Genomic DNA, 55,516 nt, shown 5'->3' with positions numbered 1-55,516 from the left:
AACCCGCAGGCGCTCGAGCGCTGGCGCGCCGCCGGGGCCGAGGTCACCGGCGAGCGGGTCCGCATCCCCCGCGGGCTGGCGCGCGAGCTGATCAAGACCGCGCCCTCCGAGTTCACCCAGCACGCCCGCAACCCCGAGCGCAGCGTGGTCATCGGCGGGCGCAACCTGGTGCTGGCGCCGATCTACGGCCCGCCCTTCGTGCGCGACGTGGACGGCGGGCGCCGATATGCCACGATGGACGACTTCCACAAGTTCGTGAAGCTGGCCTACATGTCGAAGTGGCTGCACCACTCGGGCGGGACAGTCTGCGAACCCACCGACGTGGCGGTCAACAAGCGCCACCTGGACATGCTGCTGGCGCACATGACCCTGTCGGACAAGCCCTTCATGGGCTCGGTCACCGATCCCGACCGGGCGCGTGACAGCATCGAGATGGCCGAGATCCTGTTCGGCGCCGACTTCGTCGACACCAACACGGTCATGACCTCGCTGATCAACATAAACTCGCCGCTGACGTTTGATGCGACCATGATGGGCGCGCTGGAAGCCTATGCCGCCAAGAACCAGGCCGCGATCATCAGCCCCTTCATCGTCGGCGGGGCCATGGCGCCGGTCTCGGTGGCGGGGACGCTGACGCAGGTCCTGGCCGAGGTCATGGCCGGCGTCGCCTACAGCCAGCTTATCCGGCCCGGGGCGCCGGCGATCTTCGGCACCTTCGTGACCTCGATCGACATGAACTCGGGCGCGCCCACCTTCGGCACGCCCGAAGCGGCCAAGATCACCTACGGCGCGGGGCAACTGGCGCGGCGGCTGGGACTGCCCTACCGCTCGGCGGGGTCGTTCAACGGGTCGAAACTGCCCGACGCGCAGGCCGGCTACGAGACCGCCAACAGCCTGAACGTCGGGCTTCTGGCCGGGGTCAACTTCATGCTGCATTCCTGCGGTTGGCTGGAAGGCGGCCTTGTCGCCGACTTCGAGAAATTCGTCATGGACGCCGACCAGCTGGGTGCGCTGCACGGCATCGCCAAAGGCGTCGACATCGACGAGAACGCCCAGGCCATGGATGCCCTGCGCGAGGTCGGCCCGGGCGGGCACTACCTCGGCTGCGCCCATACCCAGTCCAATTTCAAGTCCGCCTTCTGGCGGTCCGACGTGCTGGACTACAAGCCCTTCGAGACCTGGGACGAGGAAGGCGGGCGCGACACCCGCCAACTCGCAAGGGTGCGGGTCGAGAAGCTGCTGGCCGACTACCAGCAGCCAGCCCTCGACCCGGCGATCAACGAGGCGCTGCACGCCTACGTGGCCGCCAAGAAGGACAGCATGCCCGACGCTTTCGGCTGAACCCTCAGCCCATGGGCTGCAGCCTGCGGCGCGATCGCCGGATCGCCCGCAGGGCGGCCGCCTCGGACATCAGCGCGATCAGCACCTCGACGTGCCGGGCGATCGAATAGGCCGCCCGGTCCTGCCGGCGCTGGCAATCCAGCGCCGCCTCGATGTCCAGAAGCTGGACCACCGCGTCGCTTGACCGCGGCGGCACCTCGGCCCTTAGCACCCGGCGAAGGTGGCGATTTCGGCAGTAATCCGTTAACCCTTGGCGCGCGGTCTGCACCAGGATCAGCGGTCTTTCGAGGCGCGAAACGCGTGTCAGAACATCTTCCATGACGATCTCCCAGTTGATTTTCAACGCTTATATCACAACCGGAACGTGTGTTGCGTGTGGATAACAACGGGCGAACGCGCCGTTAACAATCGTTTACGATTTGGAAACCATGCTTTCAAACTGTGGATAATGTTTCCGCAAGAGGAACGGTGTCCCGGGTGGGTATGGGCCGGACAGGCCGCGCGCGTTGCGCGGCAAGGATGGGAACGGACAATGTCATTTGAACACAAGTCGTCGGTGTCACTGCCGACCTGGGTGCCGGACCATGTCCGGCATTATCTTCTGCACACCGTCTACGGACAGTCGATCCGGGCGCTGGCGCGTCGGGCCGACTGCCATGCCTCGACGATCATGCGACAGGTGCGCAAGGTCGAACAGCGCCGCGAGGACCCCCTTATCGACGAGGCGCTGCGCGTACTGGCCTCGGAAGGGGCGGGCGGTGCGGCGGCGGTGTCGAACCTGGAACAGTTGCAGGCGCTGCGGCGCCTGGGCGAGCCCGGTGCGCTGCTGGCCGTGGCCGCGGATATGGGCCGCGGCGTGGTCGTTCGCGACGGGGCGGGCGACGCGCCCGAGCAAAGCGCGCCGCTCGACCTGCGCGTGGCCCGGGCGCTGGCCCTGCGCGACTTCCTCGATCCCGGGGCGTTGGGGGGGCGCATCGTGCGCTACCGGATCTCGCATACCGGGCGAGCGGCGCTGCGCGACCTGATCGCGCGCTCGGAAAACCGCGCCCGCGAGATGGCCGAGGCCCAGACCCCCTTTGCCCATGCCCCCGGCGCGGCCGCCGCCGAAGACGACGACATGCCACAGCGCAGCACCCGGCTGGCGGCGGCCGACAGCCCGGTGCGCGCGCTGGCCAGACGCAAGGACAAGTTCGGCGACCCATTCCTGACCGCCGAGATGGTGCGCGCCGCCGAACGCCTGCGCGAGGATTTCGAAATCGCCCATGTCGGCCAGTCGGTCAGCCAAGACTGGCAGGCGCTCATGACCGGTCCGCACAAGGGCCACGGCGCTGGTACGGGCGGCCGGCTGGACGTGCAGGCGCGCGTCGCCGCCGCCTTCGAGGCGCTGGGACCCGGACTGGCCGAAGTGGTCTATCGCACCTGCTGCCTGCTCGACGGGCTTGAGACCACCGAACAGCGCATGGGCTGGTCGGCCCGCTCGGGCAAGATCGTGCTGCGCATCGCGCTGGACCGGCTGGTCGAACATTACCGCCAGACCGGCCAGCTTCACGCGCGCTACGGCTAGCACCGGGGGCCGAGAAATGCGCCCGGCGCAACGCGGGGTTTCATTGCTTTTTTCGCGCGACCGGCCTACCTCTAACGAGACAGACGCAGGAGGAGGCTCAAGTGCGCGACCTGAACATCCCCGAAACCAGGCACCCGGAAAAGGCGCATCGCGCCGACAATGCCCAGCCGCGCAAGCCCGACTGGATCCGCGTCAAGGCCCCAACCTCCAAGGGCTACCGCGAAACCCACGAGATCATCCGCGAGAACGGCCTCGTCACGGTCTGCGAAGAGGCCGGCTGTCCCAACGCGGGCGAATGCTGGTCGCAGGGGCACGCCACCATGATGATCATGGGCGAGGTCTGCACCCGCGGCTGCACCTTCTGCAACGTCGCCACGGGGCGGCCCGATGCGCTCGACGTCTTCGAGCCGGGGCGCGTGGCCGACGCGGTGCAGAAACTGGGCCTCAACCACGTCGTCATCACCTCCGTTGACCGTGACGACCTTGACGACGGCGGGGCCGAGCATTTCGCCATGACCATCCGCGCCATCCGCAAGCGCTCGCCCGGCACCACGATCGAAATCCTGACGCCGGATTTCCTGAAATGCCCGCCCTCGGCGCTGGAAACGGTGGTGGAGTCGAAACCGGATGTTTTCAACCACAACCTGGAAACCGTGCCGGGCCTCTACCAGGAGGTCCGCCCGGGCGCGCGCTATTTCCACAGTCTGCGCCTGTTGCAGCGGGTCAAGGACCTGGACCCGACGATGTTCACCAAGTCCGGCATCATGGTGGGGCTGGGCGAAGAGCGCCCGCAGGTTTTGCAGGTCATGGACGACATGCGCAGCGCCGACGTGGATTTCCTGACCATCGGGCAGTACCTGCAGCCCACGCCCAAGCACCACGCGGTGGCGCGTTTCGTCCACCCCGATGAATTCGCGTCCTACGAAAAGGCCGCCTACGGCAAGGGGTTCCTCATGGTCTCGGCGACGCCTCTGACCCGGTCGAGCTATCACGCCGGCGACGATTTCGCCCGCCTGCGCGAGAACCGTCTGAAAAAGCTGGGCGAAGCGGCCGTCTAGGGTAGGGCCACCAGGTAGGCGGCGATCGCCGCGCGGTCGTCCTCGGGCAACCGGCTGGTGTTCTCGATGACCGAGACCATGCTGCCGCCGGCCGTGTCGAACTCGGGTGTGAAGCCGCTTTCGAGGTAGGCCGCGATATCGGCCGCCGACCAGCCCAGCCCCGCGGGCGTGATATCGGGGATACGGCCGTCGCCCTCGGGGTTGTCGGCCCCCGACAGCCAGTTGTCCCGGTCCAACCCGCCAAGGGCGTTGCGCGGCGTGTGGCATTCGCCGCAATGGCCCAGCGCCTCGACCAGATAGCGGCCGCGCGCCACCTCGCTGTCCAGCTCGCCCGTCACCACCCAGTCGTCCCGCGCGTACAGCCGCTTCCAGCCGCCCAGGCTGCGGCGGATGTTGAAGGGAAAGCCGATCTCGTGCGGCTGGCTGGGCGTGGCGTCGGCGGGAAGGGTGCGCATGTAGGCGATCAGGTCGGCGATGTCCTCGCGCTCGGCCCTGGCGTAGGCGGTATAGGGAAAGGCGGGGTAGTAGTGCGCGCCCTCGGGCGAGATCCCGCGCTGGATCGCGTTCGCCAGCTCCAGGTCGGACCAGCCCCCGATGCCATGCGCGGGATCGGTCGAGATATTGGGGGCCACGAAGGTGCCGAAGTCGGTCTCGAACCGCTGGCCCCCGGCCAGGACGGGCGGGCCGTCGGCCTCCTCAACCCCGGGCGCGGTGTGGCAGGACGCGCAGCCGGCGGCGATGAAGACCTGCTCGCCCGCCGCCGCATCACCGTCCAGCCCCGCCAGGTGATCAGTCGGCAACGGATCGGGCGCGGTCAGCCACCAGCCAACCGCGCCCCCGGCGACGGCCAGCGCCGCCGCCCATCTCAGCACCGGCGCGACCACGGATCAGTCGTCGCTTTCGCGGTAGTCCTCGTGGCAGGCGCCGCAGGCCCCGCCAAGCCCGCCCATCGCGCCCTTGAGCGCGCCGAGGCCCTGGCCGGCGGCGTCTTCCATCGCACCGGCGGCCATGACCAGATCCTCGGATTTGGACATTACGTCGTCGAGGTTCTCCCAAATGGCCGGCAGCGCCTTGGACCCTTCGACGGAGTTGTCCGACCCTTCGGGCCAGTAGGTGGACTGGTCCAGCTTCGACAGCGCGGCGATGTTCGAGGCCGCGGCGCTGGCCTCCTCGGCGTCATAGGGAATCCGCTCGCGGGCCATCCCGCCGAGCACGCCGATGTTGTGGGCGTAAAGCTGCATATGGGCCTGGCGAGCCTTCATGGCGCCGGCGATGGCCGGGTCGACGTGGGAGTCGGCCAAGGCGGTCGTGCCAAGGCCGGTGAGGCTCAGAACGGTAAGGGCAGTCGCAAGGGGTTTCACGGCAAGACTCCTGATTCAATCAGTTTCGATGACTTCGACGATACCTGTGAGTAAACTCCAAGCCACTCCCAAATTTCGCGCAAGGGGTCCGATTCCATGCACAGCCAGAACTGGGATGACCTGCGTTTCGTCCTCGCCGTGGCCGAAGAGGGCTCGGTCAGTGCAGCGGCGCGGCGGCTTCGGGTCAATCACGCCACGGTGCTGCGGCGGGTCGCCGCCTTCGAGACGCGGGTCGGCCTGCAAGTGTTCGAGCGCACCGCCGGCGGTTACGTGATCCCGCCCGATCACCGCCGCGTCATCGAGGCCGCGCGCGAGGCCGCCGCCGCCATCGCGGCGGTCGAGCGGGTGGCGCAGGGGGTCGAGATGCGGCTGACCGGGCGGCTCTGCGTGACCTCGACGGATACCTTCTGCCAGACGGTCCTGCCCGGTCTCGTTCGGGACCTGACCGCCGAGGGGGACGGGCTGACGGTCGAGCTGTCCTGCACCAATACCCGGCTCGACCTGTCGCGGATGGAGGCCGATATCACAGTGCGCCCCGCCGTGCGCCTGCCCGAGGGGCTGATCGGGGAACAGGCAGGGGTCCTGGGGCTGGCGGCCTACGGGCCGGCAATGGCGCCGACCGCGGGCTGGCTGGGCCTGAGCGGGCCGCTGAACCGCTCGCGCATGGCCGAGGTTATGGACCGCGAAGGACCCGGCCCCCTGTGCGCGGCGGCCGACAGTTTCGCCGTCCTGCGCGAAATGGTGGCCGAGGGCCTCGGAAACGCGATCCTACCCGACGTGCTGGCCGCGCAGGACCCGCGGCTGGTGCCGCTGGGCCGGCCCGAGATGCGCCTGGAGATCCCCATCTGGGTCGCCAGCCACGCCGATATCGGCGGCTCGTCGCGGCTGCGGGCGTTTCGTGCGCGTATCCGGGCCGGCTTGCAAGACCGGGCCGCCCGGATTGCCCGGGGCGCACCGCCCTGACGCCTGGCCTAAAGCATGCGCACCTTGCCGATATGGGGCAGGTTGCGGTTGCGCTGCGCGTAGTCGATGCCGTAGCCGACGACAAACTCGTCGGGGATCTCGAAGCCGGTCCAGTCGGCCTTGACCTCGACCTCGCGGCGGGTCGGCTTGTCGAGCAGCGCGATCGAGCGCAGCTTGCGCGGACCCCGCGCGCCCAGCAAGCCCAGCACGTGTTTCATGGTATAGCCGGTGTCGACGATATCCTCGACCACCAGCACGTCGCAGCCCGCGATACCGCCGCGCAGGTCCTTGAGGATACGCACCTCGCGGCTGCTTTCCATGGAATTGCCGTAGGACGAGGCCTCGAGGAAATCGACCTCGACGTTCATGTCCAGCTCGCGCACCAGATCGGCGATGAAAACGAAAGAGCCGCGCAGCAACCCGACCACGACCAGCTTGTCGCTGCCGTCGAATTCGGCGCGGATCTCGCGCGCCAGCTCCTCGATGCGCGCGGCGATGGTCTTGGCCGAGATCATTTCGTCGATGGCATAGTCCTGTTGCGTCATCTGGCCCCAAAGTCCCCGGTCGTGCTTGATTTCCGCGCCGCACTCTACGACATCTCGCGCGAGAGTCACGCAGACAAAGGACAGCGGATGCCCGCCCATTCCGAGACCCGGCATTTGCCCTACAGCGCGCAGCAGATGTACGACCTTGTCGCCGACGTCGACCGCTACCCCGAGTTCCTGCCCTGGACGGCGGCCGCGCGGGTGCGCCGGGTGGACGATCACGGCGATCACAGGGTGATGCTGGCCGACCTCGTGGTTTCCTTCAAGGTCTTCCGCGAACGCTTCGGCAGCCGCGTGACGCTCTGGCCCGAGGCGCGGCAGATCGACACCGACTACATCGACGGCCCCTTCAGGTATCTCGAAAGCACCTGGGCGTTCCGCGAGGCCGAGGGCGGCTGCGAAGTCTCGTTCCGGGTGGATTTCGAGTTTCGTAACAGGATGTTGCGCGGCGCGGCGGGAATGTTCTTCAACGAGGCGATGCAGCGGATCGTGCGCGCCTTCGAGGCCCGCGCGAAGGACCTCTACGGCTGAGCGGCCCCCGCCAGCAGGGCCAGCGCGTGGTCCACGGACGCCGCGCGCACCCTCTCGCGCCCGCGCGCGCCGAACTCCACCGTTTCCGCCCGGGTGCCCGCCGCCCTGGCCAGCCCGAAACAGACCCGTCCCTCGGGCTTGTGGTCCGACCCGCCGGGGCCGGCGACGCCGGTGATCGACACCGCTAGGGTGGCCGCCGACCGGGCCAGCGCCCCCGCGGCCATTTCCGCCGCGACGGCCTCGGACACCGCGCCATGGGCGGCGATGGTGGCCGGATCGACGCCCAGCATCTCGGCCTTGGCGGTGTTGGAATAGGTGACAAAGCCCCGCTCGAAGACGTCCGAGGCCCCTTTTACGGCCGTGATTTCGGCGCCCAGCAGCCCGCCGGTGCAGCTTTCGGCGCAGGCGATCATGTGGCCGTTGGCACGGGCCGTCTCGATCAGGGCGGCGGCGCTCATGGCGCGATCACCACATGCGACAGCCCCGCCAGCCCCAGCGTGATGACGGCGGCAAACAGCCCGGCCCAGACATCGTCGAGCATCACGCCCATGGCGTCACCGCGCCGGTCGGCCCGCCCGGCCATGAGCGGTTTCCAGACGTCGAACAGCCGGAACAGCGCGAACGCCGCGATCCAGCCGGGGTAAAGCGCCAGCACCGGCTGGCCGGCGGCTGCCGCGCCCACCATCACCGGGGCGAGGGCGATCCACTGGCCCACGACCTCGTCGATGACCACCTCCGAGGGGTCGTGATCCGGGCCCCGCGCCGTGTAGACCCGCGTGGCCCAGAGCCCGGCGGCAAAGGCCGCCGGAATCATCAGCAGAAACAGCCACATGCCCCCCAGTTGCCAGAGCCCCCAGGCCAGCGGCAGCGCGACCAGCGACCCCCAGGTGCCCGGCGCCGGGCGCAGGTGGCCCACGTAGAGGACCGTGGCGATAAGATGCGCCGCGCGGGTCATGATTGCACCAGCGTCGCGGTGGCCATGGCGGCGATGCCTTCGCCGCGCCCGGTGAAGCCCAGCCGTTCCGAGGTGGTCGCCTTGACGCTGACGCGGCTGTCCTCCAGCCCGGTGATCCGGGCCATTTCGGCGCGCATCGCGGGGGCGTGGGGGCCGATCTTGGGCGCCTCGCAGATCAGGGTGCAGTCCAGATGCGTGATCGCGTAGCCGCGCGATCGGGCCAGCGCGCAGGCGTGGGCCAGGAAGGTCGCGCTCGCCGCGTTCTGCCACTGCGCCTCGCTGGGCGGGAAATGCGTGCCGATATCGCCCTCGGCCAGCGCGCCGTAGATCGCATCGGTCACCGCGTGCATGCCGACGTCGGCATCCGAATGGCCCTGAAGGCCCTGGTCGAAGGGCACCGCCACGCCGCAGAGCATGACGTGATCGCCCGGCCCGAAACGGTGCACGTCAAACCCGTTGCCGGTGCGAATGTCCATCTGCGCCCCCATGATGCGCGCGGCCCGGGCGAAATCGCCGGGATGCGTGATCTTGATGTTGTCCTCGTCGCCCGCGACGATCTGCACGTCAAGCCCGGCGGCGCGGGCAATGGCCACGTCGTCGGCCGCGGTGCCGTCGGCGCGGGCTTGCGCGGCGCGGATCGCCTCGCGGTGGAACGCCTGCGGGGTCTGCGCTCGGAACAGGCCGTCCCGCTCGGCGATGCCGGTGACCCGGCCCCCGGCCCCGGTCCAGAGCGCATCCGTCACCGGCAGGGCCGGGGCCGCGCCGGGGGCCGTCGCGAGCGCGTCGAGCACCCGGTCGATCACGGCGGGCGGTGTGCAGCAGCGTGCGGCGTCGTGGATCAACACCGCGGCGCCCCGCGCCCTGTCCAGCCCCGCCAGCACCGACAGTGCGCGGGTCGCCCCGCCGGGAACGAGCGTCACGCGGTCCGAGAGGCCGAGGCGCGCCGCGATGTCCTGATCCGCGGGCGCGATCACGAGAACGATGTCGTCGACGCGCGGATGGGCGCGGAAAATTTCCAGCGCATGTTCGACAACCGTGCGTCCCGCGATCCGGCGCCATTGCTTGGGCGTCTCGCCGCCCGCTCGCTGCCCGCGCCCGGCGGCGACGATAATGGCCGTGGTCTGCATCGCAGCCTCTCGCTTGCGTCTAACGCGCTGCTTAGCGGCTGGCTCGGGGCCGGGAAAGAGGCCGTTTGCGCAACGCTCGGGGAAGAGCTGCACAACTTTTAATCATTTCACGGGCGCCGCACATTTTTTGACCGCAATTCAATTGTCGGCTCGTGGGGCCTCTGCTATCTGCAAGGCATGTTCTTGCCTGCCGCCCCGTTTCCCGCCGCCCTGGCCCCGCTTGCCGGGATCACCGACCTGCCGTTCCGGCGGTTGGTGGCCGGGTTCGGGGCCGGCTGGGTCGTCTCGGAGATGGTCGCCAGCCAGGAAATGGTCCAGGCGAAACCGGGCGTGCGCGAAAAGGCCGAACTGGGCCTGACCGAGGCTGCGACGGCGGTGCAACTGGCCGGGCGCGAGGCGCGCTGGATGGCCGAGGCGGCGCGGCGCGTCACCGACCAGGGCGCGGCGATGATCGACATCAACATGGGCTGCCCGGCCAAGAAGGTGACGCAGGGCTATTCCGGCTCGGCCCTGATGAAGGACCTCGACCACGCCTTGGGGTTGATCGAGGTCGTGGTGGGCGCGACCCACCTGCCGGTGACGCTCAAGACCCGGCTGGGCTGGGACGAGGGCCTCATGAACGCGCCCGAACTGGCCCGCCGGGCCCAAGGCGCGGGCATCCGGCGCATCGTGATCCATGGCCGCACCCGGTGCCAATTCTACACTGGCCGGGCCGACTGGGCCGCGATCCGCGCGGTCAAAGAGGCTGTCACGATCCCCGTCATCGCGAACGGCGACATCGTGGATGCCAGCACCGCCCGCGCCGCGCTGGCCCGCTCCGGCGCCGATGGCGTGATGATCGGGCGCGGGGCGCAGGGCCGGCCCTGGCTGCTGGCGCAGGTCGCCGCCGATCTCTGGGGGTACCCGGCGCCGCACATCCCGGCGGGTGGGCCATTTGTCGACATGGTGTCAGGCCATTACGAGGCGATGCTCTCGTTCTACGGCACGGCCCTGGGCGTCCGCGTCGCCCGCAAGCACCTGGGCTGGTACATGGACAGTGCTACCCCCGATCCGGCGCTGCGCCGCGCGGTGCTGACCGCCGATGACCCGGCCCGCGTGCTCGCCCTGCTGCCTGACGCCCTTACCGAGAGGCAGGCCGCATGATCATCGACGCGGAGCTGTGGAATTCCCTGCCGGTGCCCGCGCTGCTGCTGCAGGCCGACGAGACCATCGCCGACAGCAACCTTGCGGCCGAGAATTTCCTCAACCTCTCGACCAAGGCTCTGTCCGGGGCGCTGGTCTGGGACAAGGTGATGATCGACGCGCCGCTGGAAGAGGCCTACGCCCGCGCCCGCGACACCCAGACGCCGCTTTTCGTCAACGACGTGGACGTGGGCAGCGGCGAACGCCCGCCCTTGCAGTGCAACGTGCAGTTTGCCCCGCTGTCGGGGACCGACGACCAGATGCTGATGCTGATCTCCCCGCGCGAGATTTCCACCCGCATCGCGCAGAACGCCCAGAGCTATCGGGCCGCGCGCTCGGCCATCGGCATGGCCGAGATGCTGGCCCACGAGATCAAGAACCCGCTGGCTGGTATCGCGGGCTCGGCGCAGTTGCTGTCGATGGGGCTGTCGGGCGAAGACCTGGAACTGACACATCTGATCGTCGAGGAGACCCGGCGCATCGTCAAGCTGCTCGACCAAGTCGAACAGTTCGGCAATGTTCAGGCACCCCGGCTGCGGCCCGTCAACATCCACGACGTGCTGGACCGGGCGCGCCAGTCCGCCTCGGTGGGTTTTGGCGCGCACATGCTGATGATCGAGGACTACGATCCCTCGCTGCCGAACACCCACGCCGACCCCGACCAGTTGCAGCAGGTGTTCCTGAACCTGCTCAAGAACGCTGCGCAGGCGGGCGGGCCGGGCGGCGCGATCACGCTGCGCACCTTCTACGATCCGGCGCTGCGCCTGCGCCGCCGCGACGGCAGCCAGGGCCGGCTGCCGCTGCAGGTGGAAATCATCGACGACGGCCCCGGCCTGCCGCCCGACATCGCCGCCGAGGTATTCGAGCCCTTCGTGTCGGGCCGTGAGAACGGAACCGGGCTGGGCCTGGCGCTAGTCAGCAAGCTGATCGCGGACATGGGTGGCTGGATCTCGGTGGACAGCGTGCCGGGCCGCACCGTCTTTCGCGTGGCCCTGCCCACCGTGCCCCGCGACATCGCCGCCAGTGAAGAGGACACAGACTGATGGACGGAACCGTACTTGTCGCCGACGACGACCGCACGATCCGAACCGTTCTGACCCAGGCCCTGACGCGGGCGGGCTGCAAGGTGCACGCGACATCCTCGCTGGTGACGCTGATGCGCTGGGTGGACGAGGGCAAGGGCGATCTGGTGATTTCGGACGTGATCATGCCCGACGGCAACGGGCTGGAACAACTGCCCAGGATCGGTGAGGCGCGTCCGGGCCTGCCGGTCATCGTGATCTCGGCGCAGAACACCATCAACACGGCGATCCAGGCCGCCGAGGCCGAGGCCTACGACTACCTGCCCAAGCCCTTCGATCTGCCCGACCTGATGAAACGCGCGGCCCGCGCGCTCGAGGTCAAGCGGCGCGCGCCGGTCCGGCGCGAGGCACAGGACGACGGCGCCGACACCGACCTGCCGTTGATCGGACGGAGCCCGGCCATGCAGGCGATATATCAGCTTGTCGCGCGGGTCATGAACACGCCGCTGTCGGTTCTGATCACCGGCGAGAGCGGCACCGGCAAGAGCCTGATCGCGCGCACCATCCACGATTTTTCCGACCGGCGCACGCTGCCCTTCGTGGTGGCCGCGACCAACGACCTGGAGGGGATGGACGGCCCCTCGGCCCTGGTTGCGCGAGCCAAGGGCGGGACCCTGGTCTTCGACGAGGTCGGCGACCTGCCCGTCGAGACCCAGGCGCGCGTGGTGCGGATGCTCGACACGCTGGGCGATGGCGCGCCGCAGATCATGGCCACCTCGCGCGGGGGGCTGCTGGAGCAGATGGAGGACGGCGGCTTTCGCGAGGATCTCTATTACCGGCTGGCCGGCGTCACCATGACCTTGCCCGCCCTGCGCGACCGGGTCGACGACATCCCGCTGCTGATCGAGCATTTCCTGGCCCGGGCCGAACGCGACGGCGCCCCGCCGCGGCAGCTGGCCGACGCGGCCCTCGACCTGTGCCGCGCCTACAGCTGGCCGGGCAACGTGCGCCAGTTGGAAAACGTGGTGCTGCGCCTGGTGGCCACCGCGCCCGAGGCCGAGATAACTCGCAGCGAGGTCGAGATCGTGCTGGGCAACCAGCCGGCGATGGAACCTATCAAGGGCGGCGACAGCGACAAGCTCTCGGCCTCGGTGGCCAAGCACCTGCGCCGCTACTTCGACCTGCACGGCGGCGAGTTGCCCCCGCCGGGTCTCTACCAGCGCATCCTGCGCGAGGTCGAGGCCCCGCTGATCGAGATCGCGCTGGATGCCACGGGCGGCAATCAGGCGCGTTGCGCCGATCTTCTGGGCATCAACCGCAATACGCTGCGGAAAAAGATCACCGACCTGGATATCCCCGTGACACGCCGCCGGAAGTTGATGTAAAAGCGCAACAGAACCGTGGCCACTTTGCCGCATGGGTCCGGGCCGTGCCCCGGATGGCCAAGCGGCCGGGGTCGGTCCCGGTCCGGCAATGAACGAGGCCCCCGGCGTGCGGCGCTCCCTTCTGGGTATCAATCTTTCGACGATCAGCCGGTGGCGGCGCACGCGGCGGGTGCAGAACGTCATGACGCTGGTGCTGGTGCTGCTGGCGCCGGTGCTGGTGCTGTTGACCATCACCGCGCTGCGCCCGCTGGACCAGACCGGCCGCACCGAGGTCCTGCGCCTGATCCTGCTGGTGGACCTGGTCTATATCCTCGTCGTCACCGCGCTGGTGCTGGCGCGCATCGCGGCCATGGTGGCGGCACGGCGTGCACGGTCGGCGGGGTCGCGGCTGCACCTGCGGCTGACCGGGGTCTTCGGGCTGCTGGCGCTGATCCCCACCGTGGCCGTGGCCATCTTCTCGGTGCTGACGATCAACATCGGGCTGGAGGGCTGGTTCTCGGAACGGGTGCGCAACGTCGTCGGCAACTCGCTGGAAGCCGCCCAAGCCTACGAGGAGGAACACCGCCAGGAGGTCGCCCGCGACGGCCGCGCGCTGGCCGACTTTCTCGAAACGCAGCGGATGCAGACCTTCTTCATGGAGCGCGGCGAGATCCGCCAGGCGCTGTCGCGCGTCGCGCCGCAGATCGGACGCGGCCTGTCCGAGGTCTTCGTGCTCGACGGGGCGGGCGAGATCGAGGTGCGCGGCGAACGCTCCTACGAGTTCTACTTCGAAAAGCCCACCGAGGATCAGCTGGCCGAGGCCCGCGACGCGGGCATCGCCATCATCGAGGACTGGGCCAACAACGAGTTCCGCGCCCTGATCCCGCTGGAGAATTTCACCGACAATTACCTCTACGTCACGCGGCCCGTGGACGGCGAGATCCTGTCATTGCTGGACGAGACGCAGGCGACGGTCGAGCTTTACGGCCAACTGGAAAACGAGCGCGGCCGGGTGCTGTTCGAATTCGGCCTGATCTACCTCGGCTTCGCGGTGATCCTGATCCTGGCGGCGATCTGGGCTGGGCTGTGGTTCGCCGAGCGCCTGTCTCGGCCCGTCGGTCGCCTCGTGGGTGCCTCGCAGCGGGTTGGCGGTGGCGACCTTTCGGTGCGCGTGCGCGAGGACCCCGGCGACGACGAAATCGCCCAGCTGGGGCGCTATTTCAACCAGATGACCGCGCAACTGGCCGATCAGCGCGAGGCGTTGCTGGACAACACCCGCCAGATTGAAGAGCGCCGCCGCCTTTTCGACAGCGTGCTCAGTTCCGTGCCCTCGGGCGTGGTGGGGCTCGATCAGGACGGCTGCGTGACCTTCGTGAACCGTTCGGCCACGCGGCTGCTGGAGGTCGGCAAGGGCGCCGAACGCACGCCGCTGAGCGCCGCCGTGCCGGAATTCGCGCCGCTGTTCGCGCAGCTGACCGAGCGGGGCCGCCGGGTGGTGCAGGGCCAGGTGGAACTGGTGCGCGGCGGCGAGCAGGAGACCCTGCTGGTGCGCATGTCGCCGCGCCGTGGCGAGGGCGGCGCGCTGGAGGGCTACGTGATCGCCTTCGAGGATGTCACCGATCTGGTCAGCGCTCAGCGCATGGCCGCCTGGGGCGACGTGGCGCGCCGCATCGCGCACGAGATCAAGAACCCGCTGACCCCGATCCAGCTGTCGGCCGAACGCATCAAGCGCAAGTTCCGCCGCGAGGTGCCGGCCGAGTCCGTCGAGGCGCTGGAACAGATGACCGAGGTCATCGTGCGCCAGACCAACGACCTGCGCCGCATCGTCGACGAGTTCTCGCGCTTTGCCCGCATGCCCGAGCCCGACCGGGCGCCGTATGACATCGTCGGCCTGGTGCGCGACGCCGCCGCGCTGCAGGAGGCGGGCCAGCCGGGCGTGACCATCGCCCTCGACCTACCCGACCCGCCGGTGCTGGCCAGCGTAGACAGCACGATGCTGTCGCAGGCGCTCACGAACCTGATCAAGAACGGCGGCGAAGCCATTGAAAGCCTGATGGAAAAAGGTGCGCCCGACGGGTTCGAGCCGCAGGTGCGCGTGGCGCTCGAGGTGGGCGAGACCAGCGCCCGGATCACCATCGCCGACAACGGCATCGGCCTGCCCGAGAACCGTGCCAAGCTCTTCGAGCCTTACGTGACGACGCGCGAGAAGGGTACCGGCCTGGGCCTGCCCATCGTGCGCAAGATCATCGAGGAACACGGCGGCAGCCTGACCCTGAGCGATGCGCCTGCCTTCGACGGGGCCGCGCACCGCGGCGCCATGGCCACCATCGAGATGCCGATACTGACAGAAACCGAAACGGGGGCCGAGACAACGGCCGCGAAAACAGCGTGAGGGGATGATGAGCGATATTCTGATCGTGGACGACGAACGCGACATCCGGGAACTGATCTCGGATATTCTGGAGGACGAGGGGTTCACGACGCGGCTGGCCGGCGGCTCCGAGGACTGCATGGCCGAGATCGGCCGCGGCCTGCCCTCGCTGATCGTCCTCGATATCTGGCTCAAGGACAGCGCCATGGACGGGATCGACATCCTGTCGCACGTCAAGCGCGAGCACCCCGAGGTGCCCATCGTCATCATCTCGGGGCACGGCAACATCGAGATCGCGGTCGCGGCGATCAAGCAGGGTGCATACGACTTCATCGAGAAACCCTTCAACATCGACCAGCTGATGGTGGTGATCCGCCGCGCCATGGAAACCAGCCGGCTGCGCCGCGAGAACATTGAACTCAAACGCGGCGAGACCGGCGAGATCGCTATGATCGGCGATTGCGGAACCTTCCGCGCCCTGCGCAGCCAGCTCGACAAGGTGACGAAATCCAACGGCCGGGTGATGCTGACCGGCCAGCCCGGCAGCGGCAAGGAGACGGCGGCGCGCTACATTCACGCCAATTCCGACCGCAGCGGCGCGCCGTTTGTCAGCGTCAACTGCGCCGCGGTCGCGCCCGACCAGATGGAGGACATGCTTTTCGGGCGCGAAACCGAGGGGCGCGGTGTGGCTCCCGGCCTGCTGGAAGAGGCCGACGGCGGCGTGATCTACTTCGACGAGATCGCCGACCTGCCCGAGGGGACGCAATCCAAGATCCTGCGGGTGCTCGTGGATCAGAAGTTCCAGCACGTCGGCGGTTCGGACAAGGTGCAGGTGGACCTGCGGGTCATTTCGGCAACCGGGCGCGACCTGCAGGCCGAGATCGAGGCCGGACGGTTCCGGCAGGAGCTGTACCACCGGCTCAACGTGGTGCCGATCCATGTTCCCTCGCTCGAGGACCGGCGGGAGGATATCCCGCGGCTGGCCGAGTATTTCATTGCGCGCCTGAACGAAGAGCAGGGCCTACCCCGGCGCACCCTGTCCGAGGAGGCGGGCGCGCTGCTGCAAACCATGCCCTGGCCCGGCAACGTCCGCCAGCTCAAGAACGTGATCGAACGCATCCTGATCCTGGGCGACAGCCAGGACCCGATCGTCACTCGCGAGGTGCCCGCCGGGGGCGAGACCGGCGCGGCCGACGAGGACCGGGTGATCCTGTCGGGGGCACTGGCCACCCTGCCGCTGCGCGAGGCGCGCGAGTTGTTCGAGCGCGAGTACCTTCTCACGCAGATCAACCGCTTTGGGGGCAACATCAGCCGCACCGCGAATTTCGTAGGGATGGAACGCTCGGCGCTGCACCGCAAGCTCAAATCCCTCGGCGTCGTGACATCGAGCAAGGCCGGCGCGCGCATCGCCCATGTCGACGAGGTCGAGGGCTGAGGGAAGCGGCCCGGCGTGACCGGGCCGGCTTGACCGGCGATGCGGGCTCTGTCACGACGCGGTGACGCATCCGCGAGGGACCAGGCATGAAGGTCATCATCTGTGGCGCCGGGCAGGTGGGCTGGCAGATTGCCCGGCACCTGTCCTCGGAAAAAAACGACGTGACGGTTGTCGACAACAATGCCGAGCTGATCCGCCGCGCCACCGACACGCTGGATGTGCAGGGCATCGCCGGTTTCGCTTCCTTCCCGGACGTGCTGGACAAGGCCGGTGCCCGCGACGCCGACATGATCATCGCCGCGACCCATTCCGACGAGGTCAACATGGTCACCTGCCAGGTGGCGCATTCGGTCTTTGCCGTGCAGCGCAAGATCGCGCGGCTGCGCGCGCAGAGCTACCTCGACGCGATCTATGCCGATCTCTACCGCCGCGATCACCTGCCCATCGACGTGGTCATCAGCCCGGAACGCGAGGTGGCCGAGGCCGCCTTGCAACGCCTCGCGGCGCCCGCGGCCTTTGACACCGAGAGCTTTCTGGAGGGCAACGCGCAGTTGCTGGGCATCCATATCGACGCGGATTGCCCGGTCATTAACACGCCGCTGCGCCAGCTGTCGGATCTGTTCACCACGCTCAAGGCGGTTGTCGTGGGCATCCGGCGCAACGGCAAGGGCAAGCTCTTTGCCCCCAGCGCCGGCGACCAGATCTTTCCCGGCGATGATTGCTACGTCTTCACCGAGACCCCGGACATGGCCCGCACGCTGGAGATTTTCGGCAAGTCGCAGGCCAAGCAGGAGCGCGTGGTCATCATCGGCGGCGGCAACGTCGGACTGTCGGTGGCTCAGGCGCTGGAACACCGCGAAAAGCGCATCCGCGTGCGGGTGATCGAACGCGACCGCGCCCGCGCCGAACGCACCGCCGACGCCCTGGAACGGACCATCGTGCTCAACGGCGACGGGCTGGATGCGGCGCTGCTGCAAGAGGCCAATATCGGGTCGGCCGACGCGGTTTTGACGGTGACGGACGACGACAAGACCAACCTGCTCGCGGCGGTGCGGGCCAAGGCCCTGGGCTGTCCCATGGCGATCAGCCTGACCAATGATCCGACGCTGGTGCCGCTCATGGGCCCGCTGGACGTGGACGCCTACATCAACCCGCGCGCCACCACCGTCAGTTCGATCCTCAGCCACATCCGGCACGGCCGGGTGCGGTCGGTCTATTCCATCGGTGATGCCGAGGCCGAGGTAATCGAGGCGCAGGTCCTGACCACCTCGCCGATCGCCGGCAAACCGCTGCGCGACGTGGACTTCCCCGAGGGCGTGCTGCTGGGCGGCATCCTCAAGGGCGGGCGCATGGAGAAACCGCGCGGCAGCCTGCGCATCGACGAGGGCGACGTCGTCGCCATCTTCGCCACGTCGCGGCAGGTGGCCGAGGTCGAGCGCATGCTCCAGGTCTCGATCGACTATTTCTGATGGCCGGGTTCCTGTCGCGCCGGCCGTTCTTCGTGCTGCTCATGGGGCTGGGTGCGCTGGCAATGATCGTGCCCGCGATCCATGCCCGCGTGGTCGAGGACTACGCGAGCATGCGCATCTTCTTCTACGGTTTCCTGCTGTTCTCGGTCATCACGCTCTTCGTGGCGCTGGCCACCGAGGGGCACCAGCCGCGCTTCGGGCTGCGCGGGCTACTGGTGTCGTTGCTGGCGGCCTTCGCCTTCCTGCCGGTCATGCTGGCCATTCCCTTTGTCGAGGCCGTGCCGGGCGCGCGGCTGATCGACGGCTGGTTCGAGATGGTCTCGAGCTTCACCACGACCGGCGCCACGCTCTGGGACGACCCGCGCAGCCTGCCGCGCTCGGTGCATCTGTGGCGGTCGCTGGTGGGCTGGCTGGGCGGCCTGCTGATGTGGATCGCGGCCATGGCGGTGCTGCTGCCGCTGAACCTGGGCGGCTTCGAGGTCTACCAGCAGGGCAACGCCGAAGCCGGCCAGGAGCGCTATGCCCAGATCGGCCGCAGCATCGACCCGCCCGAGCGGCTGGCCCGTTACATCCTGCGCTTCGTGCCGCTCTACACCGGGCTGACGCTGCTGCTCTGGCTGGGGCTGACCATGGCCGGAGAGGTGCCCTTCGTCGCGCTGTGCCATGCCATGGCGACGCTCTCGACCTCGGGCATCTCGCCCGTCGGGGGCCTCTACCATGCCACCGCCGGCATCGGCGGCGAGGTGATGATCGCGCTGTTCCTGGTCTTCGCGCTCTCGCATCTGACCTTTACCCGCGCCCCGGGCGAGGACCCGCGCTCGGTCGTCACCCGCGACGCGGAACTGCGCTTCGGGCTGACGCTGGTGGGCGTGCTGGCTGTGGCGCTGGTGGCGCGCCATGTCTTCGAGATGGGCGCCGAGGGGGCCGACAACAGTCTGACTACGGCGCTCGCCGCGGCCTGGGGCGGGGTCTTCACGATCCTGTCGTTCATGACCACCGCCGGGTTCGAATCCGCGCAATGGTCCGTCACCCAGAGCTGGTCGGGCCTGTCCACGCCGGGGCTGATGCTGGTGGGCCTGTCGGTGATCGGCGGCGGCGTGGCCACCACGGCGGGCGGAATCAAGCTGTTGCGGGTCTACGCGCTCTACAAGCATTCCCAGCGCGAGCTGCAACGGCTGGTGCATCCGTCCTCGGTCGGCGGGTCGGGGGCACGCGCCCGGCGCATCCGCCGCCAGGGGGCGCAGATCGCCTGGATCTTCTTCATGATCTTCGCCATTTCCATCGCCGGGGTCATGGTGCTGTTGTCGCTGACCGGTGTCCAGTTCGAGACGGCCATGGTGCTGGCGGTCTCGGCGCTGTCGACCACCGGGCCCCTGGCGGTGGTCGGCGCCGAGGACCCGATCTCCTACGCCGGGCTGACCGACTTGTCCAAGGTGGTGCTGGCCCTCGCGATGATCCTCGGCCGGCTGGAAGCGCTGGCCATCATCGCCCTGCTGAACCCGGAATTCTGGCGCCGCTAGCACCATCGGGAATTTGGGCTGGAAACTCCGGCATCTGCACGACATACTGGCCACCAATTCCGGTGCCGATCCGCGGCGACAAGAACAAGGGACAGAACACGATGGCCAACGACAAGCAGAACCTGCAGGACGCCTTTCTCAATCACGTGCGCAAGTCCAAGATCTCGGTCACGATCTTCCTGGTCAACGGGGTCAAGCTGCAGGGCATCATCACCTGGTTCGACAGCTTCTGCGTGCTGTTGCGCCGCGATGGCCAGTCGCAGCTTGTCTACAAGGGCGCGATCAGCACCATCATGCCGGCCACGCAGATCAATCTCTACGACGGTGAAGAATAATTGCAGGACGACCGGCCCGTCACACGGGGCTATGTCGTTCACCCCGACATCCGCACCGATCCCGACCGCCACGCCCCCGGCCCCGCGCTGGAGGAGGCCGTGTCACTGGCCGTGGCGCTGCCCGACCTGGAAGTCGCGGGATCAGAGATCGTGCCGCTGAACAAGGTGCATCCAGGCACCGTGTTCGGCTCGGGCAAGATCGAGGAACTCAAGGACCGTATCAAGGCCGCCGGGGCGGGGCTGGTGCTGGTCGACGGGCCGGTCACGCCGGTGCAGCAGCGCAACCTGGAACGGGCGCTGGAAACCAAGCTGCTGGACCGCACCGGTCTGATCCTGGAAATCTTCTCCGACCGGGCCCGCACGCGCGAAGGCGTGCTCCAGGTCGAGATGGCGCATCTGTCCTATCAGCGCACCCGGCTGGTGCGCGCCTGGACCCACCTTGAACGCCAGCGCGGCGGGCTGGGCTTCGTCGGCGGGCCGGGCGAGACCCAGATCGAGGCCGACCGCCGCGCCATCGACGACCAGCTCAACCGCCTGCGCAAGCAGCTCGACAAGGTGGTCAAGACGCGCAAGCTGCACCGCGCGGCCCGCGCCAAGGTGCCCTTTCCCATCGTCGCGCTGGTCGGCTACACCAATGCCGGCAAGTCCACGCTGTTCAACAGGCTGACCGGGGCCGAGGTCATGGCCGATGACATGCTCTTTGCCACGCTGGACCCGACCATGCGCAAGGTCACGCTGGACGCCGGCGACGAGGTCATCCTGTCCGATACCGTGGGCTTCATCTCCGATCTGCCCACGCAACTGGTCGCCGCCTTCCGCGCCACCCTCGAAGAGGTGCTGGAGGCGGACGTGATCCTGCATGTCCGCGACATCAGCCACCCCGAGACCGAAAGCCAGCGCGCCGAGGTCATGGCGATCCTGTCGGACATGGGCGTGACCGAGGCGACGCCGCTGATCGAGGTCTGGAACAAGGGCGACCTGCTGGATGCCGAGACGTCCGCCGCGCATCGGGCCCGGGCGCAGCGCGATCCGGATATCTTCGTGACCTCTGCGGTGACGGGGCAGGGGCTGCGCCCGATGCTGGAGCGCGTGTCGGCGCGGCTGAGCGCGCCGAAGACGACGGAAACGATGTTCCTGCCCTACAGCGAGGCCCGCAAACGCGCCTGGCTGCACGACCAGGCGGTGGTCGAGGACGAAAGCACCGGCGACGACGGCTACAGCCTGACCGTGCGCTGGACAGCTCTGCAAAAGGCGCGCTTCGACAAGGTCTAGACGGGCCGCGCCCGGCGCGTCGCCCTTACTCCGCCGGTTCCAGCACCGTGATCCCGACTTCGCCGGCGCGGGCCAGGGCCGGGTCCAGCGACATCGGGATGTATTCGCCGCGCCGCCACAGCTCGCCCAGGTCGTCGTAATACCGCGACAGCGGGTGCCCGGATTGCCCCGTCGAGGTTATGAAGACCGAACTGTCGGGGTCGGCGAAATCGTAGACCCCGCGGTAGACGGCGGCATGGACGTTCAGGAAGGGCCGCAGCCCCTCGCCGGCGGTGCGCCCGCGCATCAGGGTGTTGTCGCCGCCGCTGGTCGACTGGCGGATGTTGACGAACCAGCTGAGCACCGGCGCCTCGCCCAGGACAGGGTGATCGTGGGTGGCCTCGTGGGCGTCGCCCCAGCGCAGGGACTCCAGGTTGTCGCCGTAGCGCTCGGTGATCCAGACCAGCGCATCGTCCAGCGCCAGCCGGGCGATGTCGGTGCAGGTCTCCTCGGGGGCGGAGCGACTGATGTCGCACCAGGCGGCAGCGCCGTCGACGTCGCGGAAGACGCGCTCGATGAACAGCGGCTCGACATGGGTGAATTCGTCGGCCAGCGGGCCGAGGTCGTCGCGGATCAGCCGCTCTTGCAAGGCGCGCAGCCAGGCGGCGTAGATCAGCGGCTCGGGCAGGTGCTCGTTCATCTCGCCGTTCCACTCCGACAGAAGCTCCAGCGCGTCCTGGCGCAGCCGCCGCGGCGTGCCCTCGGCCGCCGCCTCGCCGGTGAACCACAGGTCCGCGCCGATCAGCGGCAGCAGCGACCGCGCGGTGAAGGACACGGTATCGAGCTGCGCCTCGATGAAGCTTTCGCGCGTGTGCACCCGACGGTCCTGCATCAGCCGGCGCCAGCGGTTGATGCGCTGGCTGTCACCCCAGCTGTGGCTGACATGGGCCGGAAAGGGCGCGTCGGTGATCTTGTTGTTGGTATTGCCGACGATGCCGCCCGCGGGCGCCACCCATTCGGGGTTCTCGGCATAGGGGCGGCGGCCCTGCCAGCGGTTCTCGGGCAGGTAGCCGAAATGCGGCATCCGCCCCTCGGTGACGTGGTCCGGGTCGCGCGCGGGCATGTGGCCGATCAGCTTAAGGCCGACGGTGTTGCGGTCGGCCAGCGTCAGCATCTGCGCGGGGGCGACGAAGCCCTCGCCGGCGGCGATCCCGGCCTCGACCGTTTGCGCGCGCATCAAATCCATACCGGCCTCGATCGTGGTGTCGGCGTGCGACAGCGCGGTCCAACCGAGGGCGACGACATGGCCGGGGGGCCGGATCTCGCGCAGGTCGAACTGGTCGGGCGACAGCACCGGGCCGTTGTCCGTCCACTGAAGCTGGATGGTGATCGGGTCCTCGTCCTTTATGCGGATGACGCTGTCCCGGGTCTCGAAATCGGCCCAACCGGTGGGCGTGCGGTATTGCGCGGCGTTCGAGGGGTTCACTTCCTCGATGAACAGGTCCTGATCGTCGAGGTAGGACGAGGTGATCCCCCAACCCAGCCGCGCGTTGCGCCCGGTCAGCACCAGCGGCACGCCGGGAATGGTGCCGCCGATGACGCCACCTTCCGCGAGCTCCAGCCTTGCGAGGTAGAACAGCCCCGGCGCCGACAGCCCCAGGTGCGGGTCGTTGGCCAAGAGCGTCGCCCCGGTGGCCGAGCGGCTGATGCCCGCGGCCCAGGCGTTCGAGGCCCCGGCGCGGCCCCGCGGCGGGATCGGCCAGAAGGGGTCCGCGGCGATGCGTTCGGCCATGCGCGGGCCGGTCGGGGCCTTGGGCAGGTCCGGCACGAGGCTGGCGTAGTCGGGCAGGGCGGCCAGCCCGCCGCCGGGGTGGTCGGGCAGGATATCGGCCAGCCGCGCGGCATCGTCCAGCGCCAGCGAGGTGCGCGCGCGCAGCACTTCCTCTTCCAGATGGCCGGAAAGCTGCACCGCCATCAGCTTGACGATGGCCACGCTGTCGGCCGGCTGCCAGGGGGCCAGCGCGTGGTTGAACAGCCACATCTCGGGCGCGCCACGGCCGCGGGCGCCGGCGTTGACCTGGCCGATCCAGGCGTTGACGCCCTCGGCATAGGCGGCCAGCGCCGCCTGCGTCTCGGCATCCATGGCCTCGACCGAGTCGCGCGCTGCCGTGTAGATGTCGAAGCGGCGCAGCAGCTTGTCGGTCTCCAGCGTGCGCGGGCCGAAAAGCTCGGACAGCTTGCCCTGCGCGGTGCGCCGCAGCATCATCATCTGCCAGAGCCGGTCCTGCGCGTGGGCCAGGCCCAGCGCACGGAACACGTCCGCGTCCGTCTCGCCGAAGATGTGCGGCACATTGGCGTTGTCGCGCACGATCTCGACGGGCGCGTCCAGCCCGGCGATCTGCAGCGTGGTGTCGTAATCCGGCAGGGACCGTGCGGCGAAATACCCCGCCAGCGCCACCACGGCCAGGGCCAGCAGGACCAGCGCCGAGGCAAGGCGGATCAGCCAGCGAAAAAGGACGGCCATGTCTCCTCCGGATCGGCACTGGTGCCAGGGCGTCTGGTTGGATACCTATCCATCAGGCAAGGACATGATGCAAGCGGAGGACACGCATGGCGAAAACAGCATTCCTGGGACTGGGGGTCATGGGCTATCCCATGGCCGGGCACCTGGCGGCGGCGGGCCACGCGGTCTGCGTTTACAATCGCACCACGGCCAAGGCGGAGGCCTGGGTCGCCGAGCACGGCGGCACGATGGCCGCGACCCCGGCCGAGGCCGCGGCGGGCGCCGAGTTCGTCATGACCTGCGTGGGCAACGACGACGATCTGCGCGCGGTCTGCACCGGCCCCGAGGGCGCCTTTGCCGGGATGGCCCCGGGCGCGGTGCTGGTCGATCACACGACCGTCTCGGCGCAGGTGACCGCGGAGATGGACGCGGCCGCGCGCGCCGCGGGCCTGTCCTTCGTGGATGCGCCGATTTCGGGCGGGCAGGCCGGGGCGGAAAACGGCCAGTTGGTGGTGATGTGCGGCGGTGACGCGGCAGCCTATGACCGCGCCGAGCCGGTGATCGCCAGCTACGCCAAGCTCTGCCGCCGCCTGGGCGAGAGCGGCGCGGGGCAGATGACCAAGATGGTCAACCAGATCTGCATCGCGGGACTGCTGCAGGGCCTGTCCGAGGGCCTGAACTTCGCCGACAAGGCCGGGCTGGACGGCCGAGCCGTGGTCGATGTGATCGGCGGCGGGGCCGCCGGCAGCTGGCAGATGGAAAACCGCCATGCGACCATGCTGGACGATACCTTCGATCATGGCTTTGCCGTGGACTGGATGCGCAAGGACCTTGGCATCTGCCTGAAGACGGCCGACGAGGTCGGCGCGGCCCTGCCGGTCACGGCGCTGGTGGACCAGTTCTACAAGGAGGTCCAGGCAATGGGCGGCGGGCGCTGGGACACGTCGAGCCTGATCCGGCGGTTGCGGGCGCTGGACGGGTAGCGGTGTCGTATTGGCTGCGCCAATCCGACCGGGGCGAGGGGGCGCTGCCCCCTCGCGCTCCCCCGGGATATTTGGGGCCAGAAGATGCAGGTGGACCTTGCCGAGGCTTCAGCGTTCGGGCAGCAGGCCGCGCGGGGCGAAGCGCAGCATCAGCAGCATGACCACGCCCATGGTGAAGAGCCGCATGTGGGCGACCGCGTCCATGATGCGCATGCGGAAGGCGTTGTCCTCGGCCAGCCCGCCGGTGACCAGCTCGGCCAGCCAGGCGCCCAGGGGTTCGACCTGCACCCAGAGCCACCAGACCAGGAAGCCCCCCAGCACCGCGCCGTAGTTGTTGCCCGAGCCGCCGACGATCATCATCACCCAGACCAGGAAGGTGAAGCGCAGCGGCTGGTAGGTGCCGGGTGTCAACTGGCCGTCGAGCGTTGTCATCATCGCCCCGGCGACGCCGCAGACCGCCGAACCGAGGATGAAGATCTGAAGGTGGCGCGCCTTGACGTCCTTGCCCATGGCCTCGGCCGCGGTCTCGTTGTCGCGGATGGCGCGCATCATCCGGCCCCAGGGGCTGGCCAGGGCCTTTTGCGCCAGCCAAAGGATCACGATCAGCACCGCGGTGAAGAGCAGCGCGTAGCCGAATTTCACGTAGAGCGTGGAGGCCATGGTCGGTTCGAGCCCAAGGTCGGCGGCGCGGGCCACGAAGGCGGGGTCGTTCTGCAGGTCGACCTCGTAGGGGACGGGCCGGGGGATGCCGATCACGTTCTTGACGCCGCGGCTGAGCCAGTCCTCGTTCTTGAGCACGGCGATGACGATCTCGGCGATGCCCAGCGTGGCGATGGCCAGGTAGTCCGAGCGCAGGCCCAGCGCCGTCTTGCCGATGATCCAGGCCGCCCCGGCCGCCAGCAGCCCGCCCACGGGCCAGGCGATGATGGTCAGCCAGCCGCAGGCGCGGTAGTCGCCGCAGGAGTTGAGCCCGCCAAGGTTGCCGGTGACGGCCGGATTGATGTCCTCGACCGCGGCGACGCCGGCGTCGAAGACCCAGCGGTAAAGGAAAAATCCGCCCACAAGGATCGCCAGCATGAGCGCGGTGCGCATGCGGCCGCGCGGCAGGCGCGTCCAGGCCAGGATCGCGCCGACAATCGTCGCCGCGCCCAGCAGCAGGCCAAGCACGATCTGATAGCCCCCGGCGGCCCAGGCCCCGGGCGAGGGCGGCATGGCGACCAGAACCGTGGCCAGCCCGCCCAGCGCCACGAAGCCCATGACGCCGACGTTGAACAGCCCCGCAAACCCCCATTGCAGGTTCACGCCAAGCGCCATGACGGCCGAGACCAGCGCCATGTTGAGGATGCCCAGCGCCGTGTTCCACGACCCCGAAAAGATCCAGACCTGGGTCGTCGCCTCGAGCAGGAACAGCGCGGCGACGAAGGCGAACAGAAGCGGGGCGCGCATCGACTGGGTCATGCGGATTTTCCCTTGAACAGGCCGGTGGGCTTGAACAGCAGCACCACCACCAGGATGGCGAAGCTGACCGCGAACTTGTAGTCGGTGGACAGCAACTGGGCGAGGCCGTCCGGCGCGAGGCTTTCGGGCAGGAGGTAGCCGGCCACCTTCTTCCAGGCATAGGTGATCATCACCTCGGAATAGGCGATGACGAAGCCGCCCGCGATGGCGCCCACGGGGCTGCCCAACCCGCCGACGATGGCGGCCGCGAAGATCGGCAGCAGCAACTGGAAGTAGGTGAAGGGCTTGAAGCTCTTGTCGAGGCCATAGAGCGTGCCGGCGATGGTCGCCAGGGCCGCCACGATCAGCCAGGTCACCGTGACCACCTTCTCGGGGTTGATGCCCGACAGCAGGGCCAGGTCCTCGTTGTCGGAAAAGGCGCGCATGGACTTGCCGGTGCGCGTGCGGGTGAGGAACCAGAACAGCAGCGCCACCGCGATGGCGGCCACCACCAGCGTGATCGCCTGGGTGGACTTCAGCGCCAGCCCCTCGTCGAGGCCGGTCGCCGACTTGAAGTCGCGCGCCGAGATTATGAACCGCTCGCCATCGGCAAAGCGCTGGGTATCGACCCCGATGATGAAGCGCACCAGCCCGTTGTAGACGAACATCACCCCCATCGAGACGATCACCAGGATCACCGGCACCGCCTTCTGCGCGCGGTAGAAGCGAAACACCACCCGGTCGGTGCCCAGCAGCAGCAGCGCGCAGCCGAGGATGCCGAAGGGCAGCGCCAGCAGCGCGGTGGGCAGCGGGCCGAACCCGACCCCCATCGACTGGAACCACCAGGTGAACAGGATGGTAACGGTCGTGCCGAAGGCCATGGTGTCGCCATGGGCGAAGTTGGAAAACCGCAGGATGCCGTAGATCAACGTCACTCCCAGCGCCCCCAGCGCCAGCTGGGCGCCGTAGGCCGTGGCGGGGATCAGCACGAAGTTGGCAAGTGCGACGATGGCGTTGAGAAAGTCCATTACGTCACCTGCCTGCCGCGCCGGTCAGGGCATCTCGGGGTCATGAGGTGCCGTTCATAGCGCAGCGCCCAAACAAGATGCGTGCGTCGGTGGGCGTTTCCACCAAGGCGTGCGCGGTGGCGTCGGCATTAATGTTCATGAGGACAAAAAGTTCACGGTCCGACCCATTGACCACAATGCGACCTTCCGACGTCGGATTGGCCGCGCCATCAAGCGGGGCACTCTGATCCGGAAGGGTGAGGGTCACTGGTCCGTATAGGCCGCTCGTCGTGATGGGATAGTCGATTTGCGTGCAATCGTCTAATGTCTTGCAGTCGCGATCGAAAGTGCAAACCGTCTCGGCGGTCAGGGCGCTTGCCGCGAAAGCAAGCGTGGCGGCCGTTATCCCGACGCTTTTCGTTGTCGTACTCATTGTCATCCTCCAAGAAAACTCTGCCTGACGTCCGGATCGGCCAGCAATTCCTTGCCGGTTCCGGTGTGCGCGTTGCGGCCCTGCACCAGCACATAGCCATGGTCTGCGATCTCCAGCGCCTGGCGGGCGTTCTGTTCGACCATCATGACCGGCAGTCCGGTGCGGGCCACCTCGATGATGCGGTCGAAGAGCTCGTCCATGACGATGGGGCTGACCCCGGCGGTGGGCTCGTCGAGCATCAGCACCTTGGGCCGGGTCATGAGGGCGCGACCCACGGCCACCTGTTGGCGCTGGCCCCCCGACAGCTCGCCAGCAGCCTGGCCGCGCTTGTCGCGCAGGATCGGGAACAGTTCGAAGACCTGTTCCATGGTGGCCGCGATGTCGTCCTCGCGGATGAAGGCGCCCATCTCCAGGTTCTCCTCGACGGTCATCGACGGGAAGATGTTGCGGTTCTGCGGCACGAAGCCCATGCCCCGGCGCACCCGGTTCTGCGGCGACAGGGCGGTGATATCCTCGCCATCGAGCGTGACGTGCCCGGCGCGCAGATCGAGCATCCCGAAGATCGCCTTCATGGCGGTGGACTTGCCCGCGCCATTGGGGCCGACGATCACCGCGATCTCGCCCCGGTCCACGGCGATGGTGCAGTCGTGCAGGATGTGGGGGCCCTTGCCGTAGCCGCCGGTCATGCCCGTGCCCGACAGAAAGGGGCCGGTGCCGGGGGCCGGCGTCGCCGCGCCATCCGCCACCCCGGCCAGTTCCGACCGAAGGCCGGGCTGGGCGATCGAGGCGTCCTTGTTGCCGCGGCCGGAATAGGCATCGCTCATTGTGGCATCTCCACGGCGCGCATCAGCTCCTCCACGGCGAAGAAATGATCCTCGCTCGCAGTCGATCCGCGATTGTTGCTCAGCATGTAGACGAAATGGGTCTGGTCGAGGAACACCGTGATCCCGTGGGTCGTTTCCTGACCGGCCTCGCCGATGATCATGGTTTCGAGCCGCGCCGGCCGGTCTGCTCCGTCGTTGCCCACGGGAACGGCGAGGACATGGCCCACCGCGACATCGGCAGGAGCGACGCCGCGCCCGGCCAGGAAGGACGCCGCGAAGTCCTGAAGCAGGCGGGCCTGCACCTCGCGCCGCCGGGCTTCGGACATATCCGCCGTCACGAGGTCGGCCGTGCCGGAGCCCATCGTGGCGGTCGTATCGCCGATGGCGACGCTCAAGCGACCACCCTCGACCGGGCTGTAATTGAGCCACCCCAGATCCCAAACATCGCAGACCTTCACGCCGGCGGAGAGGGGCGTGCAGTCGCCGGCCAGGCTGTTGAGCATGTCGATCGCCGAGTCGTCTGACTGCGCCGCGACCGGCCCGGCCAGCGCCATCATCAAGACTGCATGCGCCGCGGTCCTCATGCGCCCAGCGTCTCCTTGTTCTTGAGGCCGGTGCCCAGGTAGGCCTCGATCACCTGTTCGTTGGTCTTGATCTGCGACAGGCTGCCCTCGGCCAGTACCGAGCCGGCGGCCATGCAGATGACCGGGTCGCACAGCCGCTCGATGAAATCCATGTCGTGCTCGATGACGACAAAGGTATATCCGCGCTCCTCGTTCAGGCGCTTGATGGTGTCGGAAATCGTGTAGAGCAGGGTGCGGTTCACCCCAGCGCCGACCTCGTCGAGAAAGACGACGCGCGCGTCGACCATCATGGTCCGGCCCAGTTCCAGCAGCTTTTTCTGCCCGCCCGAGACCGTCCCGGCCGGATGGTCGGCCAGGTGTTCGATGGTCAGGAATTCGAGCACCTCGTCGGCCTTGGCCCGCAGGGCGCGTTCCTCCTCGGCGATCCGGCGGCGGCCGAACCAGGTGTTCCAGAGCGTCTCGCCCGACTGGCCAGAGGGCACGGTCATCAGGTTCTCGCGGCAGGTCATCGAGTGGAACTCGTGCGCGATCTGGAAGGTGCGCAGCAGGCCGCGGTGGAACAAATCGTGCGGCGGCAGGCCGGTGATGTCCTCGCCCAGCATCGTGACCGTGCCGGAGGTCGGGGGAAGAACGCCGGCGATCACGTTGAAAAGCGTGGTCTTACCGGCCCCGTTTGGCCCGATCAGGCCGGTGATCGTGCCCTGTTCGATTTCCAGCGTGGCCCCGTCGACCGCGTGGAAGCCGCCGAAGGCCTTGACGACATTCTCGACCCTGATCATCGCCACTGTCCCCCGGTGCCCACGTTGTGCGGGCCTTGGCGCCCGTCTTGGTCATGTCTTGGTCACGGCGAACGGCGCGGGGGTGTCCCCGCGCCGCCGCTGTCATCCCGTGCCGGTCTCAGCGGAACTGCACGGTCTCGTAGTCGCTATCGGTGATGGTGTACTCGCGGTAGGTGCCCGCGGCCTCACCCGGGCCGATCAGCTCGACGTTGGTGGCGCCGACGTAATCGATCTCGCCGCCTTCGGCCAGGATCTCGAGCCCGCGGCCCAGCTCGCCGGGCAGGATTTCCTCGCCCGGGGCGTTGGCGACATCCATCACGTTCTCGGCGATGCTGGCGCTGTCGGCCGATCCGCCGGCCTCCATGGCCAGCGCCAGCAGTGCCGCGGCATCATAGCTTTCGCGGGTGAAGGAACTGTCGCCGTTGACGCCCGCGGCTTCGGTGATCTCGGTGAAGGCCTCGGCGCCCGCGCCCTGCGACCACGGCACCGCCCCGAAGGAGCCTTCCATGTCGCTGCCCAGTGTTTCCACAAGGCTGTCGGCGAACATGCCGTCGCCCATCATGAAGGTGTCGAAGGCGCCGCTGTCCAGCGCGCTGCGGATCACGCCCGGGCCGCCCTGGTCGGCGTAGCCCAGCACCACCAGCACCTCGCCGCCGGCCGAGGCCATCGAGGCGACCTCGGCCGAGTAATCGGCCTTGCCGTCCTCGTGCGCGGCCGAGATCGTCACGGTGCCGCCGTCCTCTTCGAAGCTGGAGATGAAGCTGTTGGACAGCCCCTTGCCGTAGTCGTTGTTGGTGAAGGTCACCGCGACCTCGTCGATGCCCTTGTCGGCCAGGATATTGGCCAGCACTTCACCCTGGCGAGCGTCCGAGGGCGCGGTGCGGAAAAACAGGCCGTTGTCCTCGGCGGTGGACAGCCCCGGCGAGGTGGCCGAGGGCGAGATCATCGGCACGCCGTTGGGCACGGCCACGTTGGCCAGCACCGCGCCGGTCACGCCGGAACAGTCCGCGCCCATGATCGCTGCGACGCCATCCCCGGTGACGAGGCGTTCGGCGGCCGCCGTGGCCGCGCCGTTGTCTATACAGGTGCTGTCCGCGCGCACCGATTCGAGCATCGAACCGTCGAGCACGCCGCCGGCATCGTTGATCTCGGTCATCGCCAGTTCGGCGGCGTCGGCCATCTGCGGGGTGAGCGATTCGATCGGCCCGGTGAACCCGAGGATGACGCCGATCTTGACGGTGTCGCCCTCTGCCTGCGCATGGGCACCGCCGGCGACGAGGGCACTGGCCGAAGCGGCCATGAGTAGCTTTTTCATTTCTTTACTCCCAGTTGGAACGGAATTTCCGGCCCCGAGATTAGGCGCCGATTCGCGAAAAGAAAAGGCGTCGCGGGGTTTTCGCGCCCGCGGCCTCAGATCGACAGGCGGGCCGCCTGCGCCCCGCGTTCGCGGTAGGGTGTGGTGTTGTAGTGCGACCGGTAGCATTTCGAGAAATGCGAGGGCGAGGCGAAACCGCAGGCGAGTGCCACGTTGATCACGCTCATGTCAGTCTGCATCAGCAGGTTGCGCGCCTTTTGCAGGCGCAGTTCCATGTAGTACCGCTTGGGGCTGCGGTTGAGGTAGCGCCGGAACAGACGTTCCAGTTGGCGCGTGGACATGCCGACCTCGCGCGCCAGAACGGCGGGGCTGATCGGCTCCTCGATGTTCTGTTCCATCATCTGGATGACACGCGACAACTTGGGGTGGCGCACGCCGATGCGGGTCGGGATCGACAGCCGCTGCGTGTCCTGGTCGGTGCGGATCGAGGAATAGATCTGCTGGTCTGCCACGGAACTGGCAAGGTCCTCACCGTTCTGGTCGGCGATGACCTGCAGCATCAGGTCGATCGACGAGGTCCCCCCGGCGGTGGTCCAGCGGTTGCCGTCCTTGACGAATACCGACTTGGTCAGCTGAACGTCCGGGAAATCCTCGGCGAAGCTGTCCTGGTTTTCCCAGTGGATGGTGGCGCGCTTGTCGTCCAGCAGTCCCGCGCGTGCCAGCGTATGCGCTGCCGTGCACAGCCCGCCGATGACGAGGCCGCGGCGGGCCTCGCGGCGCAGCCAGCTGACGATGCGCCGGGTGGTGGCCGACTGCACGTCGCGCCCGCCGCAGATCATCAGGTGGTCGTCGCGGCGCAATTCCTCCAAGTCCATGTCGAGGTTGAAACTGACCCCACCGGCCGAGACCACGGTGTCACCGCCGTCGCCGGCAAGCACCCAGGTGTAAAGCTCGCGCCCGGCCATCAGGTTGGCGATGCGCAGACAGTCCACGGCCGCCGCGAAGGACAGCAGGGTAAAGTTATCCAGCAACACGAAAACGAAGCGGCGCGGCGCGCCTGCGTCGGGTGTCGTGGCGTACGTTTGCTTGCGGTCCATCAGCCTGCCCTTGCCAAGTTGACGCAGGACATGACCACCTTTGCGCCGCGGTATCAAGAGGCAAGCGGGCCGGGGGCTACAGCAATCGCTGCAAAAATGCGGCCCAAGGGCATTGGCCCCGTGCACTGGCCCCGCTATAAACCCGCGGTAACGTCAACCGCCCCGATCTGGGGCCCGATCCGGAGCAGAGAAAATGGCGGACTGGACCAAATCCGACTGGCGCGACAAGCCGCGGGTGCAGATGCCGGACTATACCGACGCCGCGGCCCTGGCCGAGGTCGAGGGCCGGCTGTCCTCCTATCCGCCACTGGTCTTCGCCGGCGAGGCGCGGCGCCTGAAATCGGAACTGGCCGCGGTGTCGCGCGGCGAGGCCTTCCTGCTGCAGGGCGGCGACTGCGCCGAGAGCTTTGCCGATTTCGACGCCGATCACATCCGCGACACCTTCAAGGTGATGCTGCAGATGGCCATGGTGCTGACCTACGGCGCCAAGGTGCCCACTGTGAAGATGGGGCGCATGGCCGGGCAGTTTGCCAAGCCGCGCTCGGCCCCGACCGAAACGGTGGACGGGCAGGAATTGCCCAGCTACCGCGGCGACATCATCAACGAGCTGGACTTCTCCGAGGCCGCCCGCATCCCCGATCCGGACAAGATGTTGCGCGCCTACACCCAGGCGGCGGGCACGCTGAACCTGTTGCGCGCCTTTTCCACGGGCGGCTTTGCCGACGTGCACCGCGTCCACCAGTGGACGCTGGGCTTCACCCACGGCGAGGAGGCACGGAAATACCGCGACCTGGCCGCCCGCATCGGCGATGCGCTGGACTTCATGAACGCCGCCGGGCTGAACGGCGACAACAACCATGAACTGGCCACGGTGGATTTCTACACCAGCCACGAGGCACTGCTGCTGGAATACGAAGAGGCTCTGACGCGGCTCGACAGCACCTCGGGCCAGTGGCTGGCCGGGTCGGGGCATTTCCTGTGGATCGGCGACCGCACGCGCCAGCCCGATGGCGCGCATGTCGAATTCCTGCGCGGGGTGCAAAACCCCATCGGCCTGAAATGCGGGCCCAGCATGACCGTGGGCCATCTCAAGGCGCTCATGGCCAAGCTGAACCCCGAGAACGAACCGGGCCGGCTGACGCTGATCACCCGCTTCGGCGCGGGCAGCGTGGGCGAACACCTGCCGCGGCTGGTCAGGGCGGTGCAGGAAGAGGGGGCCGAGGTCGTCTGGACCTGTGATCCGATGCACGGCAACACCATCAAGTCCTCGACCGGCTACAAGACGCGGCCCTTCGACAGCGTCCTGCGCGAGGTGCGCGAGTTCTTCGCCGTCCACAACGCCGAAGGGTCGGTCCCCGGCGGCGTGCATTTCGAGATGACCGGCGACGATGTCACCGAATGCACCGGCGGCGTGCGCGCCGTCACCGAAGAGGACCTGTCAGACCGCTATCACACCGCCTGCGATCCGCGGCTCAATGCCTCGCAATCGCTGGAGCTGGCGTTCTTGGTGGCCGAGGAACTGTCGGCGCGGCGCCGGTCCGTCGCCCCCGCCGCCACGGGCTGAGGCCGCGCCTCAGCCGTTGTCGACCACCAGCCGGAGCGGGGTGCCCCGCGCGGGCCGAGGCGGGTCGAGCGGGTCAAGGTCCAGCGGTTCGTGGCGGATGCGCGCGTCGTCAAGGAGGCTGAACCGGCGCGGACCACGGCCCGACCGCCCGTCGGCCACCAGCGCGCAGAGACACCGCGAAACCGCCCCGGTATCGTCGCAGAGGGGCAGCAGCAACAGCCGCCCCGAGAGCGCGGGGCGCCCCGGCGCGCGCGCGGCCGTCAGCGGCAGTTCCACCACCGAGGGCGTGCGAAAGGCCACTTCGAGCTGCGTGGCCAGCCGGCCGCGGGCCTCGGGCGTGAAGAGCACCGAAAGCGGCATGCCGCGCGGCTCGGCGGCGGTCAGGGCGGCGATGCGCTGGCCCGCCACCCGGATGCGCGCCACGCCGGGGGCCACCCGTTCCACGATCAGCGCATCCTCGATCACGTCGCCCATGGCCGCGGGGTCCAGATCGCAGCGCCGGGGCACCCGGCCCGTCGGCGCGAGGCCGCGCCAGTAGGACTCAAGCTCGACAAGGGCGGTGGGGTTGGTGACCACGAAGTCGTCCCCCGTCCGGTCGCCCGCGTCATCCGTCATGCCCCAGAACCGTGCCATCCTGCGTCTCCTGCTGCCAAGTCTTTATGATTTATACCGCCTTTTCGCTCAATTTTCCCTATCTAAACGTCCAAAGGGTTAACGGCGGCGGGCGGGCTTGCCCTTGGCCCGGCTTTGCCTTTAGGTGCGCCGACACCCGCCACTTACTGGGACGTCCCGCGTGATCCGATCCATGACCGCCTTTGCCAGCCGTTCCGGCAGCCTCGGCCCCGCCGGCTGGACCTGGGACCTGCGGGGCGTGAACGGGCGCGGGCTGGATCTGCGCCTGCGCCTGCCCGAGGGCCAGGAGGGGCTGGAGGCCGCGGCGCGGGCCCGGCTGGCCGCCGCGCTGAGCCGGGGCAACGTCACCCTGACGCTCAAGCTGGCCCGGTCGGACGCCGCGCAGGGGCCGGTGCTGGATGACGATGAGCTGGCCCGGGTTCTCGCGGCGCTGGACGCGGTGCAGAGCCGCGCCGTCGACATGGGCGTGACCTTGGGCCAGCCCACTGCCGCGGACGTGCTCGCGCACCGCGGCGTGCTGACCCAGGCCCGGCCCGAGGCCGACCCGGAGCTGTCGCCCGCGCTTCTGGCCGATCTCGATGCACTGATCGCGGAGTTCGACGCGATGCGCGCGGCCGAGGGCGCGGCGCTGGCGTCGGCTCTGACCACGCGGATCGACGAGATCGCGGCGCTGGTGGACCGGGCCGAGGCGCGGCTGCCCAACCGGGCCGAGCAGACCCGCGCCGCCCTGCGCCGCGCGCTGGACGCGATCACCGCCGAGGCCGCGCCCGTGGACGAGGACCGCCTGGCCCGGGAACTGGCCCTGCTGGCCGTCAAGGCCGACGTGACCGAGGAACTGGACCGGCTGCGCGCCCATGTGCAGGCAGCGCGCGATCTACTGGGGCAGGGCGGGGCTGTGGGCCGCAGGCTCGACTTCCTGACCCAGGAGTTCAATCGCGAGGCCAACACGCTGTGTTCCAAGGCGCAGGACACGGCGCTGACCCGCATCGGGCTGGACCTCAAGGCGGTGATCGACCAGATGCGCGAGCAGACCCAGAACCTGGAGTAGCCATGCCGAGACGCGGCCTTCTCATCATCCTGTCCTCGCCCTCGGGCGCCGGGAAATCGACGCTTTCGAACCGGCTGCGCGCCTGGGACGACACGATCCGCTTTTCGGTGTCGGCCACGACCCGCGAACCGCGCGCGTCGGAGGTGGACGGACGGGAATACCACTTCCGGTCCGAGGCCGCCTTCAAGCGCATGGTCACCGAAGGCGAGATGCTGGAACACGCCCATGTCTTCGGCAACCACTACGGCTCGCCCCTGCCGCCCGTGCGCGACGCCATCGAACGGGGCTGCGACGTGCTTTTTGATATCGACTGGCAGGGCGCCCAGCAGATCCGCAACTCGCCGCTCAAGGACAACGTGCTGTCGATCTTCCTGCTGCCGCCCTCGATCGCGGAACTGGCCAACCGGCTGCGCAGCCGCGGGCAGGACGACGCCACGACAATCGCCCGGCGCATGCAGAAAAGCTGGGACGAGATTTCCCACTGGGACGCTTACGACTACGTCCTGATCAACGACGACCTCGACCGCACCGAGGCGAAGCTCAAGACTATCGTCAGCGCAGAACGCCTGCGCCGCGAACAGCAGCCCGACCTTGTCGGCCATGTCCGCGACCTGCACCGCGAATTCGAGGAGATGACATGACCCTCTATGCCCTCGACGGCCATGCGCCGCAGATCGACGAGACTGCCTGGGTCGCGCCCGGCTGCCACCTGATCGGGCAGGTGGTGCTGGGGCCGCGCGCCTCGGTCTGGTTTTCCACGACCATCCGCGGCGACAACGAAGCAATCGTCGTGGGCGCGGGCAGCAACGTGCAGGAAAACAGCGTGCTGCACACCGACATGGGCTATCCGCTGACCATTGGCGAGAATTGCACCATCGGCCACAAGGCGATGCTGCACGGCTGCACCATCGGGGACACCAGCCTGGTCGGCATGGGGGCGACGGTGCTGAACGGCGCCGTGATCGGGAACAACTGCCTCATCGGGGCCGGGGCGCTGGTGACGGAAGGCAAGGAGATCCCGGACGGATCGCTGGTCATGGGCGCGCCGGGCAAGGTCGTCCGCCAGCTCGACGCCGCGGCTATCGCGGCGCTGGCCGACTCGGCCCGGCACTACCAGGACAACGCCGCGCGGTTCCGCGCCGGCCTGACGGAGGTCTGAGAATGTCCGATTCCATCGTGCGCCGCACCCCCTGGCCCGACAGCACCTCGCGCCCCGTTGTCACGCCGCTGCAACCCTCTGTCGTCTATGCCTCGGAGGATCCCGACGGCCTGGACCGGCAGTATGCCGAAGGCTCGGGCTATACCTACGCGCGCGAAGGCCACCCAAACGCCACCGTGCTGGCGCAGAAGATCGACCGGCTGGAGGGCGCCGCAGGCGGCGTCATCGCCGGCTCTGGCATGGGCGCCATCGGCAGTGTCTTTCTGGGGCTGCTGCAGGCCGGCGACCATGTGGTCGGCGGCGATCAGCTCTATGGCCGCTCGCTGCGGATGATGACCGAGGATTTGCCGCGGCTCGGCATCGCCACCACGCTGGCCGACCCCACCGACGCCACGCGCATCGAAGCCGCGCTGCGCCCCGAGACGAAGATGATCCTGGTCGAGGTCGTCTCGAACCCCACGATCCGCATCGCCGACATGGCCGGGATCGCGCAGCTGGCCCGCGACCGTGGCATCCTGCTGGTGGTGGACAATACCTTTACCACGCCGCGCGGGTATCGCCCTTTTGAGCACGGCGCGGATATCGTCGTGCATTCCGTCACCAAGCTGCTGGCGGGCCATTCCGACGCGACGCTGGGCTATGCCGTGGCCCGCGACCCGGCGCTGACCGAGGGGATCCGCACCGCCAATGTCACCTGGGGGGCCACGCCGAGCCCCTTCGATTGCTGGCTTGCCGAACGCGGGTTGCAGTCGTTCGAGCTGCGCTACGACCGGGCCGAGGCGACGGCGACCAAACTGGCCCAGGCGCTGGCCGGGATGCCGGGCGTCACCCGCGTGCTGCACCCCGGCCGCCCCGACCACCCCGACCACAACCGCGCGCAGGCCGTGCTGGGCGACCGGCCCGGCAACATGCTGTCCTTCGAGGTGGCCGGCGGGCGCGCGGCGGCGAATGCCCTGACCCGCGCCGCCCCTGACATCGCCTTCGCCCCGACGCTGGGCGACGTGGGCACCACGCTGAGCCATCCGGCCTCGTCCTCGCACCGCGGCCTCACGCCCGAGGGCCGTGCGGCACTGGGGATCAGCGAGGGGTTTTTCCGCGTCTCGGTGGGGCTCGAAGACCCCGACATGCTGATCGGCGAATTCGCGGCCGCGGTCAGCCGCGCGCAGTGCGCATGAGCCAGGCCATGTCCTCGGGCAATAGCAGGTCGAAGACCAGGTCTGGCGCAACCCGAGTGACCTCGGCCCGGACAAGCGCCGGGTCGGGCAGGGCGCGCGTGGTGGCATAATAGACCCCGCGATAGGCCGCCGCCTGCAGGGTCTGGGCGATCGTGACCGCGTCGAACCCCCGCCCCGACAGCGGCGAGAGCACCAGCGCCGGGGCCGCCCTGCCGGTCAGCCGCGTTGCAAGCGCGGTCGGCGCGACGAAATCCACTCCGGCCGGGCCGATTTCACCGGGCTGTTGCTGTTTCGTCATGTCCCCGACAACCAGAACAACCAAACTGTCGGAATCCGCGGTTGTCGTCTTCGAGGGGTTGGCAGGTGTCAAACGAAGTCCCCAGGTTCCTGTTCCGCCTCCACCCTCGGGGCAAAGCCGCGCGGGTTCAACCGTCGGATCACATGGCCGGCGCAGCACCCCCGGCGCCCTTGCGCCTTGATCTTGCCGGAAAGATGGGCGAGCAGGTTGCCATGGCCGAGGACAGCGAACTCACCCTGCTCGATGCGCTTCCGGTGCCGGCCATGGTCATCGGTGCCGACGAGCGCGTCCGCCGGATCAACCAGCACGCCCAGACGCTGATCGGCATGGACTGCACCGGCTGGCACTACATCACCGCCCTGCGGCAACCCGGCCTGCTGGATGCCGTCGAGGCCTGCCTGCGCGACGGCGGCCACCGCAGGGCGCGGTTCCTGGGCAGCGACGGGGCGCGCGACACGACCTGGGACGTCACCCTGACCGGCGCGGTCCTGCCCAGCGGCCGCGCCGTGGTGCTGACGTACCAGGACGTCACCGCGGTCGAGGAGGCAGGCCAGATGCGGCGCGAGTTCATCGCCAACGTCAGCCACGAGTTGCGCACGCCGCTGACCGCGCTTCTGGGCTTCGTCGAGACCCTGCGCGGCCCGGCGCGCGACGACGCGGCGGCCCGGGACCGGTTTCTCGATATCATGGAAAAGGAGGCCGGGCGGATGCACCGGCTGGTCGAGGACCTGCTGTCGCTCAGCCGCGTCGAGGACCAGGAGCGCAACCGCCCCCGCACCGCCGTCGACGTCGCCGGTGTGGTCGAGGGCGCGCTGGAGTCGTTGCGCCCGATGGCGGCCGAGCGCGGGATGACAATCGCCTGGCAGCCGCCGGGACGCCGGGTGCGGGTCGCCGGCGACGCGGCGCAGCTGGCGCAGGTGGTCACGAACCTGGTCGAGAACGCCATCAAGTATGGCCGCGCGGACAGCACCATCGACCTGACACTGTCCGACCCGGCGCACGAGACGAGCCTGCGCCAGACCGGCCTGCGGCTGTCGGTGACCGACGCGGGCGAGGGCATCCCCGTGCATCACATCGCGCGGCTAACCGAGCGATTCTACCGGGTGGACAGCCACCGCTCGCGCGAGATCGGCGGCACGGGGCTGGGGCTGGCCATCGTCAAGCACATCGTCAACCGCCATCGCGGGCGGCTGCGCGTGAGCAGCGAACTGGGGCAGGGCTCGACCTTCACGGTGATCCTGCCGGCCATGGCGCCCGAGGACGCGGGCTGACCCCGGCGCGCCGTTTTTCGGCTGGAAATCGCGGCGTTATGGGGCGAGGCTGGGGCCAAACCAGAAGGAGTCCGCCATGCCGAGCAGCCGCACGAGCCCGTCCTTTCCCGACCAGGAATACTACGACCGCATCGAGAAGACGCGCGGCGCGATGGAGGACGCCGGCTTCGACCTTCTGATCCTGTCGGACCCGTCGAACATGGCCTGGATCTCGGGCTATGATGGCTGGTCCTTCTACGTCCACCAGGCGGTGCTGCTGCCCATGGACCAGGACCCGGTCTGGTGGGGCCGGGCGATCGACGCAACCGGGGCCATGCGCACCGTCTTCATGGAAGAGGACGACATCCACGGCTACGACGACAGCTATGTCATGAACCCCGACAAGCACCCGATGTCGGACCTGGCCCGACTGATCGAGGCCTATGGCTGGGGCGCGTTGCGTATCGGTGTCGAGATGGACAATTACTATTTCAGTGCAAAGGCCTATGCCGAACTTCTAAAGCATTGCCCGAAGGCGCAATTCGGCGATTGCACGGGCATCGTGAACTGGCAGCGCGCGGTGAAGTCCGAGACCGAGATCACCTACATGCGCCGCGCCGCCGACATCGTGACGGCGATGCATGAACGCATTGTCGAACTGGCCGAACCCGGTCTGCCCAAGAACCACCTGGTCGCCGAGATCTACCACACGGGCATCACCGGCGTGGGCGGCCATTTCGGCGATTACCCGGCGATCGTGCCCATGGCGCCCTCGGGGCTGGACGCCACGGCGGCGCATCTGACATGGGACGACACGCCGCTGCGCACCGGCGAATCCACCTTCTTCGAAATCGCGGGGTGTCACCGGCGCTATCACTGTCCGCAGTCGCGCACGCTGTTCCTGGGCAAGCCGCCGCAGAAATACCTCGATGCGCAGGCCGCGGTCGAGGATGCCACCGCGGTGGCGCTGGAACAGGCACGGCCGGGCAACCGCTGCGAGGATGTGGCCAATGCCTTCAACGTCACGCTGGGCAAGCACGGTTTCATAAAGGACAGCCGCTGCGGCTATCCCATCGGCTTGTCCTATCCGCCGGACTGGGGCGAGCGCACGATGTCGTTTCGCGCGGGCGACCGAACGATCCTCGAACCGGGGATGACCTTTCATTTCATGCCCGCGATCTGGCTCGACGATGGCGGGCTGGAAACCACCGAGCCGATCCTCATCACCGGGACAGGGCACGAGAACCTGTCGGGTACGCCTTCGGGACTGGTCGTCAAGGCCTGACGTCTAGTCGACTAAGATTCGTATAATCGGTATTATGTAAAAACTTGGTCCGGCATCGCGATTACCCGCGGCTTAGCCATTACGCGGCCACGGATCGCAACGAATGCAAAAATGACTTTGTAACATGTCGCCTGGGTGCTACCGACTCGGCATGACATCCCTCGTCGCCCATCTCGACGCGCTGACGAATGCGCCCACGATCGAAACGCTTTGGGACCTGCACACTGCGCGCATGGCGGAACTGGGCTTCGATCGGCTGATTTACGGCTTCACGCGCTATCGCAGCGGTGCCTCGTTGGGCGATCCGCAGGATTGGGTCGTACTGACCAACCACGGCGATGCCTACATGGATCGCTTTCTCGGCGACGGCTACATCTACCACGCCCCGATGGTCCGCTGGGCCCTGGCCAATGACGGCGCCTGCAGCTGGTCCTGGATCGGCGATCCCGCGAACCTCACGCCCGAGGAACAGCGCGTGGCCGAGTTCAACCGCGCCATGAACGTGACCGCGGGCTACACGATCAGCTTTCGCTCGGTCAGCCAACGCACCAAGGGTGCGGCGGCGATCACGGCCCGCCCAGGGATCAGCCAGGACGAGGTCGAGAAGATCTGGTCCCGCCATGGCGCGGACATCAAGGTCATGAGCAACGTGGTCTACCTCAAGATGCTCACCCTGCCCCATGCCACGCGCAGCCTGACCAAGCGCCAGCGCGAGGTTCTGGAATGGGTCGGCGACGGCAAGACGACACAGGACATCGCCACGATCCTCGGCCTGACTCCAGCCACGGTGGAAAAGCACCTGCGCCTCGCGCGCGAGGCGCTGGACGTCGAGACGACGGCGCAGGCGGTGCTAAAGGCGGCGTTCTGCAATCAAATGTTCATTCTTGAGTCCGACAACCTGCCCGGCTGACACACGAAAGTAGGGATTCCCTGACTCGGATTGACGTGGGGTTAATGGCAAGGTGTCGATGTTCCGTGAGTGGTGGCCTTGGGCCAGGGAACAGCGGGCCGGACCCCTTGCGATTACAAGGCAAGCCGCCCGCGCCACGGTTATAAGATTGCCGGTCTGCCCGGGCTTGATCCGGGCAGGCCCGGTGGTCGGCTGGCCGCGTCGCCCCAGCATTTCAGTTCGGCGTGGCTTGCCCCTGCGGCTCCGCGCGCTCCCGACGCGGGGCCGTCTCTACTTTCAAAACACGACGGAACCCCATGTTTTCAAATGAAAACGGCCACCCCGAGGGGTAGCCGTCGCAGCGGGTCCGGATCGCGGAGGTGTGCGAGGCCTAGCCCTGGGCCGCCTTGGCCACCTCGGCGGCGAAATCCTCCTGCTCTTTCTCGATGCCCTCGCCCACTTCCAGCCGGACAAAGGCCGTAATCTCGGCCCCGGCCTCCTTGGCGGCGGCTTCGACCGTCAGGTCGGGGTTCACCACGAAGGCCTGGCCCAGCAGGGTGTTCTCGGCCATGAACTTCTTCATGCGCCCCTCGATCATCTTCTCGATGACTTGCTCGGGCTTGCCGCTCTCGCGGGCGATGTCGACCTGGATCTGGCGCTCTTTCTCGACCAGGTCGGCGTCCAGCGAGGCCTCGTCCAGCGCGGCCGGGTTGGCGGCGGCGATGTGCATGGCCACCTGCCGGGCGAAGTCGTCGCCGCCGCCATTGGTGGCGACCAGCACGCCGATCTTGCCCATGCCGTCGGCGACGGCGTTGTGGATATAGGCGACAACGGTGTCGCCCGCGACGGCGGCCATGCGGCGCACCGACATGTTCTCGCCGATAGTGGCGATCTTGTCGGTCACGGCATCCGCGACGGTCTTGCCGCCCATGTCGGCCTCAAGCAACGCTTCGACGTTGTCCACATCGGTGGCCGCGCGGGCGATGCCGGTGACCATCTCCTGAAACTCGGCGTTCTTGGCGACGAAATCGGTCTCGGCGTTGACCTCGACGGCCACGCCCTTGCCGCCAGTGACATTCACGGCCACCAGGCCCTCGGCGGCGGTGCGCCCGGATTTCTTGGCAGCCTTGGACAGGCCCTTGGTGCGCAGCCAGTCGACGGCGGCGTCCATGTCCCCATCGGTTTCGGTCAGCGCCTTCTTGGCGTCCATCATGCCCGCGCCGGTGGAGTCGCGGAGTTCCTTCACGAGAGCAGCGGTAATCGCCATGGCTCTTTCTCCTGTAGATTTGATCCTGTCCGGGGCGGGATATGCCCGCGCCCGGTGTCACTTTTGCGACGCCGGCCGGCCCTAGCTGGCGGCAGTGGTCTCGGCCGGGGCCTCGGCGGCGGCGTCCTCGGGCGTCGGTTCCATCTCGCCCAGGTCCATGCCGGCGGCGCCCAGCTGGGCCGACAGGCCGTCCATGGCGGCGCGGGCGGCCAGATCACAGTATAGCGTGATCGCGCGCGAGGCATCGTCGTTGCCGGGGATCACGTAGTCCACACCCAGCGGCGAGCAGTTGGTATCGACCACGGCCACGACCGGGATGCCCAGCTTGCGCGCCTCGGCGATGGCCAGGTCTTCCTTGTTGACGTCGATCACGAACAGAAGGTCGGGCAGGCCGCCCATTTCGCGGATGCCGCCCAGGGTCGCCTCGAGCTTTTCCTGCTCGCGCTCCATGTGCAGGCGTTCCTTCTTGGTCAGCCCGGCAAAACCGCCCTCGGCGGTCTCGTCGATGGCGCGCAGCCGGCCGATCGAGCGCGACACCGTCTGCCAGTTGGTCAGCGTGCCGCCCAGCCAGCGGTGGTTCATGAAGAATTGCGCGGATTTCTCGGCGGCGTCCTTGATCGGCGCCTGCGCCTGGCGCTTGGTGCCGACGAACAGGATGCGCCCGCCCTTGGCGACGGTCTCGCGCACCACCTGCAGGGCCTGGTCCATCATCGGGACCGTCTGCGTCAGGTCCATGATGTGGATGCCGTTGCGCGCGCCGTAGATGAAGGGGGACATCTTCGGATCCCAGCGCTGGGTCTGGTGGCCGAAGTGAACGCCGGCCTCGAGCAGCTGGCGCATGGAAAACTCTGGAAGAGCCATGGGTCGTTTCCTTTCCGGTTTCATGCCTCGACGGGGGATCAGCATTGCGCCAACCGGTGGATGGGCCGGGATGTCTGTCCGGCGCACCCGCCCCCGCCTGCGGGATTGAGTGTCGCGCGTATAGTCACCGGCGGACGGCTTGGCAAGGGGGCGCGGTTGTTATGTGCCTGTCACATGCGGCCCCTACCCCTTGGCCCCGTTGAAACAAAGGAGACCACCCATGGGGACCCCCAACAAGACGCTGCTGACCAGCACCGCCGTGGCCCTCTGCCTGGCCGCGCCGGCCCTGGCCGAGACCCTCACCGTGACCGAGGCCAGCGAGGCCGCGATCACCGACGCGCTTGCCGCCGCCGCGGCCTCGGACAGCGCGAGCACGGTCGTGCTTGCCTTCGAAGGCGATGTCGAGATCACCGCGCCGCTGTCCTATGACGGCCAGTCCGCCCTCGCGCTGATCGGCAACGGCCAGACCATTTCCACCGCCAAGAACGTCACCCTGCTGGCCGCCACCCAAGGTGCGGACATGCACGTCGCCGGCCTGACCCTGACCGGGCCCGGTGGCTGGACGGTCGAGAACCGCGGCGACATCGACGGCGCCGCCGCCAAGGGCATCTTCGTCGACCTGCGCGATGACCAGACCGGCACCGTGTCCTTCGTGGCCGAGGACGTCACCCTGAGCGGCGTGGCGGGCTACGGTATCCACCTGTCGGACTGCACGCTGGCCGATGACTGCGGCGGCGGCCAGACCGGCGACGGCGACGGCTCCGAGGCGGGCATCTCGGTGACCCTGCGCAACGTCACGATCGAAGACGTGGGCAACGGCACCTTCGACGGTGACGGCCTGCGCGTGGACGAACGCGGCCCGGGCGCCATCGCTGCCATGATCACCGGCTCCTCGGTGTCGCGGGCCGGCGCTGACGGCATCGAGCTGGACGAAGGCGGCGCGGGCGACAACACGGCCGTCGTGATCGACACGAGCCTGGTCGATAACGGCGCCTATTGCGCCCCGGCCCTGTTCGAGGACGCGATCCCCGACCCAGACGAGGTGGAGTTCGAGGAAGGCGAGGCCGCCGAGTCCGACATCCCCGGCCCCGTCACCGGCACCGCCGACGATTCCTGCGTCGAGCGCGAGGTCGACCTTTACGACGACGGCAGCGTCGAGGCCTACGAATTCGGCATCGACCTGGACGACGGCATCGACTTCGACGAAGGCGGCGCCGGGTCGGTCCATGCGGTCTTCCTGCGCTCGACCATCTCGAACAACCTCGACGAAGGCGTGGATTTCGACGAGGCCGGCACGGGCGGCATCGACGTGCAGTTCATCGACACCGTCGCCGAGGGCAACACCGACGACGGCTACAAGAACTCCGAGGAAGATGCCGGATCGGTCACCGGCCTGATGCTGCGGTCCTCGGCCACCGCCAACGGCGGCAAGGGCGCGGTCTTCGAGGAAGAGGGCGACGGAGACCTTTCGGTGACCGCCGAAGCCTCGGCCACCGCCAACAATGACGACAGCGACGACACCGGCATCGAGGCCGTGCAGGAGGACGCCGGGACGGGCGAACTCACGCTGATCGACAGCGACATCGCCGACGGCACCGACCTCGAAGGTGTCGAGGCCCAGTGATGGCCGCGGGCGGGCCTCGGTGCACCCGGGGCCCGTCCCCCCTCACAACTCGCGAAATCTTTGACCCGGCCGAAACTCCGCGCCCGCGCCGCCGCGGTGCACGGCGCGGCGCAAACGCGTCAGGTCCGACTTCGACAGCTCGGTCGCGAAACGCAGCGCCAGGCCGGCAGGGTCCGCCCGCACCACCCGCGCCGAGAGACGCAGCGACGTGGCCACCAGATCGACCCGGGCACCGACCCCGATATCCTCCGGCCCGGCCACCAGCGCCCCGGTCTGGCTGACATTGACGACACGCGCCCGGTGGCGCTTGCCACCGCTGACAAGGGTGACGCCGAGGTCGCTGGGTAGCCGCGGCGGACGGTATTTCATGGCGCGCTCCCTCGGGGATGGACTGCAGATCAGCCTAGTCCTAGCGCGGCGCCGGTAAGCGGCGCGTTAAGCCGACCCGATCACCGCAACCACCCCGCGACCATGCCGTCGGCCTTGCATGTCGCCGAGTGTGGCAGCACCTCGTGGGCCCGCGACGGCGCGGCCGCAGTCACGCGCAGGCTTGCCACGACCCGACCGTCCGTGCCGGGTCAACCGCTTGCCCGACACGGACTCAGCGCGGCCTCTTCGCGCCACGAAAAGCCGCCGGTCGCCGTTCTTGACGACACCGGGCAGACCAAGAACGCGACGTCGTCCGGAAGACCCTCCAGGCCGGGCGCACCGTCGCGATCCCAGAGTAGGCGTTTTCTGGCCGGAAATATCCTCGGGGGTGAATTGGCCGCAGGCCAAGAGGGGGCAGACGGCCCCCTTTTCCCACTAAACCTGCGTGCGCAGCACACCGCTTCGCAGCGGTTGACCCCCGGCGCGGCGCGCGCAATAGCTGCACGCCATGACGTCGCCTGACATCCTCTGCATCGGTTCCGTTCTGTGGGACATCATCGGCCGCGCCCCCGTGGCGATGCGGGCCGGCTCCGACGTGCCCGGGCGCATCACCCGCGTGCCCGGCGGCGTGGCCATGAACATTGCCATGACCCTGGCGCGCCTCGGGTTGCGCCCGGCGCTGCTGTCGGCCGTGGGCCGCGATGCCGCAGGTGACGCCCTGGTGGCCGAGGCCGACCGGCTGGGGCTGGAGACGGCCACGCTCCACCGCCCCGCGGATCTGCCCACCGACAGCTACATGGCCATCGAGGGGGCCAACGGGCTGATCGCGGCCATCGCCGACGCCCAGTCGCTCGAAAAGGCCGGCGATAGCATCCTTACCCCCCTCGCCGACGGGCGCCTGGGCAGCACGGCCGCGCCCTGGGCCGGGCTGGTCGCAATCGACGGCAACCTCACCCGCGACCTGCTAGCGCGTATCGCGCAGTCGCCGCTCTTCGGTGCGGCTGACCTGCGCGTGGCCCCGGCCAGCCCGGGCAAGGCCGACCGCCTTCTGGCCCTCGTCGGCCACCCCACGGCCACCTTCTACGTCAACCGCGAGGAGGCCGGCCTGATCTGCGATACCGTCTTCGCGGACGCCGCAGCGGCGGCGCATGGCCTCGTGGCCTGCGGGGTGCATCGCGCCCTTGTCACTGACGGTGCCGACATGGCCGCCGAGGCCTGCGGCGACACCCTGCGCCGGGCCTGCCCCCCGGCGGTGCCCGTGGCCCGTGTCACCGGCGCAGGCGATACCTTCATGGCTGCCCATATTGCCGCCGAAGCCCGTGGCGCGCGCCCCGACGCCGCCCTGCCCCGTGCCCTGGCCGCCGCCGCCGCATACATTTCCGGAGACCACCCGCAATGATCGACCTGCACTTTTCGCCCGAAGTGGCCGAGGCCCGCGCCGCCGGCCGGGCGATCGTGGCGCTGGAAAGCACCATCATCACCCACGGCATGCCCGCCCCGCAGAATGTCGAGACCGCCCGCGCGGTCGAGGACGACATCCGCGCGGCCGGCGCGGTGCCCGCGACCATCGCCGTGCTGGCGGGGCGGCTGCACATCGGCCTGACCGCCGCGGAGCTGGACCGGCTCGCCGCGGCGCCGGAGGTGGCCAAGCTCTCGCGCGCCGATCTGGCCGCCTGCATCGCCACGGGCGGCACCGGGGCCACCACCGTGGCCGCCACCATGATCGCCGCGCATCTGGCCGGGATCGCCGTCTTCGCCACGGGCGGCATCGGCGGCGTCCACCTCGGCGCCGAGACGAGCTTCGACATCTCCGCCGACCTGCAGGAACTGGCGCGCACGCCGGTGACTGTCGTTGCCGCCGGCCCCAAGGCCATCCTCGACACGTCCAAGACGCTGGAAGTGCTCGAAACCCTCGGGGTGCCGGTCATCGCCTACGGCCAGGACACCCTGCCCGCCTTCTGGTCGGCCACCTCGGATCTGCCCGCGCCGCTGCGCCTGGACAGTCCCGAAAGGATCGCCGCCGCCCATGCCACCCGCGCCGCGATGGGCCTTGGCGGCGGCCAGCTTGTCGCCAACCCGATCCCCCGGGCCGACGAGATCCCCGCCGAGACCCTCGCGCCGCTCATCGCGCAGGCCCAGGCCGAGGCCGCGGCGCAGGGCATCGCGGCGAAATCCGTCACGCCGTTCCTGCTGGAGCGCATTTTCGAGCTGACCGGGGGCGCTTCGCTGACCGCGAATATCGCGCTGGTGCGCAATAATGCGCGCCTGGCCGCCGAGATCGCCAAAAGCCTGTGCAATCGCCGCGGCTGAGGCGACAGCCGCGGACAGTGCCGCATTGTCGGGCCGGTCGGGATCGCTTACATAGACAGACAAGCCACAGCTGAGCGACCGCCACAGTGACCCGACCGCCCAAAGATCCCCCCCGGCCGCGCGGCAGCCTCATCACGGGCCTGCGCAACAACTTTATCGCCGGGATTATCGTGATCGCCCCCATCGGGCTTACGGTCTGGCTGATCTGGACGTTGATCGGTTGGGTCGACGGGTTCGTCTGGCCCTTCGTGCCGCAGGCCTATCACCCCGAGGAACTGGTCAACCGCCTGCTGGGCCATGTCAACGATTTCGGCCGCGCCGATCCGACCCACCCCAATTACATCGAGATCAACGTGCGCGGCGTCGGCGTCGTCATCTTCCTGATCTTCACCTTCATCGTCGGTTGGATCGCCAAGGGGCTGATCGGGCGGTCGTTCCTGGCCTGGGGCGAGGGGCTGGTCTCACGGATGCCGGTGGTGCGCTCGGTCTACAACGGGGCCAAGCAGATCGCCGAGACCGTATTCGCCCAGACCGAGACGAGTTTCGACCGCGCCTGCCTGATCGAGTATCCGCGCCGCGGCATCTGGGCAGTCGGTTTTGTCTCGACCCAGACCAAGGGCGAACTGGTCGAAAAGGCCGGCGTCGGCCCCATGATCTCGGTCTTCGTGCCGACGACGCCGAACCCGACGTCGGGGTATTTGCTGTTCTTTCCCGAGGCCGACGTGATCGAACTCGACATGACGGTCGAGGACGCCGCGAAGCTGGTGATCTCGGCCGGGCTGGTCTATCCGGGCGAGAAAGACGTCGAAATGCCCGAGGCGCTGGACCAGCTGGCCGACCGGATCGGTCATCACCGCCACGAGGACTGACAGTACCGCCCGCCCCGACGCATCGAAGGGCTTGATCCACGGGTTGAAATCGACAAGACTAATTTGGTGAAAACAACCGACAGAGGGGATAGTCGCATGACCTTTTTCAAAAGAACCGCTGCCGTCACGCTGGCCGCGACGCTCGGTGCTGGCACCGCAATGGCCGGCGGGATGGCCCCGGCCATCGAGATGGAACCCGTCGAGGTCGTCGAGGAAACAGGCGGCTCCAGCGCCAATCTCATTGTCCCGCTGATCCTGATCGCGCTGATCGCGGCCGCCGCGGGCAGTTCATCGACAGTGCAAGAGTGACCGCGCAACCAGCGACGGTTCATTGACCACCGTGGGGCCGATCCGCCGGAGCAGCGGATCGGCCCTTTTTTGTTGGCGTGCCGCTTTGGCCGGACGGCGCCGATCAGTCGGTGGACCGAACACACGGTAACGGCGGCTTTGCCCATGGCGCTGACCTGTCTCAAGCGGGCTGCACCGGGAATCGGATGCCGCCCAACCTGATCTGATCGGTGCGCCTGGCCCCTGGCCTTGCCACAAAGAAAAAAACGCCGGCACAAGGCCGGCGTTCAGTTATTGAGGCAGGTTTCATACAGGCAAGAAACCTATCGAGCAGTGCCCTCTTTATAAGCAATCCGTCGCGCTGTTCCAAGCTAAAAGTTTGAAATGGCTGGCGGCGCTCTCTAGGCTAAACGTCAAATAACGCAGGGAGCAGGGGGATTGTCCACGAAATGAGATCAGAGTTTTTCGTCCGGCGCAGCCGGATCGGCGCCATTTTCGCCGCCACGCTCGTGGCCACGACGGCGGCTGGCGAGCCCCGGCATGGCATAGCTATGTATGGCGACCCCGACCTGCCCCCAGATTTTGAGCATCTGCCCTATGCCAACCCGGACGCGCCCCGCGGCGGCGAACTGGTCACGGCGAACGTCGGCAACTTCGACAGCCTCAATCCCTTCGTCCGCAAGGGGTCGGTTCCCTGGCAGTTGCGCTTTCTCATCGGCGAGAGCCTGATGGCGCGATCGCTGGACGAACCCTTCTCGCTTTACGGGCTTTTGGCCGAATCGGTCGAGACCGGGCCGAATCGAGAATGGGTCGAGTTCACCCTGCGCCCGGAGGCGGAATTCTCAGACGGCAGCCCCGTCACGGTCGAGGACGTGATGTGGTCCTACGAGACATTGGGCACCAAGGGACACGGCCGCTACGCCGGCTTCTGGTCCAAGGTCGCCACCATGGAACAGTCCGGGCCGCGGTCGGTGCGCTTCACCTTCGACACCGCGGATCGCGAATTGGCGCTACTGGCCGGCATGCGCCCGATCCTGAAAAAGGCACAATACGACGGCGTTGATTTCGCCGAGACCGACGGGTTCGACCATATCCCCGTGACCTCGTCGCCCTACGTCGTCAGCGATTTCGAGCAGGGCCGCTTCGTCGAGTTCACCCGCAACCCCGACTACTGGGGCGATGGCGTGGTCCCCTTCCGCACCGGCACGCACAACCTCGAGACCCTGCGGATCGAGTATTTCGGTGATGCGACCGCCGCCTTCGAGGCCTTCAAGGTCGGCACGGTCAACTTCAACCGCGAATTCAACGTCGCCAAGTGGAACAGCCAGTACGACTTCACCGCCGTCAAGACCGGCGAGGTGGTGCGGGCCGAACTGCCCCACGAGCGGCCCTCGGGGATGACCGGCTTCGTGATGAACACCCGCAGCCCGCAGTTTTCGGACATCCGCGTCCGCGATGCCATGCTGCACGCCTTCAACTTCGAGTTCATCAACGAGGCGCTGACCGGCGGCGCACAGCCGCGAATCACCTCGTATTTCTCGAACTCGCCGCTGGCGATGCGCGAGGGCCCGGCCACGGGCCGCGTGCGCGACTTTCTGCAACCTTTCGCCGACCAGATCCCAGAGGACGCGCTGTCGGGCTATGCCCTGCCCGTCTCGGACGGGACCGAGCGCAATCGCGCCGGCATCACCGCGGCGCTGGACCTGATGAAACAGGCCGGCTGGACGGTGCAGGACGGCGTGATGGCCGATGCGCAGGGCGATCCCTTCACCTTCGAGATCGTGCTGCAATCGGGCAGCGACGAGACCCAGACGATCATCGACATCTACGTCCAGTCGCTGGCCCGGCTGGGGATCACGCCCACGGTCACGGTGGTCGACAGTGCGCAGTACCGCGAACGCATCGACGCCTACGACTTCGACATGACCTATTTCCGCCGCGGGCTGTCGCTGTCGCCGGGCAACGAACAATACCTCTACTGGGGCTCCGACCGCGCGGATGAACCCGGCGGGCGCAACCTCATGGGCGTGGAGTCGGAAGCCGTTGATGCCATGATCGACCGCTTGCTGACCTCTCAAAGCCAGCAGGATTTCCGCGCCGCCACCCGCGCGCTCGACCGGCTGCTGACCGCCGGGCGCTACGCCATCCCGATCTATCAGTGGAACGTCACCCGCATCGCCCACGACCGCCGCCTGCACTACCCCGAGACCATGCCGATCTTCGGCGACTGGCCCGGCTGGCTGCCCGATGTCTGGTGGTGGGAGGCCGAGGGCTAACGCGGCCCCGGGCCTGTCCGGCCCGGTCTGCCCACTTGCGCCCGGTGCCCGGCGCGGATAGCGCAGGGCCATGCGCCCTGCCCCGTTCAACATGGCCGCCCACGTGCTGGCCCGGGCCGCCGACGACCCCGACAAGGTGGCCCTGGCGGTTCTCGGCCCCGCGCGGGCCAGCCGCTGGTCCTACGCCCGGCTGGAGGGCGCGGTGCGCGGCGTCGCCACCGGGCTGCGTGAGGCCGGGCTGACCCCCGGCGATCGGGTCCTCTTGCGGCTGGGCAACACGCCCGAGTTTCCCGTTGCCTTCCTGGCCTGCCTCGCGGCCGATCTGGTGCCGGCGCCGACGTCGCCGCATCTTACCGGCCCCGAGATCACCGAGATTTGCGGCACGCTCGCCCCGGCCTGCATTATCGCAGGCGATGGCATCGCCCTGCCCGATAACACCGCCCCGGTCATTCCCGCCGCGCAGCTCGCCGCCTGGCACGCGCTGCCGCCCGCGGACTACGCCATGGGCGACCCGGACCGGCCCGGCTATGTGATCTTCACCTCGGGCACCGGCGGCCGCGCGCGCGGCGTCCTCCATGCCCACCGTGCGATCCTCGCGCGGCAGCACATGATCCGGGGATGGCACGGCCTGACCCGGACCGACCGCCTGCTCCATGCCGGCGCCTTCAACTGGACCTACACGCTGGGCACCGGGCTGCTGGACCCCTGGACCATGGGGGCCACCGCGCTTGTCCCCGCGCCCGGCACCGACAGCGCTGCCCTGCCGCTCTTGTTGAAACGGCACGATGCGAGCATCTTCGCCGCCGTCCCCGGTGTGTATCGCCAGCTGCTGCGCGCACCAATTGCGCCTCTGCCGAAACTGCGTCACGGCCTGTCCGCGGGCGAGAAACTGCCCGAAACGACCCGCGCCGCCTGGCAGGAGGCCACGGGCACGACGATCCACGAGGCCTACGGCCTGTCGGAATGTTCCACCTTCGTATCGGGCGCGCCTGACGCCCCGGCGCCGGCCGGCACCCTGGGCTATCCGCAGGCGGGGCGGCGTATCGCCTTGATCGACGAGACCGGCCAGCAGGCCGAGCAGGGCACCATCGCCGTGCATCGCGACGACACAGGCCTGATGCTGGGCTATCTCGACCAGCCCGAGGCGACGGCCGCCTGCTTTGCCGGTGACTGGTTCCTGACGGGCGACATCGGCCACCGCACCGCCGCGGGCGCGATCCGCTACGAGGGCCGCGCCGACGACATGATGACAGCCGGCGGCCACCGCGTCTCGCCCATCGAGGTGGAAAGCGCCCTTGTCGCCCACCCCGGCATCGAGGAGGCCGCGGCGGTGGACTTGCGCGTAAAGGCCGACACCTCGGTCATTGCCGCCTTCTATACCGGCCCGGCACCCCTTCCCGAGGCCGAGCTTGCCGCTTTTGCGTCCCGTCGCCTCGCCCGCTACAAGTGCCCGAGGCTGTTCATCCACCGCGCCGCCCTGCCACGGGGGGCCAACAACAAGCTCTTGCGCCGCGTGCTGCGCCAGGAGTGGGAGACCGACCATGGTCAAGCTTGATATCTTCTCGGACCCCGTCTGCCCCTGGTGCTACATCGGCAAGACCAACCTCGACCACGCGCTGGCGCAGGTCGGCGACCACCCCTTCGAGATCGCCTATCACCCCTTTCAGCTCAACCCCGAGATGCCGCCCGAGGGGATGGACCGCCGCGCCTACCTCGACGCCAAGTTCGGCGGGCGCGAGGGCGCGGTGAAGGCCTATCTACCGGTGCAGGACCAGGCGGAACAGGCCGGGCTGACGATCGACTTCGAGAGGATCGCGCGCACGCCCAACACGCTGGACGCCCACCGCCTGATCCACTGGGCCGGGATCGAGCAGCGCCAGGGCGCGGTAGTGCAGGCGCTCTTCGAGGCCTATTTCACCGAAGGCCGCGACATCGGGCTGCGCGACACGCTGTGCGACATCGCCGACAGCGCCGGGATGGACGCGGCCGTGGTGGCCCGCCTGCTGGCCGCCGGAGCCGACGCCGAGGAGATCCGCAACCGCGACACCGAGGCCCGCAAGATGGGCGTGCAATCGGTGCCCACCTTCATCGTGGCCGGCCAGCACGCCGTGCCCGGGGCCCAGTCCCCCGATCTGTGGGTGCAGGTCGCCGGCGAGATCATGGCCAAGCTCGAGGATGCGGGCGATGCGCAATGACGGGATTTGGGGGCTGGTCGGGGCGCTCGCGGTCCTGATCGGGGGCGGCACGGTCTTCTATCATCTGGTCGAGGGCTGGTCCTGGGTCGACAGCTTCTTTTTCACGGTTGTGACGTTGTCGACGGTGGGCTACGGCAGCCTCGTGCCGCAAACGGTGATCGGCAAGCTGGCCACGACCGTATTCATTTTCGCGGGTCTTGGTGTCTTTGCCGCCGTGATCCGGCAGGTCAGCACCGTGACCCTGAAGGGCCGGATGCGCGCGCGCGCGCAGTTGCGTGAAGCGCGGCGCAAGACCGCCGAGGCGGAAAAGCGCCTGCAGGCCCACGAGGAAAAAGGACCGGACGCATGACCGATACCGCGGCGGTGCCGACCGCCCCGACCCCGCCGCGGCGCCTGCCGACGCCGGAATTCATCGCCCTGATGGCGATGCTCATGGCCTCGATCGCCTTCTCCATCGACGCGATGCTGCCCGCCCTGCCGCAGATCGGCGCGGAGCTGACGCCCGAGGCCCCGAACCTGGCGCAACTGGTCGTGACCAGTTTCGTGCTGGGCATGGGGCTGGGCACGCTCTTCACCGGGCCGCTGTCGGACCGCTTCGGGCGCAAGCCGGTGGTGATCGGCGGCGCGCTGCTCTACTGCGCGGCCGCGCTGACGGCCTATCTTGCGCCGACGCTGGAAACCCTTCTGGCCGCGCGTGTGGTCCAGGGGCTGGGCGCCTCGGCGCCCCGGGTGGTGGCGCTGGCGCTGGTGCGCGACCTCTACGCCGGGCGCGGCATGGCGCGGATCATGTCCTTCGTGATGATGATCTTCTCGCTTGTGCCGGCGATCGCGCCCAGCCTCGGCGCGGTCATCATCGACCTGTCGGGCTGGCGCAGCATCTTCCTCGCCTTCGTCGTCTTCTCGCTGATCGGCATGACCTGGCTGGGCCTGCGCCAACCCGAAACGCTGGCCGCCGCGGACCGGCGGCCGCTGCGGCTTTCGCTGCTCTGGGCCGCGATCCGGGACATGGCCGCGCATCCCACGGTGCGGCTCTCCATCGCCGTGCAGGCCCTCGCCTTCGGGATGCTGTTCTCGACCATAAGCTCGATCCAGCAGATCTTCGACGTGACCTACGGCCGGGCCGAGAGTTTCCCGCTCTGGTTCGGGGCCATCGCCATCGCCGCCGCCTCGGCCACGGTGCTGAACTCGCAGATCGTCATGCGCGTCGGCATGCGCGCCATCGTCAAGGCGATGTTCACCGTGCAGATCGGGCTGTCGGCGCTGACCGCGGCCGCGATCTGGGCCGGGGCTCTCGGCGGGCTGGAGTTCTACCTCTACGTGTTCTGGACGACCTCGGTGTTCTTCCAGGCCGGGCTGACGATCGGCAACCTGAACGCGCTGGGGATGGAGCCGGTGGGCCATATCGCCGGCATGGCCGCGTCGATCATGGCCTCGATCGGGACGGTGGGCGCGGTGCTCATCGCCGTGCCCGTGGGGCTGGCCTTCGACGGCACGCCGCTGCCGCTGGCGGTGGCGGTTTGCCTGTGTGCCTCATTGGCGCTCTGGCTGACCGCGATGATCCGGCGTGACACCGACTGAGCGGGGCGCACGGCCGTAACCGCGCGCTGTCGACAGCGCGCCCCGCCTGCGTCGACGCAGGCGGTCACGGGCCGTCGACGGCCCGTGTCAGGCCGGCTGCATCTCCTGCGCCTTCTTGGCCAGATCCTGCGCGATGGCGAAGGCGCCCTTTATCTTGTCGCTGTCTTTCGCCCAATCGCGGCGCACGACGATCTTGTTGTCCTTGACCTTGGCCAGGCCGCG

General features: G+C 68.4%; 55 protein-coding genes (2 of these 55 running past the window's edge). 33 read left to right on the top strand and 22 right to left on the bottom strand.

The window, feature by feature from the left end; all coding sequences use genetic code 11:
* Positions 1 to 1,341, top strand: the 3' portion of a protein-coding gene (locus BU124_RS00505; protein ID WP_084860480.1) for a trimethylamine methyltransferase family protein. 213 nt of this gene lie to the left of the window's left edge; the window shows 1,341 of its 1,554 coding nt (coding positions 214-1,554); its start codon lies beyond the left edge, outside the window; its stop codon occupies positions 1,339 to 1,341.
* A gap of 4 nt (positions 1,342 to 1,345) precedes the next feature.
* On the opposite strand, the gene BU124_RS00500 is transcribed toward BU124_RS00505, so the two are convergent.
* On the bottom strand, positions 1,346 to 1,660 hold the full coding sequence (locus tag BU124_RS00500; protein WP_084860674.1) for a DUF6477 family protein: 315 nt from the start codon (positions 1,658 to 1,660) through the stop codon (positions 1,346 to 1,348).
* 213 nt (positions 1,661 to 1,873) lie between these two features.
* Here BU124_RS00500 and BU124_RS14695 point away from each other — a divergent pair, with 213 nt between their 5' ends.
* A complete protein-coding gene (locus BU124_RS14695; protein WP_084860479.1) occupies positions 1,874 to 2,905 on the top strand; it encodes a DUF6456 domain-containing protein in 1,032 nt (343 codons plus the stop codon).
* Between the two features lie 101 nt (positions 2,906 to 3,006).
* On the top strand, positions 3,007 to 3,963 hold the full coding sequence (gene lipA, locus BU124_RS00490; protein WP_084860478.1) for a lipoyl synthase: 957 nt from the start codon (positions 3,007 to 3,009) through the stop codon (positions 3,961 to 3,963).
* On the opposite strand, the gene BU124_RS00485 is transcribed toward lipA, so the two are convergent.
* On the bottom strand, positions 3,960 to 4,847 hold the full coding sequence (locus tag BU124_RS00485; protein WP_245831564.1) for a cytochrome c: 888 nt from the start codon (positions 4,845 to 4,847) through the stop codon (positions 3,960 to 3,962). The genes lipA and BU124_RS00485 overlap by 4 nt on opposite strands.
* Positions 4,848 to 4,850: 3 nt before the next feature.
* A complete protein-coding gene (locus BU124_RS00480; protein WP_245831563.1) occupies positions 4,851 to 5,324 on the bottom strand; it encodes a c-type cytochrome in 474 nt (157 codons plus the stop codon).
* Between the two features lie 96 nt (positions 5,325 to 5,420).
* Between BU124_RS00480 and BU124_RS00475 the strand changes: the two genes are divergently transcribed.
* The gene (locus BU124_RS00475; protein ID WP_084860477.1) at positions 5,421 to 6,287 is read left to right on the top strand and encodes a LysR family transcriptional regulator; all 867 of its coding nucleotides are present in this window, start codon (positions 5,421 to 5,423) and stop codon (positions 6,285 to 6,287) included.
* An 8-nt stretch (positions 6,288 to 6,295) separates the two neighbouring features.
* On the opposite strand, the gene hpt is transcribed toward BU124_RS00475, so the two are convergent.
* Complete coding sequence (hpt, locus tag BU124_RS00470; protein WP_084860671.1) at positions 6,296 to 6,832, bottom strand: hypoxanthine phosphoribosyltransferase; 537 nt, start codon at positions 6,830 to 6,832, stop codon at positions 6,296 to 6,298.
* 87 nt (positions 6,833 to 6,919) lie between these two features.
* Here hpt and BU124_RS00465 point away from each other — a divergent pair, with 87 nt between their 5' ends.
* Positions 6,920 to 7,363 (top strand): type II toxin-antitoxin system RatA family toxin, encoded by a 444-nt coding sequence (locus tag BU124_RS00465; RefSeq protein WP_084860476.1) that lies wholly within the window; start codon positions 6,920 to 6,922, stop codon positions 7,361 to 7,363.
* Here BU124_RS00465 and BU124_RS00460 read toward each other — a convergent pair.
* The 3 genes from BU124_RS00460 to BU124_RS00450 are packed head-to-tail and all read right to left on the bottom strand — an operon-like array spanning position 7,354 to position 9,445.
* The gene (locus tag BU124_RS00460; RefSeq protein ID WP_084860475.1) at positions 7,354 to 7,821 is read right to left on the bottom strand and encodes a CinA family protein; all 468 of its coding nucleotides are present in this window, start codon (positions 7,819 to 7,821) and stop codon (positions 7,354 to 7,356) included. The genes BU124_RS00465 and BU124_RS00460 overlap by 10 nt on opposite strands.
* On the bottom strand, positions 7,818 to 8,318 hold the full coding sequence (locus BU124_RS00455; RefSeq protein WP_084860474.1) for a phosphatidylglycerophosphatase A family protein: 501 nt from the start codon (positions 8,316 to 8,318) through the stop codon (positions 7,818 to 7,820). Before BU124_RS00455 ends, BU124_RS00460 begins: the two co-directional genes overlap by 4 nt.
* A complete protein-coding gene (locus tag BU124_RS00450) occupies positions 8,315 to 9,445 on the bottom strand; it encodes a bifunctional 2-C-methyl-D-erythritol 4-phosphate cytidylyltransferase/2-C-methyl-D-erythritol 2,4-cyclodiphosphate synthase (protein ID WP_084860473.1) in 1,131 nt (376 codons plus the stop codon). The genes BU124_RS00455 and BU124_RS00450 overlap by 4 nt, the downstream gene beginning before the upstream one ends.
* Before the next feature lie 177 nt (positions 9,446 to 9,622).
* Here BU124_RS00450 and dusB point away from each other — a divergent pair, with 177 nt between their 5' ends.
* From dusB to hflX, 9 genes are all read left to right on the top strand, one after another.
* Positions 9,623 to 10,588, top strand: coding sequence for a tRNA dihydrouridine synthase DusB (gene dusB / locus BU124_RS00445; RefSeq protein WP_084860472.1), 966 nt, complete (start codon positions 9,623 to 9,625; stop codon positions 10,586 to 10,588).
* Positions 10,585 to 11,670 carry a two-component system sensor histidine kinase NtrB gene (locus BU124_RS00440; protein WP_084860471.1) on the top strand — a complete coding sequence of 362 codons (1,086 nt, stop codon included), beginning with the start codon at positions 10,585 to 10,587 and terminating at the stop codon, positions 11,668 to 11,670. The genes dusB and BU124_RS00440 overlap by 4 nt, the downstream gene beginning before the upstream one ends.
* Complete coding sequence (locus BU124_RS00435) at positions 11,670 to 13,034, top strand: response regulator (RefSeq protein ID WP_084860470.1); 1,365 nt, start codon at positions 11,670 to 11,672, stop codon at positions 13,032 to 13,034. Before BU124_RS00440 ends, BU124_RS00435 begins: the two co-directional genes overlap by 1 nt.
* 88 nt (positions 13,035 to 13,122) lie before the next feature.
* The gene (locus tag BU124_RS00430; RefSeq protein ID WP_084860469.1) at positions 13,123 to 15,405 is read left to right on the top strand and encodes a sensor histidine kinase NtrY-like; all 2,283 of its coding nucleotides are present in this window, start codon (positions 13,123 to 13,125) and stop codon (positions 15,403 to 15,405) included.
* 7 nt (positions 15,406 to 15,412) lie between these two features.
* Entirely contained in the window at positions 15,413 to 16,819 is a 1,407-nt protein-coding gene (gene ntrX / locus BU124_RS00425; RefSeq protein WP_084860670.1) for a nitrogen assimilation response regulator NtrX, read from the top strand.
* 86 nt (positions 16,820 to 16,905) lie between these two features.
* Entirely contained in the window at positions 16,906 to 18,288 is a 1,383-nt protein-coding gene (gene trkA / locus BU124_RS00420; protein ID WP_084860468.1) for a Trk system potassium transporter TrkA, read from the top strand.
* A complete protein-coding gene (locus BU124_RS00415) occupies positions 18,288 to 19,808 on the top strand; it encodes a TrkH family potassium uptake protein (protein WP_245831561.1) in 1,521 nt (506 codons plus the stop codon). The genes trkA and BU124_RS00415 overlap by 1 nt, the downstream gene beginning before the upstream one ends.
* Before the next feature lie 101 nt (positions 19,809 to 19,909).
* The gene (gene hfq / locus BU124_RS00410; protein WP_084860668.1) at positions 19,910 to 20,143 is read left to right on the top strand and encodes an RNA chaperone Hfq; all 234 of its coding nucleotides are present in this window, start codon (positions 19,910 to 19,912) and stop codon (positions 20,141 to 20,143) included.
* Complete coding sequence (gene hflX, locus BU124_RS00405) at positions 20,144 to 21,415, top strand: GTPase HflX (protein ID WP_084860467.1); 1,272 nt, start codon at positions 20,144 to 20,146, stop codon at positions 21,413 to 21,415.
* 25 nt (positions 21,416 to 21,440) lie between these two features.
* On the opposite strand, the gene BU124_RS00400 is transcribed toward hflX, so the two are convergent.
* Complete coding sequence (locus tag BU124_RS00400) at positions 21,441 to 23,918, bottom strand: penicillin acylase family protein (RefSeq protein WP_084860466.1); 2,478 nt, start codon at positions 23,916 to 23,918, stop codon at positions 21,441 to 21,443.
* An 86-nt stretch (positions 23,919 to 24,004) separates the two neighbouring features.
* Here BU124_RS00400 and BU124_RS00395 point away from each other — a divergent pair, with 86 nt between their 5' ends.
* Positions 24,005 to 24,880, top strand: a complete 876-nt coding sequence (locus BU124_RS00395; protein WP_084860465.1) for an NAD(P)-dependent oxidoreductase — start codon at positions 24,005 to 24,007, stop codon at positions 24,878 to 24,880.
* A gap of 108 nt (positions 24,881 to 24,988) precedes the next feature.
* Here BU124_RS00395 and BU124_RS00390 read toward each other — a convergent pair whose 3' ends face one another.
* The 8 genes from BU124_RS00390 to BU124_RS00355 all read right to left on the bottom strand — a co-directional run bounded on the left by BU124_RS00390 (position 24,989) and on the right by BU124_RS00355 (position 32,356).
* Complete coding sequence (locus BU124_RS00390) at positions 24,989 to 26,338, bottom strand: branched-chain amino acid ABC transporter permease (RefSeq protein WP_084860464.1); 1,350 nt, start codon at positions 26,336 to 26,338, stop codon at positions 24,989 to 24,991.
* Positions 26,335 to 27,345 (bottom strand): branched-chain amino acid ABC transporter permease, encoded by a 1,011-nt coding sequence (locus BU124_RS00385; RefSeq protein ID WP_084860463.1) that lies wholly within the window; start codon positions 27,343 to 27,345, stop codon positions 26,335 to 26,337. The genes BU124_RS00390 and BU124_RS00385 overlap by 4 nt, the downstream gene beginning before the upstream one ends.
* Positions 27,346 to 27,385: 40 nt before the next feature.
* A complete protein-coding gene (locus BU124_RS00380) occupies positions 27,386 to 27,757 on the bottom strand; it encodes a hypothetical protein (protein ID WP_084860462.1) in 372 nt (123 codons plus the stop codon).
* Positions 27,758 to 27,759: 2 nt separating this feature from the next.
* Positions 27,760 to 28,581 (bottom strand): ABC transporter ATP-binding protein, encoded by an 822-nt coding sequence (locus BU124_RS00375; protein WP_084860461.1) that lies wholly within the window; start codon positions 28,579 to 28,581, stop codon positions 27,760 to 27,762.
* The gene (locus BU124_RS00370; protein WP_084860460.1) at positions 28,578 to 29,165 is read right to left on the bottom strand and encodes a hypothetical protein; all 588 of its coding nucleotides are present in this window, start codon (positions 29,163 to 29,165) and stop codon (positions 28,578 to 28,580) included. The genes BU124_RS00375 and BU124_RS00370 overlap by 4 nt, the downstream gene beginning before the upstream one ends.
* The gene (locus tag BU124_RS00365; protein WP_084860459.1) at positions 29,162 to 29,944 is read right to left on the bottom strand and encodes an ABC transporter ATP-binding protein; all 783 of its coding nucleotides are present in this window, start codon (positions 29,942 to 29,944) and stop codon (positions 29,162 to 29,164) included. Before BU124_RS00365 ends, BU124_RS00370 begins: the two co-directional genes overlap by 4 nt.
* A gap of 118 nt (positions 29,945 to 30,062) precedes the next feature.
* The gene (locus tag BU124_RS00360) at positions 30,063 to 31,259 is read right to left on the bottom strand and encodes an ABC transporter substrate-binding protein (protein WP_084860458.1); all 1,197 of its coding nucleotides are present in this window, start codon (positions 31,257 to 31,259) and stop codon (positions 30,063 to 30,065) included.
* 95 nt (positions 31,260 to 31,354) lie between these two features.
* The gene (locus BU124_RS00355) at positions 31,355 to 32,356 is read right to left on the bottom strand and encodes a GlxA family transcriptional regulator (RefSeq protein ID WP_084860457.1); all 1,002 of its coding nucleotides are present in this window, start codon (positions 32,354 to 32,356) and stop codon (positions 31,355 to 31,357) included.
* 193 nt (positions 32,357 to 32,549) lie between these two features.
* Between BU124_RS00355 and BU124_RS00350 the strand changes: the two genes are divergently transcribed.
* Entirely contained in the window at positions 32,550 to 33,920 is a 1,371-nt protein-coding gene (locus BU124_RS00350; RefSeq protein ID WP_084860456.1) for a class II 3-deoxy-7-phosphoheptulonate synthase, read from the top strand.
* A 9-nt stretch (positions 33,921 to 33,929) separates the two neighbouring features.
* Here BU124_RS00350 and BU124_RS00345 read toward each other — a convergent pair whose 3' ends face one another.
* The gene (locus BU124_RS00345; RefSeq protein WP_084860455.1) at positions 33,930 to 34,553 is read right to left on the bottom strand and encodes a PAS domain-containing protein; all 624 of its coding nucleotides are present in this window, start codon (positions 34,551 to 34,553) and stop codon (positions 33,930 to 33,932) included.
* 160 nt (positions 34,554 to 34,713) lie between these two features.
* Here BU124_RS00345 and BU124_RS00340 point away from each other — a divergent pair, with 160 nt between their 5' ends.
* The 4 genes from BU124_RS00340 to BU124_RS00325 are packed head-to-tail and all read left to right on the top strand — an operon-like array spanning position 34,714 to position 37,935.
* Positions 34,714 to 35,601 (top strand): YicC/YloC family endoribonuclease, encoded by an 888-nt coding sequence (locus tag BU124_RS00340; RefSeq protein WP_245831559.1) that lies wholly within the window; start codon positions 34,714 to 34,716, stop codon positions 35,599 to 35,601.
* A gap of 2 nt (positions 35,602 to 35,603) precedes the next feature.
* Positions 35,604 to 36,242, top strand: a complete 639-nt coding sequence (gmk, locus tag BU124_RS00335; RefSeq protein ID WP_084860453.1) for a guanylate kinase — start codon at positions 35,604 to 35,606, stop codon at positions 36,240 to 36,242.
* Positions 36,239 to 36,760: a gamma carbonic anhydrase family protein gene (locus BU124_RS00330; RefSeq protein WP_084860452.1), complete on the top strand. Its 522-nt coding sequence runs from the start codon at positions 36,239 to 36,241 to the stop codon at positions 36,758 to 36,760. Before gmk ends, BU124_RS00330 begins: the two co-directional genes overlap by 4 nt.
* A 2-nt stretch (positions 36,761 to 36,762) precedes the next feature.
* Entirely contained in the window at positions 36,763 to 37,935 is a 1,173-nt protein-coding gene (locus BU124_RS00325; protein WP_084860451.1) for a trans-sulfuration enzyme family protein, read from the top strand.
* On the opposite strand, the gene BU124_RS00320 is transcribed toward BU124_RS00325, so the two are convergent.
* Positions 37,913 to 38,233: a hypothetical protein gene (locus tag BU124_RS00320; protein WP_143529834.1), complete on the bottom strand. Its 321-nt coding sequence runs from the start codon at positions 38,231 to 38,233 to the stop codon at positions 37,913 to 37,915. The two genes, BU124_RS00325 and BU124_RS00320, sit on opposite strands and share 23 nt — an antisense overlap.
* 194 nt (positions 38,234 to 38,427) lie before the next feature.
* Here BU124_RS00320 and BU124_RS00315 point away from each other — a divergent pair, with 194 nt between their 5' ends.
* The 3 genes from BU124_RS00315 (at position 38,428) to BU124_RS00305 (ending at position 41,678) form a co-directional block, all read left to right on the top strand.
* Positions 38,428 to 39,504: a sensor histidine kinase gene (locus BU124_RS00315; protein WP_245831557.1), complete on the top strand. Its 1,077-nt coding sequence runs from the start codon at positions 38,428 to 38,430 to the stop codon at positions 39,502 to 39,504.
* Positions 39,505 to 39,580: 76 nt separating this feature from the next.
* Entirely contained in the window at positions 39,581 to 40,768 is a 1,188-nt protein-coding gene (locus BU124_RS00310) for a M24 family metallopeptidase (RefSeq protein WP_084860449.1), read from the top strand.
* Between the two features lie 151 nt (positions 40,769 to 40,919).
* Positions 40,920 to 41,678, top strand: a complete 759-nt coding sequence (locus tag BU124_RS00305; protein WP_084860666.1) for a LuxR family transcriptional regulator — start codon at positions 40,920 to 40,922, stop codon at positions 41,676 to 41,678.
* A 370-nt stretch (positions 41,679 to 42,048) separates the two neighbouring features.
* Here BU124_RS00305 and tsf read toward each other — a convergent pair whose 3' ends face one another.
* Positions 42,049 to 42,924, bottom strand: coding sequence for a translation elongation factor Ts (gene tsf / locus BU124_RS00300; protein WP_084860448.1), 876 nt, complete (start codon positions 42,922 to 42,924; stop codon positions 42,049 to 42,051).
* An 81-nt stretch (positions 42,925 to 43,005) separates the two neighbouring features.
* Complete coding sequence (gene rpsB, locus BU124_RS00295; protein WP_084860447.1) at positions 43,006 to 43,785, bottom strand: 30S ribosomal protein S2; 780 nt, start codon at positions 43,783 to 43,785, stop codon at positions 43,006 to 43,008.
* 220 nt (positions 43,786 to 44,005) lie between these two features.
* On the opposite strand from rpsB, the gene BU124_RS00290 reads away from it, so the two are divergent.
* The gene (locus tag BU124_RS00290) at positions 44,006 to 45,409 is read left to right on the top strand and encodes a hypothetical protein (RefSeq protein WP_084860446.1); all 1,404 of its coding nucleotides are present in this window, start codon (positions 44,006 to 44,008) and stop codon (positions 45,407 to 45,409) included.
* 42 nt (positions 45,410 to 45,451) lie between these two features.
* Here BU124_RS00290 and BU124_RS00285 read toward each other — a convergent pair whose 3' ends face one another.
* A complete protein-coding gene (locus tag BU124_RS00285; RefSeq protein ID WP_084860445.1) occupies positions 45,452 to 45,778 on the bottom strand; it encodes a PilZ domain-containing protein in 327 nt (108 codons plus the stop codon).
* Positions 45,779 to 46,286: 508 nt separating this feature from the next.
* On the opposite strand from BU124_RS00285, the gene BU124_RS00280 reads away from it, so the two are divergent.
* From BU124_RS00280 to BU124_RS00240, 9 genes are all read left to right on the top strand, one after another.
* Positions 46,287 to 47,177, top strand: a complete 891-nt coding sequence (locus tag BU124_RS00280; RefSeq protein ID WP_084860444.1) for a PfkB family carbohydrate kinase — start codon at positions 46,287 to 46,289, stop codon at positions 47,175 to 47,177.
* Positions 47,174 to 48,088, top strand: coding sequence for a pseudouridine-5'-phosphate glycosidase (locus tag BU124_RS00275; RefSeq protein WP_084860443.1), 915 nt, complete (start codon positions 47,174 to 47,176; stop codon positions 48,086 to 48,088). Before BU124_RS00280 ends, BU124_RS00275 begins: the two co-directional genes overlap by 4 nt.
* Before the next feature lie 86 nt (positions 48,089 to 48,174).
* Positions 48,175 to 48,957: a DUF502 domain-containing protein gene (locus BU124_RS00270; protein ID WP_084860442.1), complete on the top strand. Its 783-nt coding sequence runs from the start codon at positions 48,175 to 48,177 to the stop codon at positions 48,955 to 48,957.
* 96 nt (positions 48,958 to 49,053) lie between these two features.
* On the top strand, positions 49,054 to 49,266 hold the full coding sequence (locus BU124_RS00265) for a hypothetical protein (protein ID WP_084860441.1): 213 nt from the start codon (positions 49,054 to 49,056) through the stop codon (positions 49,264 to 49,266).
* Between the two features lie 428 nt (positions 49,267 to 49,694).
* Positions 49,695 to 51,521 (top strand): extracellular solute-binding protein, encoded by a 1,827-nt coding sequence (locus tag BU124_RS00260; protein ID WP_084860440.1) that lies wholly within the window; start codon positions 49,695 to 49,697, stop codon positions 51,519 to 51,521.
* 70 nt (positions 51,522 to 51,591) lie between these two features.
* On the top strand, positions 51,592 to 53,076 hold the full coding sequence (locus BU124_RS00255) for a class I adenylate-forming enzyme family protein (RefSeq protein WP_084860439.1): 1,485 nt from the start codon (positions 51,592 to 51,594) through the stop codon (positions 53,074 to 53,076).
* On the top strand, positions 53,063 to 53,716 hold the full coding sequence (locus BU124_RS00250; protein WP_084860438.1) for a DsbA family oxidoreductase: 654 nt from the start codon (positions 53,063 to 53,065) through the stop codon (positions 53,714 to 53,716). Before BU124_RS00255 ends, BU124_RS00250 begins: the two co-directional genes overlap by 14 nt.
* Positions 53,706 to 54,065, top strand: a complete 360-nt coding sequence (locus BU124_RS00245; RefSeq protein ID WP_245831555.1) for a potassium channel family protein — start codon at positions 53,706 to 53,708, stop codon at positions 54,063 to 54,065. The genes BU124_RS00250 and BU124_RS00245 overlap by 11 nt, the downstream gene beginning before the upstream one ends.
* Positions 54,062 to 55,294, top strand: coding sequence for a multidrug effflux MFS transporter (locus BU124_RS00240; RefSeq protein WP_084860436.1), 1,233 nt, complete (start codon positions 54,062 to 54,064; stop codon positions 55,292 to 55,294). Before BU124_RS00245 ends, BU124_RS00240 begins: the two co-directional genes overlap by 4 nt.
* Positions 55,295 to 55,381: 87 nt before the next feature.
* Here BU124_RS00240 and mfd read toward each other — a convergent pair whose 3' ends face one another.
* A protein-coding gene (gene mfd / locus BU124_RS00235) for a transcription-repair coupling factor (RefSeq protein WP_084860435.1) crosses the window boundary here: on the bottom strand, positions 55,382 to 55,516 show its end. The gene runs 3,318 nt beyond the window's last position; 135 of the gene's 3,453 nt are visible here — the last part of the coding sequence; its start codon lies beyond the right edge, outside the window; the stop codon is at positions 55,382 to 55,384.

This window comes from Salibaculum halophilum (assembly GCF_002094885.1).
GTDB classification, from domain to species: domain Bacteria; phylum Pseudomonadota; class Alphaproteobacteria; order Rhodobacterales; family Rhodobacteraceae; genus Salibaculum; species Salibaculum halophilum.
This window is presented reverse-complemented; position numbering and strand designations above follow the sequence as displayed.

Coding starts and splice junctions, on each gene's coding strand:
- BU124_RS00500 (WP_084860674.1), bottom strand. CDS start 1,660: ATGGAAGATGTTCTGACACGCGTTTCGCGCCTCGAAAGACCGCTGATC.
- BU124_RS14695 (WP_084860479.1), top strand. CDS start 1,874: ATGTCATTTGAACACAAGTCGTCGGTGTCACTGCCGACCTGGGTGCCG.
- BU124_RS00475 (WP_084860477.1), top strand. CDS start 5,421: ATGCACAGCCAGAACTGGGATGACCTGCGTTTCGTCCTCGCCGTGGCC.
- hpt (WP_084860671.1), bottom strand. CDS start 6,832: ATGACGCAACAGGACTATGCCATCGACGAAATGATCTCGGCCAAGACC.
- BU124_RS00465 (WP_084860476.1), top strand. CDS start 6,920: ATGCCCGCCCATTCCGAGACCCGGCATTTGCCCTACAGCGCGCAGCAG.
- BU124_RS00460 (WP_084860475.1), bottom strand. CDS start 7,821: ATGAGCGCCGCCGCCCTGATCGAGACGGCCCGTGCCAACGGCCACATG.
- BU124_RS00455 (WP_084860474.1), bottom strand. CDS start 8,318: ATGACCCGCGCGGCGCATCTTATCGCCACGGTCCTCTACGTGGGCCAC.
- BU124_RS00450 (WP_084860473.1), bottom strand. CDS start 9,445: ATGCAGACCACGGCCATTATCGTCGCCGCCGGGCGCGGGCAGCGAGCG.
- dusB (WP_084860472.1), top strand. CDS start 9,623: ATGTTCTTGCCTGCCGCCCCGTTTCCCGCCGCCCTGGCCCCGCTTGCC.
- BU124_RS00440 (WP_084860471.1), top strand. CDS start 10,585: ATGATCATCGACGCGGAGCTGTGGAATTCCCTGCCGGTGCCCGCGCTG.
- BU124_RS00435 (WP_084860470.1), top strand. CDS start 11,670: ATGGACGGAACCGTACTTGTCGCCGACGACGACCGCACGATCCGAACC.
- BU124_RS00430 (WP_084860469.1), top strand. CDS start 13,123: ATGAACGAGGCCCCCGGCGTGCGGCGCTCCCTTCTGGGTATCAATCTT.
- ntrX (WP_084860670.1), top strand. CDS start 15,413: ATGAGCGATATTCTGATCGTGGACGACGAACGCGACATCCGGGAACTG.
- trkA (WP_084860468.1), top strand. CDS start 16,906: ATGAAGGTCATCATCTGTGGCGCCGGGCAGGTGGGCTGGCAGATTGCC.
- BU124_RS00415 (WP_245831561.1), top strand. CDS start 18,288: ATGGCCGGGTTCCTGTCGCGCCGGCCGTTCTTCGTGCTGCTCATGGGG.
- hfq (WP_084860668.1), top strand. CDS start 19,910: ATGGCCAACGACAAGCAGAACCTGCAGGACGCCTTTCTCAATCACGTG.
- BU124_RS00400 (WP_084860466.1), bottom strand. CDS start 23,918: ATGGCCGTCCTTTTTCGCTGGCTGATCCGCCTTGCCTCGGCGCTGGTC.
- BU124_RS00395 (WP_084860465.1), top strand. CDS start 24,005: ATGGCGAAAACAGCATTCCTGGGACTGGGGGTCATGGGCTATCCCATG.
- BU124_RS00390 (WP_084860464.1), bottom strand. CDS start 26,338: ATGACCCAGTCGATGCGCGCCCCGCTTCTGTTCGCCTTCGTCGCCGCG.
- BU124_RS00385 (WP_084860463.1), bottom strand. CDS start 27,345: ATGGACTTTCTCAACGCCATCGTCGCACTTGCCAACTTCGTGCTGATC.
- BU124_RS00380 (WP_084860462.1), bottom strand. CDS start 27,757: ATGAGTACGACAACGAAAAGCGTCGGGATAACGGCCGCCACGCTTGCT.
- BU124_RS00375 (WP_084860461.1), bottom strand. CDS start 28,581: ATGAGCGATGCCTATTCCGGCCGCGGCAACAAGGACGCCTCGATCGCC.
- BU124_RS00370 (WP_084860460.1), bottom strand. CDS start 29,165: ATGAGGACCGCGGCGCATGCAGTCTTGATGATGGCGCTGGCCGGGCCG.
- BU124_RS00365 (WP_084860459.1), bottom strand. CDS start 29,944: ATGATCAGGGTCGAGAATGTCGTCAAGGCCTTCGGCGGCTTCCACGCG.
- BU124_RS00360 (WP_084860458.1), bottom strand. CDS start 31,259: ATGAAAAAGCTACTCATGGCCGCTTCGGCCAGTGCCCTCGTCGCCGGC.
- BU124_RS00355 (WP_084860457.1), bottom strand. CDS start 32,356: ATGGACCGCAAGCAAACGTACGCCACGACACCCGACGCAGGCGCGCCG.
- BU124_RS00350 (WP_084860456.1), top strand. CDS start 32,550: ATGGCGGACTGGACCAAATCCGACTGGCGCGACAAGCCGCGGGTGCAG.
- BU124_RS00345 (WP_084860455.1), bottom strand. CDS start 34,553: ATGGCACGGTTCTGGGGCATGACGGATGACGCGGGCGACCGGACGGGG.
- gmk (WP_084860453.1), top strand. CDS start 35,604: ATGCCGAGACGCGGCCTTCTCATCATCCTGTCCTCGCCCTCGGGCGCC.
- BU124_RS00330 (WP_084860452.1), top strand. CDS start 36,239: ATGACCCTCTATGCCCTCGACGGCCATGCGCCGCAGATCGACGAGACT.
- BU124_RS00325 (WP_084860451.1), top strand. CDS start 36,763: ATGTCCGATTCCATCGTGCGCCGCACCCCCTGGCCCGACAGCACCTCG.
- BU124_RS00320 (WP_143529834.1), bottom strand. CDS start 38,233: ATGACGAAACAGCAACAGCCCGGTGAAATCGGCCCGGCCGGAGTGGAT.
- BU124_RS00315 (WP_245831557.1), top strand. CDS start 38,428: ATGGGCGAGCAGGTTGCCATGGCCGAGGACAGCGAACTCACCCTGCTC.
- BU124_RS00310 (WP_084860449.1), top strand. CDS start 39,581: ATGCCGAGCAGCCGCACGAGCCCGTCCTTTCCCGACCAGGAATACTAC.
- BU124_RS00305 (WP_084860666.1), top strand. CDS start 40,920: ATGACATCCCTCGTCGCCCATCTCGACGCGCTGACGAATGCGCCCACG.
- tsf (WP_084860448.1), bottom strand. CDS start 42,924: ATGGCGATTACCGCTGCTCTCGTGAAGGAACTCCGCGACTCCACCGGC.
- rpsB (WP_084860447.1), bottom strand. CDS start 43,785: ATGGCTCTTCCAGAGTTTTCCATGCGCCAGCTGCTCGAGGCCGGCGTT.
- BU124_RS00290 (WP_084860446.1), top strand. CDS start 44,006: ATGGGGACCCCCAACAAGACGCTGCTGACCAGCACCGCCGTGGCCCTC.
- BU124_RS00285 (WP_084860445.1), bottom strand. CDS start 45,778: ATGAAATACCGTCCGCCGCGGCTACCCAGCGACCTCGGCGTCACCCTT.
- BU124_RS00280 (WP_084860444.1), top strand. CDS start 46,287: ATGACGTCGCCTGACATCCTCTGCATCGGTTCCGTTCTGTGGGACATC.
- BU124_RS00275 (WP_084860443.1), top strand. CDS start 47,174: ATGATCGACCTGCACTTTTCGCCCGAAGTGGCCGAGGCCCGCGCCGCC.
- BU124_RS00265 (WP_084860441.1), top strand. CDS start 49,054: ATGACCTTTTTCAAAAGAACCGCTGCCGTCACGCTGGCCGCGACGCTC.
- BU124_RS00260 (WP_084860440.1), top strand. CDS start 49,695: ATGAGATCAGAGTTTTTCGTCCGGCGCAGCCGGATCGGCGCCATTTTC.
- BU124_RS00255 (WP_084860439.1), top strand. CDS start 51,592: ATGCGCCCTGCCCCGTTCAACATGGCCGCCCACGTGCTGGCCCGGGCC.
- BU124_RS00250 (WP_084860438.1), top strand. CDS start 53,063: ATGGTCAAGCTTGATATCTTCTCGGACCCCGTCTGCCCCTGGTGCTAC.
- BU124_RS00245 (WP_245831555.1), top strand. CDS start 53,706: ATGCGCAATGACGGGATTTGGGGGCTGGTCGGGGCGCTCGCGGTCCTG.
- BU124_RS00240 (WP_084860436.1), top strand. CDS start 54,062: ATGACCGATACCGCGGCGGTGCCGACCGCCCCGACCCCGCCGCGGCGC.